General features: G+C 42.6%; 53 protein-coding genes and 3 tRNA genes (1 of these 56 running past the window's edge). 36 read left to right on the top strand and 20 right to left on the bottom strand.

The window, feature by feature from the left end:
• The 14 genes from C4S38_RS06015 to C4S38_RS15795 form a co-directional block, all read left to right on the top strand.
• A protein-coding gene (locus C4S38_RS06015) for a peptidylprolyl isomerase (RefSeq protein WP_103982963.1) crosses the window boundary here: on the top strand, positions 1–892 show its final stretch. 1,244 nt of this gene lie to the left of the window's left edge; only the last 892 of its 2,136 coding nucleotides appear in the window; the start codon falls outside the window, past its left edge; the stop codon is at positions 890–892.
• A 115-nt stretch (positions 893–1,007) separates the two neighbouring features.
• On the top strand, positions 1,008–2,036 hold the full coding sequence (rlmN, locus tag C4S38_RS06010; RefSeq protein WP_099463251.1) for a 23S rRNA (adenine(2503)-C(2))-methyltransferase RlmN: 1,029 nt from the start codon (positions 1,008–1,010) through the stop codon (positions 2,034–2,036).
• Positions 2,037–2,093: 57 nt separating this feature from the next.
• On the top strand, positions 2,094–3,128 hold the full coding sequence (locus C4S38_RS06005; protein ID WP_103982962.1) for a DUF4837 family protein: 1,035 nt from the start codon (positions 2,094–2,096) through the stop codon (positions 3,126–3,128).
• A gap of 11 nt (positions 3,129–3,139) precedes the next feature.
• The gene (gene pdxA, locus C4S38_RS06000) at positions 3,140–4,249 is read left to right on the top strand and encodes a 4-hydroxythreonine-4-phosphate dehydrogenase PdxA (protein WP_103982961.1); all 1,110 of its coding nucleotides are present in this window, start codon (positions 3,140–3,142) and stop codon (positions 4,247–4,249) included.
• A gap of 103 nt (positions 4,250–4,352) precedes the next feature.
• Entirely contained in the window at positions 4,353–4,823 is a 471-nt protein-coding gene (locus tag C4S38_RS05995) for an adenylyltransferase/cytidyltransferase family protein (RefSeq protein ID WP_099463248.1), read from the top strand.
• A gap of 10 nt (positions 4,824–4,833) precedes the next feature.
• Positions 4,834–5,562 (top strand): SDR family NAD(P)-dependent oxidoreductase, encoded by a 729-nt coding sequence (locus C4S38_RS05990; RefSeq protein ID WP_103982960.1) that lies wholly within the window; start codon positions 4,834–4,836, stop codon positions 5,560–5,562.
• Positions 5,563–5,569: 7 nt separating this feature from the next.
• A complete protein-coding gene (locus C4S38_RS05985; protein ID WP_103983059.1) occupies positions 5,570–6,454 on the top strand; it encodes a CDP-alcohol phosphatidyltransferase family protein in 885 nt (294 codons plus the stop codon).
• An 8-nt stretch (positions 6,455–6,462) separates the two neighbouring features.
• Positions 6,463–7,290 carry a lysophospholipid acyltransferase family protein gene (locus C4S38_RS05980; RefSeq protein WP_103982959.1) on the top strand — a complete coding sequence of 276 codons (828 nt, stop codon included), beginning with the start codon at positions 6,463–6,465 and terminating at the stop codon, positions 7,288–7,290.
• 100 nt (positions 7,291–7,390) lie between these two features.
• Positions 7,391–8,581, top strand: a complete 1,191-nt coding sequence (locus C4S38_RS05975; protein ID WP_103983058.1) for a sigma-54 interaction domain-containing protein — start codon at positions 7,391–7,393, stop codon at positions 8,579–8,581.
• Between the two features lies 1 nt (position 8,582).
• Positions 8,583–9,095 carry an LptE family protein gene (locus tag C4S38_RS05970; protein WP_099463245.1) on the top strand — a complete coding sequence of 171 codons (513 nt, stop codon included), beginning with the start codon at positions 8,583–8,585 and terminating at the stop codon, positions 9,093–9,095.
• A gap of 2 nt (positions 9,096–9,097) precedes the next feature.
• Positions 9,098–9,865 (top strand): hypothetical protein, encoded by a 768-nt coding sequence (locus tag C4S38_RS05965; protein WP_103982958.1) that lies wholly within the window; start codon positions 9,098–9,100, stop codon positions 9,863–9,865.
• A 7-nt stretch (positions 9,866–9,872) separates the two neighbouring features.
• Positions 9,873–10,238 carry a preprotein translocase subunit SecG gene (gene secG, locus C4S38_RS05960; protein WP_103982957.1) on the top strand — a complete coding sequence of 122 codons (366 nt, stop codon included), beginning with the start codon at positions 9,873–9,875 and terminating at the stop codon, positions 10,236–10,238.
• A 181-nt stretch (positions 10,239–10,419) separates the two neighbouring features.
• Positions 10,420–10,722, top strand: a complete 303-nt coding sequence (locus tag C4S38_RS05955; RefSeq protein WP_099464044.1) for a DUF4491 family protein — start codon at positions 10,420–10,422, stop codon at positions 10,720–10,722.
• 230 nt (positions 10,723–10,952) lie between these two features.
• Positions 10,953–11,126 (top strand): hypothetical protein, encoded by a 174-nt coding sequence (locus C4S38_RS15795; RefSeq protein WP_160034648.1) that lies wholly within the window; start codon positions 10,953–10,955, stop codon positions 11,124–11,126.
• A 1-nt stretch (position 11,127) separates the two neighbouring features.
• Here C4S38_RS15795 and C4S38_RS05945 read toward each other — a convergent pair whose 3' ends face one another.
• The 5 genes from C4S38_RS05945 to C4S38_RS05925 all read right to left on the bottom strand — a co-directional run bounded on the left by C4S38_RS05945 (position 11,128) and on the right by C4S38_RS05925 (position 13,022).
• On the bottom strand, positions 11,128–11,442 hold the full coding sequence (locus tag C4S38_RS05945; RefSeq protein WP_103982956.1) for a hypothetical protein: 315 nt from the start codon (positions 11,440–11,442) through the stop codon (positions 11,128–11,130).
• A 110-nt stretch (positions 11,443–11,552) separates the two neighbouring features.
• Positions 11,553–11,625, bottom strand: a tRNA-Gly gene (locus C4S38_RS05940).
• 19 nt (positions 11,626–11,644) lie between these two features.
• Positions 11,645–11,727: transfer RNA gene (locus C4S38_RS05935), tRNA-Tyr, on the bottom strand.
• 31 nt (positions 11,728–11,758) lie between these two features.
• Positions 11,759–12,253, bottom strand: coding sequence for a 6,7-dimethyl-8-ribityllumazine synthase (gene ribH, locus C4S38_RS05930; protein WP_103982955.1), 495 nt, complete (start codon positions 12,251–12,253; stop codon positions 11,759–11,761).
• Between the two features lie 79 nt (positions 12,254–12,332).
• Positions 12,333–13,022, bottom strand: coding sequence for a tetratricopeptide repeat protein (locus tag C4S38_RS05925; RefSeq protein ID WP_103982954.1), 690 nt, complete (start codon positions 13,020–13,022; stop codon positions 12,333–12,335).
• A 149-nt stretch (positions 13,023–13,171) separates the two neighbouring features.
• Between C4S38_RS05925 and recF the strand changes: the two genes are divergently transcribed.
• Entirely contained in the window at positions 13,172–14,269 is a 1,098-nt protein-coding gene (recF, locus tag C4S38_RS05920; protein ID WP_103982953.1) for a DNA replication/repair protein RecF, read from the top strand.
• Positions 14,270–14,272: 3 nt separating this feature from the next.
• Complete coding sequence (locus C4S38_RS05915; RefSeq protein ID WP_103982952.1) at positions 14,273–14,566, top strand: DUF721 domain-containing protein; 294 nt, start codon at positions 14,273–14,275, stop codon at positions 14,564–14,566.
• A gap of 3 nt (positions 14,567–14,569) precedes the next feature.
• On the opposite strand, the gene C4S38_RS05910 is transcribed toward C4S38_RS05915, so the two are convergent.
• From C4S38_RS05910 to C4S38_RS05895, 4 genes are all read right to left on the bottom strand, one after another.
• The gene (locus tag C4S38_RS05910) at positions 14,570–15,094 is read right to left on the bottom strand and encodes a 5-formyltetrahydrofolate cyclo-ligase (RefSeq protein ID WP_234999307.1); all 525 of its coding nucleotides are present in this window, start codon (positions 15,092–15,094) and stop codon (positions 14,570–14,572) included.
• Positions 15,051–16,766, bottom strand: a complete 1,716-nt coding sequence (locus C4S38_RS05905) for a S41 family peptidase (protein ID WP_103982950.1) — start codon at positions 16,764–16,766, stop codon at positions 15,051–15,053. The genes C4S38_RS05910 and C4S38_RS05905 overlap by 44 nt, the downstream gene beginning before the upstream one ends.
• Positions 16,767–16,777: 11 nt before the next feature.
• Positions 16,778–17,212: a dCMP deaminase family protein gene (locus C4S38_RS05900; protein ID WP_099463235.1), complete on the bottom strand. Its 435-nt coding sequence runs from the start codon at positions 17,210–17,212 to the stop codon at positions 16,778–16,780.
• A gap of 208 nt (positions 17,213–17,420) precedes the next feature.
• On the bottom strand, positions 17,421–19,475 hold the full coding sequence (locus C4S38_RS05895; RefSeq protein ID WP_103983057.1) for a M3 family metallopeptidase: 2,055 nt from the start codon (positions 19,473–19,475) through the stop codon (positions 17,421–17,423).
• A gap of 503 nt (positions 19,476–19,978) precedes the next feature.
• Here C4S38_RS05895 and C4S38_RS05890 point away from each other — a divergent pair.
• Genes C4S38_RS05890 through C4S38_RS05880 form a run of 3 tightly spaced genes read left to right on the top strand, consistent with a single transcriptional unit; the run spans position 19,979 to position 24,534 of the window.
• The gene (locus C4S38_RS05890; protein ID WP_103982949.1) at positions 19,979–21,913 is read left to right on the top strand and encodes a glycogen debranching enzyme N-terminal domain-containing protein; all 1,935 of its coding nucleotides are present in this window, start codon (positions 19,979–19,981) and stop codon (positions 21,911–21,913) included.
• Positions 21,914–21,926: 13 nt separating this feature from the next.
• Complete coding sequence (locus C4S38_RS05885) at positions 21,927–23,192, top strand: glycosyltransferase (RefSeq protein WP_103982948.1); 1,266 nt, start codon at positions 21,927–21,929, stop codon at positions 23,190–23,192.
• A 37-nt stretch (positions 23,193–23,229) separates the two neighbouring features.
• The gene (locus C4S38_RS05880) at positions 23,230–24,534 is read left to right on the top strand and encodes a glycoside hydrolase family 57 protein (RefSeq protein ID WP_103982947.1); all 1,305 of its coding nucleotides are present in this window, start codon (positions 23,230–23,232) and stop codon (positions 24,532–24,534) included.
• 67 nt (positions 24,535–24,601) lie between these two features.
• On the opposite strand, the gene C4S38_RS05875 is transcribed toward C4S38_RS05880, so the two are convergent.
• Positions 24,602–25,978 carry a DUF4270 domain-containing protein gene (locus C4S38_RS05875; RefSeq protein WP_099463231.1) on the bottom strand — a complete coding sequence of 459 codons (1,377 nt, stop codon included), beginning with the start codon at positions 25,976–25,978 and terminating at the stop codon, positions 24,602–24,604.
• An 11-nt stretch (positions 25,979–25,989) separates the two neighbouring features.
• Positions 25,990–26,814 carry a glycogen/starch synthase gene (locus C4S38_RS05870; RefSeq protein ID WP_103983056.1) on the bottom strand — a complete coding sequence of 275 codons (825 nt, stop codon included), beginning with the start codon at positions 26,812–26,814 and terminating at the stop codon, positions 25,990–25,992.
• A 99-nt stretch (positions 26,815–26,913) separates the two neighbouring features.
• Here C4S38_RS05870 and panC point away from each other — a divergent pair, with 99 nt between their 5' ends.
• From panC to C4S38_RS05840, 6 genes are all read left to right on the top strand, one after another.
• Positions 26,914–27,756, top strand: a complete 843-nt coding sequence (panC, locus tag C4S38_RS05865) for a pantoate--beta-alanine ligase (RefSeq protein WP_103982946.1) — start codon at positions 26,914–26,916, stop codon at positions 27,754–27,756.
• A gap of 50 nt (positions 27,757–27,806) precedes the next feature.
• Positions 27,807–28,157 (top strand): aspartate 1-decarboxylase, encoded by a 351-nt coding sequence (gene panD, locus C4S38_RS05860; protein WP_103982945.1) that lies wholly within the window; start codon positions 27,807–27,809, stop codon positions 28,155–28,157.
• A gap of 98 nt (positions 28,158–28,255) precedes the next feature.
• Positions 28,256–29,578, top strand: a complete 1,323-nt coding sequence (locus tag C4S38_RS05855) for an MATE family efflux transporter (RefSeq protein ID WP_103982944.1) — start codon at positions 28,256–28,258, stop codon at positions 29,576–29,578.
• A 69-nt stretch (positions 29,579–29,647) separates the two neighbouring features.
• Positions 29,648–30,973 (top strand): signal recognition particle protein, encoded by a 1,326-nt coding sequence (gene ffh, locus C4S38_RS05850; protein ID WP_103982943.1) that lies wholly within the window; start codon positions 29,648–29,650, stop codon positions 30,971–30,973.
• 18 nt (positions 30,974–30,991) lie between these two features.
• On the top strand, positions 30,992–31,888 hold the full coding sequence (gene folD / locus C4S38_RS05845) for a bifunctional methylenetetrahydrofolate dehydrogenase/methenyltetrahydrofolate cyclohydrolase FolD (protein WP_103983055.1): 897 nt from the start codon (positions 30,992–30,994) through the stop codon (positions 31,886–31,888).
• A 98-nt stretch (positions 31,889–31,986) separates the two neighbouring features.
• A tRNA-His gene (locus C4S38_RS05840) sits at positions 31,987–32,063 on the top strand.
• A 171-nt stretch (positions 32,064–32,234) separates the two neighbouring features.
• On the opposite strand, the gene C4S38_RS05835 is transcribed toward C4S38_RS05840, so the two are convergent.
• The gene (locus C4S38_RS05835; protein ID WP_103982942.1) at positions 32,235–33,782 is read right to left on the bottom strand and encodes a M28 family metallopeptidase; all 1,548 of its coding nucleotides are present in this window, start codon (positions 33,780–33,782) and stop codon (positions 32,235–32,237) included.
• Positions 33,783–34,012: 230 nt separating this feature from the next.
• Here C4S38_RS05835 and C4S38_RS05830 point away from each other — a divergent pair, with 230 nt between their 5' ends.
• The 3 genes from C4S38_RS05830 to C4S38_RS05820 all read left to right on the top strand — a co-directional run bounded on the left by C4S38_RS05830 (position 34,013) and on the right by C4S38_RS05820 (position 36,721).
• The gene (locus C4S38_RS05830) at positions 34,013–34,786 is read left to right on the top strand and encodes an EFR1 family ferrodoxin (RefSeq protein ID WP_103982941.1); all 774 of its coding nucleotides are present in this window, start codon (positions 34,013–34,015) and stop codon (positions 34,784–34,786) included.
• A 19-nt stretch (positions 34,787–34,805) separates the two neighbouring features.
• Entirely contained in the window at positions 34,806–35,789 is a 984-nt protein-coding gene (locus C4S38_RS05825) for a TlpA disulfide reductase family protein (RefSeq protein WP_103983054.1), read from the top strand.
• 74 nt (positions 35,790–35,863) lie between these two features.
• Positions 35,864–36,721, top strand: coding sequence for a TIGR01777 family oxidoreductase (locus C4S38_RS05820; RefSeq protein ID WP_103982940.1), 858 nt, complete (start codon positions 35,864–35,866; stop codon positions 36,719–36,721).
• Positions 36,722–36,921: 200 nt separating this feature from the next.
• Here the strand turns inward: C4S38_RS05820 and C4S38_RS05815 are convergent, their stop codons facing one another.
• Both C4S38_RS05815 and C4S38_RS05810 read right to left on the bottom strand, forming a co-directional pair.
• The gene (locus C4S38_RS05815) at positions 36,922–40,314 is read right to left on the bottom strand and encodes a glycoside hydrolase family 2 TIM barrel-domain containing protein (protein WP_103982939.1); all 3,393 of its coding nucleotides are present in this window, start codon (positions 40,312–40,314) and stop codon (positions 36,922–36,924) included.
• Positions 40,315–40,414: 100 nt separating this feature from the next.
• Positions 40,415–40,969 (bottom strand): DUF3332 domain-containing protein, encoded by a 555-nt coding sequence (locus C4S38_RS05810; RefSeq protein WP_099463220.1) that lies wholly within the window; start codon positions 40,967–40,969, stop codon positions 40,415–40,417.
• A 567-nt stretch (positions 40,970–41,536) separates the two neighbouring features.
• Here C4S38_RS05810 and C4S38_RS05805 point away from each other — a divergent pair.
• Positions 41,537–42,769, top strand: coding sequence for a site-specific integrase (locus tag C4S38_RS05805; RefSeq protein WP_103982938.1), 1,233 nt, complete (start codon positions 41,537–41,539; stop codon positions 42,767–42,769).
• Positions 42,770–42,779: 10 nt separating this feature from the next.
• Positions 42,780–43,139: a hypothetical protein gene (locus C4S38_RS05800; protein WP_103982937.1), complete on the top strand. Its 360-nt coding sequence runs from the start codon at positions 42,780–42,782 to the stop codon at positions 43,137–43,139.
• Between the two features lie 50 nt (positions 43,140–43,189).
• On the opposite strand, the gene C4S38_RS05795 is transcribed toward C4S38_RS05800, so the two are convergent.
• Both C4S38_RS05795 and C4S38_RS05790 read right to left on the bottom strand, forming a co-directional pair.
• Positions 43,190–43,486: a helix-turn-helix domain-containing protein gene (locus C4S38_RS05795; protein WP_103982936.1), complete on the bottom strand. Its 297-nt coding sequence runs from the start codon at positions 43,484–43,486 to the stop codon at positions 43,190–43,192.
• Between the two features lie 35 nt (positions 43,487–43,521).
• Positions 43,522–43,818 carry a helix-turn-helix domain-containing protein gene (locus C4S38_RS05790; protein ID WP_103982935.1) on the bottom strand — a complete coding sequence of 99 codons (297 nt, stop codon included), beginning with the start codon at positions 43,816–43,818 and terminating at the stop codon, positions 43,522–43,524.
• A gap of 202 nt (positions 43,819–44,020) precedes the next feature.
• Between C4S38_RS05790 and C4S38_RS05785 the strand changes: the two genes are divergently transcribed.
• From C4S38_RS05785 to C4S38_RS15915, 6 genes are all read left to right on the top strand, one after another.
• The gene (locus tag C4S38_RS05785; protein ID WP_103982934.1) at positions 44,021–44,389 is read left to right on the top strand and encodes a helix-turn-helix domain-containing protein; all 369 of its coding nucleotides are present in this window, start codon (positions 44,021–44,023) and stop codon (positions 44,387–44,389) included.
• 5 nt (positions 44,390–44,394) lie between these two features.
• Positions 44,395–44,760: a helix-turn-helix domain-containing protein gene (locus C4S38_RS05780; RefSeq protein WP_008617930.1), complete on the top strand. Its 366-nt coding sequence runs from the start codon at positions 44,395–44,397 to the stop codon at positions 44,758–44,760.
• A gap of 6 nt (positions 44,761–44,766) precedes the next feature.
• The gene (locus C4S38_RS05775; protein WP_103982933.1) at positions 44,767–46,341 is read left to right on the top strand and encodes a DUF4099 domain-containing protein; all 1,575 of its coding nucleotides are present in this window, start codon (positions 44,767–44,769) and stop codon (positions 46,339–46,341) included.
• Between the two features lie 38 nt (positions 46,342–46,379).
• A complete protein-coding gene (locus C4S38_RS05770; protein ID WP_103982932.1) occupies positions 46,380–48,473 on the top strand; it encodes a type IA DNA topoisomerase in 2,094 nt (697 codons plus the stop codon).
• Between the two features lie 174 nt (positions 48,474–48,647).
• Positions 48,648–49,088: a DUF1896 family protein gene (locus C4S38_RS05765; protein WP_103982931.1), complete on the top strand. Its 441-nt coding sequence runs from the start codon at positions 48,648–48,650 to the stop codon at positions 49,086–49,088.
• Positions 49,078–54,852, top strand: a complete 5,775-nt coding sequence (locus C4S38_RS15915; protein WP_200817942.1) for an N-6 DNA methylase — start codon at positions 49,078–49,080, stop codon at positions 54,850–54,852. Before C4S38_RS05765 ends, C4S38_RS15915 begins: the two co-directional genes overlap by 11 nt.
• 69 nt (positions 54,853–54,921) lie before the next feature.
• Here C4S38_RS15915 and C4S38_RS05750 read toward each other — a convergent pair whose 3' ends face one another.
• From C4S38_RS05750 to C4S38_RS05735, 4 genes are read right to left on the bottom strand one after another with little or no spacing between them, the layout of a single operon-like run.
• Positions 54,922–55,485, bottom strand: coding sequence for a flavin reductase family protein (locus tag C4S38_RS05750; protein ID WP_103982929.1), 564 nt, complete (start codon positions 55,483–55,485; stop codon positions 54,922–54,924).
• 3 nt (positions 55,486–55,488) lie between these two features.
• Positions 55,489–56,328 (bottom strand): aldo/keto reductase, encoded by an 840-nt coding sequence (locus C4S38_RS05745; RefSeq protein WP_103982928.1) that lies wholly within the window; start codon positions 56,326–56,328, stop codon positions 55,489–55,491.
• A complete protein-coding gene (locus C4S38_RS05740) occupies positions 56,325–56,858 on the bottom strand; it encodes a flavodoxin (RefSeq protein ID WP_234999299.1) in 534 nt (177 codons plus the stop codon). Before C4S38_RS05740 ends, C4S38_RS05745 begins: the two co-directional genes overlap by 4 nt.
• Positions 56,859–56,902: 44 nt before the next feature.
• The gene (locus tag C4S38_RS05735) at positions 56,903–57,583 is read right to left on the bottom strand and encodes a flavodoxin (RefSeq protein ID WP_103982926.1); all 681 of its coding nucleotides are present in this window, start codon (positions 57,581–57,583) and stop codon (positions 56,903–56,905) included.
• Between the last annotated feature and the right edge of the window lie 88 nt (positions 57,584–57,671).

Genomic DNA, 57,671 nt, shown 5'->3' with positions numbered 1-57,671 from the left:
AGAAGCTACTGCTTTGAGAGGTGTAAATGAGGAATTTAAGAATGCTGTTTTTTCAACTCCGGTAAATAATGTTGCGTTGGTTAAGTCTTTATATGGTACACATATTGTTAAAGTAACAGACAAAACTGCTAATGTGAATAAATATAAAGTTGCAGATATAGATATGTCTGTATCTGCAAGTTCAAAGACTTACAGCAATATCTATAATGAGTTGAATCAATTTATTTCAAAGAACAGTGATATTGCTAAATTGGATGATGCTGCTAAAGAAGCCGGTTATAGTATTATTTCAGATGTAACGGTAACAGCTGACAATCAGATGTTGGGAACAATCAAGAATTCTCGTCCGGTTATCCGTTGGGCATTCCAGAATGATAAAGGTAAGGTTTCTGAAATTTTTGAATGTGACAATAAATTTGTAATTGCTGCAGTTCAGGGTTCGCTGCCTGAAGGATATCGTCCTGTTGATATGGTTGCTCCTGTATTGAAAGCAGAGTTGATCAATCAGAAGAAAGGCGAAAAGATTGTTAGTGATTTGATTGCTAAAAATCTGACATCTTTGGATGCATATGCTCAGACTATGGGAACTTCTGTTGACTCTGTTAAATTTATTAGCTTTGGAACACGTCGTATTGCCGGTATGGGTGTAGAACCTAAGTTGAATGCAATGGTCTCTTTAACTCCGGAAGGTAAATTGAGTGCTCCGGTTGCAGGAAACAACGGTGTATATGTATTTGATGTTTTTGCGAAGAATAAGGAAAATAAAGAATATAATGAAGTAAGTGAAGTTCGTGCTTTAGATGCAGCAAACTCATACAGAATCGGATTCCAGGCTATACAGGCTTTGGTAAATAAAGCAAAAATAGAAGATAACCGTATCCGTTTTTATTAATACCGGATGAAGATATAAGGCTTAAGTATATGGCCTGTGATAAAGCTGCCGTGCTCATATAGAGTACGGCAGCTTTTTTATATCTTTGCAAAATAAAATAATAGATTAATACGGAATGAACGGAAAAAAACGTTTGCTGGGTATGACTCTGGATGAATTGAAAGAGGTTGCTTCGGAAGCAGGATTGCCTGGATATGCGGCAAAGCAAATGGCTGATTGGTTGTATAAGAAGAAAGTTGTTTCAATAGCTGAAATGACAAATATTGCTGCAGCTAAACGTTCTTGGCTTGAAAATCATTATGAAGTTGGAGCAATGGCTCCATCGGATTTTATGAAGTCGGTAGATGGTACTATAAAATATCTTTTTCAGGTAGGGGAGGGACGTTTTGTTGAATCTGTGTATATACCTACGGAAGATAGGGCAACATTGTGCGTGTCGTCTCAGGTTGGATGTAAAATGAATTGCCTTTTTTGTATGACAGGAAAGCAAGGTTTTACTGCTGATTTGACTTCGAATCAAATATTGAATCAGATACAGTCATTGCCGGAAAACGAACAATTGACAAATATCGTTTTTATGGGAATGGGAGAGCCGTTGGACAATGTAGGCGAGTTATTTAAAGTGCTGGAAATATTAACAGCCCCTTATGGATATGCCTGGAGTCCGAAACGTATTACCGTGTCTACAATCGGAGCAAAGGGACTGAAACGCTTTTTAGATGAAAGTGATTGCCACTTGGCGGTTAGTTTACATTCCCCTTATTCTGCAGAACGTTTGTCTTTAATGCCTGTAGAGAAAGCTTTTCCGGCTCATGATGTGCTGGAATTGATAAAGCAATATGATTTTACGCATCAAAGACGTGTCTCTTTTGAATATATTGTTTTTAAAGATTTGAACGATAGTTTGAAACATGCGGAAGCGTTGGCTTGTTTATTAAAAGAAATACCTTGCCGGGTGAACCTGATCCGTTTTCATGCAATACCGGATGTACCGTTGGAAAGTTCGGACATGGGTAAAATGGAATTGTTCAGGGATATGTTGAACTCCAAAGGCATTATCTGTACTATCCGTGCTTCCAGGGGAGAGGATATTTTTGCTGCTTGCGGGATGTTATCTACTGCAAAAAACAAGCAAAAAGATTAAACAGGCGGTATTTTGACAGAAAAGGATTACATTTGTATTATATAAAACATAACGGGTATGAAAACACATTTATTTATTGCCAGTTTGTTGCTCCTGGTATTATTAGGGGCTTGTAGTTCCGGTCCGGTGATGACACAGGCTACTGGGCTTGCTTATGAAGTTATTGTCGTAATGGATCAAAAGGATTGGAAAGGGGAAGCAGGTGAGATAATCAAGGCTGACCTGGAATCTCCGGTGCCTGGCCTTCCTCAGTCGGAGCCTTCTCTTAAAATTACATATGCTCAACCTAAAGATTTTAACGGATTGCTTAAGCTTGTACGTAATATATTGATTGTTAAAATTAATCCGTCTACTTATACGAAAGTTTCATTAAGCTATGAAAATAATCCTTGGGCAAAAGGACAAGTCGTGCTGACTTTAAAAGCTCCGGATGCACAAAGTATTGTTGAATATTTGACCGCTAATAAAAATAAACTGGCCAATTTCTTTGTTGAAGCAGAAATGAACCGCGCGATTGCTCAGTTGGAAAAGAATTATAGTTCTGTTGTAATGGAGCATTTGAAGAAAGATTTTGACGTAATGTTGAATGCACCAGAAAATATGACTTATTATAAGGATACGACAAACTTTTTCTGGGCATCTAATAATGCAAATACAGGACGCACAGATTTAGTCGTTTACACATTCCCCTATACGGATCCGGATACATTTACAGCCGATTATCTGGTAGCAAAGCGCGATTCTGTGTTGAAGGCTAATCTGCCGGGTGCATTCCCAGGTTCTTATATGGCAACAGAAACCCTGGGGGGCGTTCATTATGAACCAATTACTGTTAATGGTAAATATTGCGGAGTGTTACGCGGTTTATGGAAAATGCGAGGTGATATGATGGGAGGGCCGTTTGTAAGCCATATCCGTTTGGATGAAAAGAATAATAGGGTTGTGGTTGCTGAAGGTTTTGTTTTTGCACCTGAGACAAGTAAGCGTAATTTTATACGTCGTATAGAAGCGGCATTATATACTTTACGTTTGCCAGGGGAATTTGACAAGCCGGTAAGTGATCCGCTTGATGTTCCTGAACAAAAGAAATAAACATATTATATATGGAAGAACGATTGATTAAAGTGGGGATTACTCACGGAGATATAAACGGTATCGGATATGAAGTGATACTGAAAACATTCTCGGACGCCCGTGTTGCTGAACTTTGTACACCTGTTATTTATGGTTCTTCAAAGATCGCGGCATACCATAGGAAAGCTTTAGAGCTTCCTCCTGTCAATATGAATATTATTACCAAGGCGGAAGAAGCTGGTGTAAATCGCGTAAATATCATCAATTGTGTGGATGACGAGACAAAGGTTGAGCTTGCTCAGTCAACTGCTGTGGCAGGAGAAGCTGCATTTAAGTCATTGGAGGCTGCTGTAATGGATCTGAAGCGAGGTGTTGTTGATGTATTACTGACGGCTCCGATTAACAAGCATAATATCCAAAATGATGATTTCCATTTCCCCGGACATACGGAATATTTGGAAGAGTGTTTTGGCGGTTTAGGAAAGAAAGCTCTGATGATATTGATGAATGATACTCTTCGTGTTGCTTTGGTTACCGGACATATACCTTTGTCAAAGGTTTCTTCATCCATAACTCAGGAAGATATTGTAAGTAAACTCCGTATATTTAATCAGTCATTAAAGCAAGACTTTGGAATAGTAAAACCCAGAATTGCTGTATTGTCATTGAATCCGCATGCCGGAGATGCTGGTTTGCTTGGAAATGAAGAAGAAACGATTATTATACCGGCTATGCAAGAGGCCGAAAAAAGAGGTGTGATGTCTTTTGGACCCTATGCCGCCGATGGCTTCTTTGGTTCTTGTATGTATGATAAATTTGATGGTGTTTTAGCTATGTATCATGACCAGGGACTGGCTCCGTTTAAGACTTTGGCAATGGAGGACGGTGTAAATTATACTGCCGGTTTACCAATTATCCGTACTTCTCCTGCACATGGCACGGCTTATGATATAGCCGGACAGAACCTGGCTTCTGAAGAATCGTTTCGTCAGGCTTTGTATGTGGCTTTGGATATATATCGTAATCGGATACGATATTTTGAAGCGACAGCAAACCCTCTCCGTAAGCAATACTTTGACAAGGGAGGCGATAATGAAAAACTAGATTTGACGAAGGACGAAGAATCCGGTGATATTTAAAAGAAAAGAAGCATGGATAGAATGAAATCCATGCTTTTTCCTATTATACTTTTTAGATAGGAAAAGTTTGTGTAAGTTTGCGGTTCAAAATTAAAATAGCGACATGTTTAAGGATAAAACAATAGTATATACTTCCGGGACATTTGATATGTTTCATTACAATCATCTTCGGATGATTAATTATGCCCGTAGCCTGGCGGATATTTTGATTGTAGGTGTAAGTACGGATGAATTAGTATCTTCTTACAAGGCATGTCCGATAATCCCGTTTAATGAACGTCTTCAGATTATAGAAGCCTTGAAAACACCGGATATCGTAATTCCCCAACATTCGTTGGATCATTCGGAAATTGTCAAAAAATTAAATATCGATGCATTTGTTGTTGGTGATGATTGGTATGGTAAATATGACTATTTGAAAGATTTGGGAGTTCAAGTTTTTTATTTTCCTTATGGAACAGGCGTTTCCTCTTCAAATCTGAAAAAGACCATTCATGATTCATACGAAGCTAATCTTAAATCTCAACGTAATGCGAAGCCTCAATCCGTAAAAGGCTTTAGCGAAAAAGAATAGAATACACTTCATGGAGAAATATGCTTTAATTACCGGAGGCACAAAGGGTATTGGTAAGGCGGTTGCTTCTTGTTTAGCCAAATCGGGTTATAATCTTTTGTTGACTTATGCCTCGGATTGTATAAAAGCTGCGCAGGTTTGTGAGGAACTTTCGGCGATTTATGATGTAAAAGTCAGCAGTTTGAAAGCTGATATTTCCGATTGTAATTCCATAGAAAGCATATATCTGTATTTGACAGACCAATCCATTCGGTTAGATGCCATTGTATTTAATGCAGGCATGACTTGCCGTGATCCGTTTGAAGAATTGTCGGTGCCGGAATGGGAGCGGGTATTTTTTGCGAATATTCATTTTCCTGTATTTCTTCTACAGCGTATTGTTGGTTTAATGAATAAAAGAGGATCGATAGTTTTTACCGGTTCTTTAATGGGTATTGAACCTCATTCCGTATCTCTGGCATATGGTGTGACTAAAAGTGCGATTCACGCTTTAGTGAAAAATTTGGTTAAGTTTTTAGCTCCATATGACTTACGGATAAATGCTGTGGCTCCCGGCTTTGTTGATACGGAATGGCAGAAAACGAAACCAGTGAAGATACGGCGGAATATAGAAAATAAGATCGCTTTAGGGCGTTTTTGTGATCCCGACGAGTTGGCTGAAGTCTATAAAATGTTGATAGAAAATAGTTACTTTAATGGCGAAATAGTCGTTGTTGATGGTGGCTACTCATATAAATAATGAACAAATGAGTAATTTGGATAAAGAATACGAGGCTTCGTTAAAATCAATAGAGACTGAAAATGTAATTGACAAGATATTTTATCGTCCTATTGGTTTTCGTATTGCCAAGATGCTTCGTGGTACAAGGATTACACCGAATATGGTAACAGTTGTTTCTATTTTTGTAGGGGCTGGTACCGGATTTATGTTTTACCACGATAATTTGACGTATAATATTATAGGAATTTTATTGCTTGTATTTGCTAATATATTGGACTGTGTAGATGGGCAGCTGGCACGTCTTACTGGCATTAAATCGGCAATTGGACGTATTTTGGATGGTTTTGCCGGAGATATCTGGTTTACTTGTATATATGTGGGTTTCGCTTTGCGGTTGGCGCACGATTATGGAACTTACTGGTTTTTTGCTTTGGCCGTATTATCCGGACTCTCTCATCTGATACAAGCAAATATTACTGACTATTACAAAACACTTCATCTTTATTTTATAAGTAAGGATAAAGGAGCCGAATTTCAATCTTTAGAACAGGTGAAGGCCAAGCACAAAGAAATGAAATATGGTATTAATAAGGCTTTTTATTTCTTATATCGCTGGTATACCCTGCTGCAAGTAAAAGCAACTCCGACTTTGCAACAAATGCTATGTCGTTTACATGCTGAATATGGAGATAATATTCCTGAAGATATCAGGATTAATTTTCGTAAGCAGAGCCGTGAACTTATGCGTCTTATAGATTTGCTAACATTTAACGGACGTACTATAGTCATGTTTATTATAGTGCTGACTGGACAAGTTTGGGCTTATTATTTGTATGAACTAATCGTGCTGAATATTGTTTTGGCTATTGCAATGAAGAAGCATGAAAAGATGTGCGCATCTTTCTTGTAATAGGAATTATGAAAAAAAGTGTAGTTGATATATATGACCTACAGGAAATGGTCCCGTTTTTTAAAGGACCCGTTGGAACTTTCTTAGGGAAATTGGTCATCAAGTTGCTTTGTGTGGACAAAGTTAATAAAGTACATGCTAATAATTGTGCATTACGTGGGGCTGAGTTTACAACATCTTTGTTGGGCGATCCGCTGATTGATATTAAATATAATGTTCATAATGCAGGGCTTTTAGACCATTTGCCGGAAGGTGCTTTTTGTACAGTTTCCAATCATCCGATCGGATCGTTGGACGGTATTATGTTGATTGATATATTCGCTGCTCGCCGCCCGGATTTTAAAGTGATGGTAAACGGTATTCTTTCCAAGATCGGAGCGATGGATGATAATTTCGTATCGGTAGTACCGGATTCCAATAACCAAGGAGCAAATCCAGCTAATGTTAATGGAGTCCGTGTTTCTTTACAACGTTTGAAAGAAGGGCATCCGATGGGTTTCTTTCCGGCCGGAGCAATTTCCTTTTATAATAAAGATACAAAAAGAATACAAGATTTGCCTTGGACTCATAGTGTCATACGTTTGATTCGTAAATCAAATGTTCCGGTTTATCCTGTATATTTTGATTTTCTGAATTCGAAATTCTTTTATTGGCTGGGAAATATCAGTTGGAAAATAAGGACATTGCGTATACCTGCAGAAGCGTTTAATAAACGTGGTAAGACGGCTGATGTTTATATAGGTGAACCAATTTCTCCAGAGGAGATAAAAAATATTTCAGACGATAAGGAGCTAGCCGAATTTTTGTATAACCGTACTTACGGTGCTAAAAAATAAGAAACGACTATTAGATTCTGCTTTCTATTGTGGAAGTTTGGATTAAGATTTGTAATTTTGGCAGATAAACTGAAATAATTACAGATATCTAATAAATATGATGTTAAAAATAGACGTGCAACAGATAAAGCAGCGTTTTGGAATTATTGGTAATAGCCCGGCCTTGAATCGTGCGATTGATGTGGCTCTGCAGGTTGCTCCGACCGATTTATCTGTTTTGATTACAGGTGAAAGTGGTGTGGGAAAAGAAACTTTCCCTCAAATCATACACCAGAATAGTCCCCGTAAGCACGGACAATATATTGCAGTAAATTGTGGTGCAATTCCTGAAGGTACTATTGACTCAGAATTGTTTGGTCATGAAAAAGGTTCTTTTACAGGGGCGTTGGCCGACCGTAAGGGATATTTTGAGGTAGCTGATGGTGGAACCATATTTTTAGATGAAGTGGGCGAGCTTCCCATGCCTACACAGGCTCGTTTGTTACGCGTATTGGAAACAGGGGAGTTTATTAAAGTAGGTTCTTCAAAAGTTCAGAAAACAAATGTACGTATAGTTGCGGCGACCAATGTAAATTTGATACAGGCCGTATCCGAAGGAAAATTCCGTGAAGATTTATTTTATCGTTTGAGTACGGTACCTATCCAGGTTCCTCCATTACGTGAACGCACAGAAGATATTTCTTTGTTATTCCGTAAGTTTGCCGGAGATTGTGCAGAGAAATATAGAATGCCTCCTGTCCGTTTGGAAGATGAAGCACGTCAGTTACTGATAACTTATCGTTGGCCTGGGAATGTGCGCGAATTAAAGAATGTGACCGAACGTATCTCAGTAATTGAGGAAAACAGAGATATTACGGCTGATATATTACGCCAATATCTGCCTAATTTGAATTTGGAGAAATATCCGGTACTGGTAAAACAAGACAATGATCAAAAGATATTCAACAGTGAACGGGAGATTCTTTATCAGGTACTTTTTGATATGAAAAAGGATGTCAACGAACTAAAGAAATTAGTGCATGACATAATGGGAGGAAATATACAAATGCCTGTTCCGGAAGAATCATCATATGCTCATCCTATACATCCGGTTCATCAGGTACACCATGCGCCGATACAAGAAGCAGAAGATGTAGAAGAAGAGGAGTCATTATCCTTGGAAGATGTTGAAAAGGAAATGATTCGTAAAGCTTTAGAGAAACATAACGGTCGTCGTAAGAATGCTGCTGCCGACTTGAAAATTTCAGAACGTACATTGTATCGTAAAATTAAAGAATATAATCTGGAGTAATATGTTGAATAAAAAAATAATAGTATTCTTTTGTCTTTTGACCGCATTGGTTACGGCATGTTCTATTTCGTATAAATTTAATGGCGCTTCTATTGATTATACAAAGATTAAAACAATAACCATCAAAGATTTTCCCAACCAGGCAGCTTTGGTATATCCTCCTTTATCACAGGTCTTCACAGAGACATTGAAGGATATTTACATACGTCAGACCCGTTTACAATTAGTACGGAGCAACGGCGATTTGGATTTGGAAGGTGAGATAACTGGTTATGAACTGACGCCTATGGCAGTGAAAGAAGATGCTTATGCGTCTCAAACACGTTTGACAATTACGGTTCGTGTTCGTTATTCAAACCGGGTTACTCCGGATGATGACTTTGAACAAACTTTTTCTGCATATCGTGAATTTGACAGTAATGTGATGTTGCAAAATATACAGGATTCTTTGTGTAAAGAGATTGTAGATGAACTGGTAGATCAAATCTATAATGCAACGGTAGCTAACTGGTAAGGATGAATACGGCGGAACTATATCGTTTAATGGAGAATCCTTCTTCGTTGTCGGAAGAAACGCTTCCTGTTTTAAAACAGATTGTGGATGATTTTCCTTATTTCCATACGGCAAGAATGTTATATTTGAAGAATCTTGCTGTGTTGAATGATATATGTTTCGGTTCGGAGTTAAAAAAGATGGCAGTTCATATTCCTGACCGAAAAAAAATGTTTGCTTTGGTTAAGGGTGAACTTTATGGATTAAAAACAAATAATTCTTCTATAAAAGACGATTTTGAAAAAGATGATTCTTTTTCTTTAATAGAAGCATTCTTGTCTTCAAGCGCAGATGATAACGGACAACAGACGGAGAATACATTACTGTTCCAACCGTCTGTTTCTTCGGATTATATTTATTGGTCTCTTTCCGAAACAGATGAAAAACATGAGAACAATGAACCGGTTGCAAAATTGCAGCATCATGACCTGATTGATTCTTTTATCAAAAATGAAGAACAACGTGTTCCTGGCAGTGGATTAAATATAGAGTCTGCAGATGAGAGTTTAGATATTTCTGATTCATCGGATGAATTGGAAGAAGCACATCTTAAACCGTTGGATGACTCCTATTTTACGGAAACTTTAGCTCATATTTATGTTAAACAAAAGCGATATGAGAAAGCGTTACAAATAATTAAAAACTTAAACTTGAAATATCCGGAAAAAAATATTTACTTTGCAGATCAAATTAGATTTTTGGAAAAATTGATTATTAACACTAAAAAATAAAACTAAGATGTACGTATTTATTTCTATCTTAATCCTAATCGCTTCAATACTGTTAATCTTAATTGTATTGGTTCAAAATTCAAAAGGAGGCGGTTTGGCTTCAGGATTCTCTTCTTCTAACCAAATTATGGGGGTACGTAAGACTACCGATTTTCTGGAAAAAGCTACATGGACTTTGGCTGGAACTGTAATAGTTTTGAGTATTGTTATTACTTCATTTATTCCTAGAGTAGAACATTCCAGTCAGTCAGAGATCAAACAACAAATTGAAAATGCTGTAACAATAGATCCGAATACAGTTGCTCCTAATTTTGGAACGGCTCAACAGCCAGCTGCAACTGAAGAAGCTCCTGCAGAAAAGCCGGCAGAATAAAAATACGTTTCAATAACGATATGAGAGACATCCGACATGAATTGCCGGGTGTCTTTTTTTTTGTTTTTGGCCGGACATTATGATCTGTCAATCATAAGATAAAAAGAATCTATTGTTTATATATGCTTTATCTTCGTATCTTTGATTTACAAATAAAGTTTATATTAGAAAAATAATGAATATGGAATCAATTAATTTTGATGGTTTGCTGATAGGTATTGTAACCTTCTTGATTATCGGATTATTCCATCCGGTAGTAGTAAAAGCCGAATATTACTGGGGAACCAAATGTTGGTGGATATTCCTTGTTTTGGGGATAGCTGGAACTGTTTCCTCTTTATTTATAGAGAGCGTATTTCTTTCTGCTATATTCGGGGTATTTGCCTTTTCTTCTTTCTGGACAATAAAAGAGATATTTGAACAAGAAGAGCGCGTGTTAAAAGGTTGGTTCCCGAAGAATCCTAAAAGGAATTATCCCCGGTAATTTAATTCCTCTTTTATTTCGAGGATATATGCTTTGCCCCGATCAAATCTTTATAAGGACTTTCTATAGCTAACGGACTTCCCAAAGATCGGATAATTTGGAATAGGTCTGCAAATTGTCTTGAGATAGCCATTGTTCGGAGTTTTGCATGATTGTATAGGGTAAAGCTTTGTTCAGATCGGAGACAATCGCCTTTTTAGTTCCCGAGTAATTGTGGAATCCGAAGCTGAATGATAATAGCGGTCCTTTGCTTTTCGTCTGTTCTGGCTAATAAAGATTGGAACCATACTTTTGGAATCTCGGTTTCTTATCGTTTCGGTGATTTAAAAACGAGCGTTAAGAAAGTGATGCGGAGCATTCATAATGACGACCTGCTAAAGAAAGAGAATAGTAACTGGATATAATTCAATGTTCGTGATAATGGTTCCGGTTTAGCTTTTTTTCTTTGAACCATTCAACAAGCACATTGTCTTTGAAACTTAAAATGTAATAACCTTCTTCGTTTAGTATGTTAGCAAAGGGATAGCTGATTCTTTCAAAAGAGCCGTCCGGTGTTACACTGGCTCCAACTGTATCGTAGTTTTTACCAAGCACAGATACTACTTTCTTTTTGGACATACCTAATTCAATCTTGTGCATTTGATTTTCTATTCTATAGGAAGCACAACTGGCCAGCATTAAAACGGTCAGCAGCACAGATATCCATTTTGTGGGTCTCATATCGTATTTGTTTTTTATTTGTTAATGGGGCTAAGATATATATTATTTTAGCGACATTCGTGGAAAAGGAATAAAAAAAAGAGGAAAACTGAAAAGTTTTCCTCTTTAAGAGCGGAAGACGGGGCTCAAACCCGCGACCCTCAGCTTGGAAGGCTAATGCTCTATCAACTGAGCTACTTCCGCAAGTTGCATAAAATAAGGGTGGGCAGTGATGGATTCGAACCACCGAAGGCGAAAGCCAGCTGAGTTACAGTCAGCCCCATTTGGCCACTCTGGTAACTGCCCCCTTGCTTTTAATTGCAGTGCAAAGGTACTATTAATTTTGTAATTTGCAAGAAAAATCTATCATTTTTATTGCTGTAATAGCAGCTTCATCTCCTTTATTTCCGTATTTTCCACCGGCACGATCTTCTGATTGTTGCATGGTGTCAGTAGTTAACAGTCCGAAGATGAAAGGAATATCGTACATAAGATTCAGTTCTGTAATGCCTTGGGTAACTCCAGAACATACGTAGTCAAAATGTGGAGTATCTCCTCTTACAACGCATCCTAAAACAATTATAGCGTCTAATTCTTTAGATTCGGCCAATCTTTTGGCACCAAAAGTCAGTTCAAAACTACCCGGAACGCGTTTGACAACGATATTTTCCGGTTTTACTCCGTGCTTTTCCAATGTGTTGCAAGCACCTTCCAGCAATTTTTCAGTTATGTTTTTGTTCCATTCTGCAACTACGATACCAATATTCATTTCTGATGCATCAGGAACGCTGTTGAAGTCGTAATCCGATAAATTCTGATAAGCTGTAGCCATAATTGTATTCTTAAAAGAAAAGGATGCCTTATAAGTTGAGACATCCTCTTGTTTGTTATATTAACTATGTATTCCGTTTTTAATTTTCAGATAATGCAGTAGCACGAATAATGTACTTTTCAATATCGGCAGCTTCCATTGAAGTAGCATATTTTTCTTTGATAGATGTGTATGCTTTTGCTGCATCTTTGTATTGTTTTAAACTTTCGTAAGCAGTACCTGCCTTTTTCAGATATACCGGGCTTATTACTTCGTTGTCTGCCTGTTTTGCAGCTTTTTCAAAGTAGCTGATGCCTTCTTTAACATTACCCATGTTTACATAACAATCTCCGATAAGACCTGTGATGGCCGGTGAAATCATGTTGTCGCCTGAGCTGAATGATTTCAATAAATCCAATGCTTTCTGCGTATCTCCAAGCTTAAAATAGCAGATACCGGCGTATGCTTTTGCCAAATTAGCAGCATCGGTGCTTCCGTATTGGTCGATGATAGCTTCGAAGCCTTCATAATCAGAACCGTTACCGTTCAATGCCAATGCAAAAGAGTCTCTTGCAAAGTATTGTTCACCTTTAAATATAGCAGCTGCGGCTTTCTTTTCCTGAGGAATTAAATAACCATGCCTGATTCCCAAAACAGCTCCAACAACGAGTGCAATAGCTATTATACTGTAAATAATTTTCTTTGAGTTGTTTTCAATAAACTGTTCCGATTTGGAAACAATTTCTTCCACTTCTAACTCTTTGTTGGTGTCCTTTTCTTTAGTAGCCATAATGTGTTATAGTTATTTATTAATTTTATCACTGATTTAATGCCGTAATTATGAACTTGGCAATTCAAAGCGCAAAAGTAGTTTTTTTTACTGATATAATCTATACTTAGAAGTATATTTTTTAATTTTGTACGATTAATGCGGTACAGATGATATTAAAAAAGCTTTCTATTCTTAATTACAAAAATATTCTTCAGTCGGAAGTTTCTTTCTCTCCCAAAATGAATTGCTTTTTTGGCAATAACGGGATGGGTAAGACGAACTTACTGGATGCTATCCATTATTTGTCTTTCTGTAAAAGTCATATCAATACACCGGACAATCAAATTATTCGTAATGATGAAGAACTGTGCGTGATTCAAGGTTTTTATGACTATGAAGGGCGGGAAGAAGATATATTCTGTGCTATGCGCCGTCGCCAGCGGAAGCAGTTTAAGCGGAATAAAAAAGAGTATGACAAGCTTTCGGAGCATATAGGCCTTTTGCCTCTCGTGATGGTGTCTCCGGCCGATTCGGAATTGATCCAAGGCGGGAGTGATGAAAGACGACGCTTGTTGGATGTTATTATTTCCCAGCAAGATAAGCAGTATCTTCATGCTTTGATACAGTATAATAAAGCCATGCAACAGCGTAATGTATTATTAAAAAACCAATCTAAGGATGCTTCTTTGTACGAAGTGCTCGAGATGCAAATGGGTATGTATGGCGGGATGATTAGGGAAAAACGCCAATCTTTGGTAGACGAATTTACCCCTATCTTTAATGAATACTATCAAACGATCTGCCAGTCTGCAGAGCAGGTTGGATTACGTTACGCATCCCAACTGGAGGAGGGAGACCTGGCGGATATGTTATTGAATAACCGTGAGCGGGATCGTATTCTTGGTTATTCCTCGACGGGCATTCATAAAGATGAACTCGAAATGACACTGGGAGGATACCTGATTCGTCGTATCGGTTCGCAAGGCCAGAACAAAACGTATCTTATTGCTTTGAAGCTGGCGCAGTTTGTATTTCTTGCCAGAAAAGGCAATACAACGCCTATACTGTTGCTCGACGATATTTTTGATAAACTGGATGCCGCCCGTGTTGAGCAGATTGTCAAGTTGGTGAGTAATGACACATTCGGACAGATTTTTATTACGGATACGAACCGTAAATATCTGGATGAAATATTATCGGCTATGCATCATGATTATGCATTGTTTAAGGTGGAACAGGGTGAAATTCAACCAATGGAGGAATAATGTATGTTGCGTAAAAATACACAATCGATAGGAGAGGTTCTCCGTGACTTTTTTGAAGATAATACCGAACTGTATGAGAAAATGATCGAAATCCGCGTGCAACGTGCTTGGGGAGAGGTGCTGGGCCCAATGGTTTTGCATTATACACGTAATATATATGTACGCGATAAGGTACTTTATGTTTCGCTTACTTCTTCAGTCTTGCGTAGCGAACTTATCCTTTGCCGGGAAAGGCTTATTAAAAGCCTGAATGAATATGCCAAAGCAACAGCTATTACTGATTTGGTTATCCGTTAGGAGTTAGATGACTTCGTTTTCCGTGATGATGTAATCCATTTTTTTATCAAAAGGTTCCACCGGGATTTCGTTTTGTAGTTGGAAGTCGAAACATATTCCTATTTTAAGTGCCGAAAGTGTAGATAATAGTCGGTCGTAGTAGCCTTTGCCCCGCCCCATGCGGTTATGTAGCCTATCGAAAGCTACTCCCGGAACGATGATTAAATCTATTTCCTTTTCATCCATGACTTTTTCATCTTTATCTGGAGTAGCCGGTTCCAGGATGCCAAATATGCCTGATCTTAGGGAGCTTTTCCCCGTATAAGGCAGCAATCTCAGATCGCTGCCTTCTATTACGGGGAGGAGTATTTTTTTCTTTTCATACCATTTTTCAATGAAATCTGCCGTTTGTACTTCTCCGGCAATGGCATGATACAGAGCAATGCAGTTGGCTTTTTTGAAAGCATCGGTTTGCTCCAGTTTATCCATTATCTGCTGGGATAATTCAGATAATGTAGTTCTCGAATATTCTTTCTTTCGCAAGGCCATAGCCTCGCGTAGCATTTGCTTGGCTTTGTAATTCTCCATTGTTGGATGTTTTTTCAGCAGTCGGTACGGATTTTCCTTCTTTTAATATTTCAATTGCGCGTTTCAATGTAACGTCGTCGTTATAAAAGATCGGATAGAAACCTTCGTCGTCAAAGAAATTGCGTACGATATAAGCTTGCAGCTGGTTCTCGATCAGTTTACCTGATATGTTAATCAGTGTAGGACGTTTCTTGATACCTTTTGTTGCTGCAAAGTTTGTAAAGTCTGTCAGCAATGGTTGATGTTGCAGATATTTGTACATGTCCTGCCAGGTCTTGAAAGAAGCCAGCTTCTTATGATTACGGTCGGAATATTCTAACGCATACAGGTAAAGTACGCCACTGTTTATAATGTTTGAATAATAAGAAGTGATGCCGCTTGTGTCGCGTGGGATGAAAATGTCAGGCATAATACCTCCTCCGCCGTAAACGGTGCGGCCCTTCACTGTTTGGTATTTTAATTTATCATTCATTTTGATACTATCGGCCGAATCAAACTCTCCGTGTATGTAACGGTTATAAATATCCTGATCGTAATCATCCGTTTTACCCATTTCATAGTTTTTCTGAATGCAACGTCCTGAAGGTGTATAATAACGGGCTATGGTAAGGCGCAGCGCGGAGCCATCGGTAAGTGCTATCTGAGTCTGTACCAATCCTTTTCCATATGTGCGTCGTCCTATAATCAGCCCCCGGTCGTTATCCTGGATGGCTCCTGAGAAAATCTCACTGGCTGAAGCCGATATTTCATCTGTCAATACTACGATAGGATTATCCTTACATGTTCCGGTACCATTGGCATATACATCCGAGCGGGGGAAAGATTTTCCTTCGGTATAAACTATCAGTCGTCCTTCCGGTAAAAATTCATTCAACATATTGATGGCAGCATCCATGTATCCTCCTGTATTTCCTCTGAGGTCTACGATAAAAGAGGTGCATCCTGCCTCTTTTAGTTTGGCTATGGCGGTTATGAATTCGTTGTATGTAGTCCGTCCGAATTTGCTTACTTTGATATATCCGACACCTTTATGCACTTCATAAGCTACGTCTACAGATTTAACAGGTACGTCGCCTCTTGTAACATCAAAGTAGATAAGTTCGGGCGAGTTGCCGCGTTTTACTCCCAGTTTTACTGTGCTGTTTTTTGCACCACGCAGGGTTTTCATGATCTTTGCCTGTGATGTTTTGTTGCCGGAGAATATCGAGTCGTTAATTGTAATAATACGGTCAAACGGTAGTAGGCCTGCTTTTTCGGATGGCCCGCCGGGTATGACACTTATGATCATTATCGTATCGGTCTGCATGTTAAAAGAAACGCCAATACCACTGAATGAACCTTCCAGGTCTTCGTTTACCATTGCAGCGTCTTCGGCCGGAATGTAAACCGAATGCGGGTCGAGTTCGCTGAATATCTTAGGAATAGCTCCTTCTACCAGTTGCCCCATGTTGACAGTATCTACATATTGTTCATCTATTATGTCCAATACTGCGTTTATCTTATTCCCGCTCGAATACTTATGCCGTTTGCCTTGTCCTATGGTATAGTAATGGTTTCCGATGAAAATACCTAATGAAATGCTGGCAGCTATTATAACGGGTAGCCAGATGGCCAATCTTTTATTTTTACTCATAAAACGTCTAATTATTCTTTCGTCTCTATATAATCTATTATAACACCTGCACGCTTCAGTAAGTTGCAGCCGTCTTCTATACGGTATTTTTCGGAATAAACCACGCGTTTAATACCTGATTGTATGATAAGTTTCGCACATTCTATGCATGGGGCGGAAGTGACGTATATAGTTGCTCCTTTACTACTGTTGGACGATGCCGCCACTTTGGTAATGGCATTTGCTTCGGCATGTAGTACATAGGGCTTGGTTACGTTGTTTTCGTCTTCGCAAACATTCTCGAAACCGGAAGGCGTACCATTGTAACCGTCGGAAATAATCATTTGATCTTTTACTATGAGAGCTCCTACCTGACGGCGTTTGCAATACGAATTTTCAGCCCATACGGCAGCCATTCGGAGATAACGTTTATCCAATTCGAGTTGCTTTTCTGTTTTTTCGCACATCGTTTACCTGTTTTATCCTTGTAATCAACCGCCAAAGGTAAACATATTTGTTGAAAAAAAGGTCGGCATCTTTTTGTTTTTTGATGCCGACCTTTTTCTATTAGGCTGCCGATGTTTTTTTCTTTTCATCCCGATGTTTTTTTTATTTCATCGGGATCATTTCCAAAAATCATCGGGATCATTTATTTGTAACCTTTGCAGGTGTTTTTTATTTCCTGATGCCGTTGCGGATTAACAGTGCATCAATGGTTGGTTCTTGTCCACGGAAACGCTTGTATAGTACTGCCGGATCTTCCGTTCCGCCTTTTGAAAGAATATTATCACGAAACGATTTAGCAACCTCTTTATTGAATATTCCGGCGGCTTTGAATGCGGCAAATGCGTCGGCATCCAATACTTCCGCCCATTTGTAGCCATAATATCCGGCAGAATAACCTCCGGAGAAGATATGGCCGAAACTGGTGCTCATCAGTGTACCGGGTATGTCCGGAAGAATTTGAGCCGGTTTCCAGGCCTGTTTCTCGAAAGCTACCACATCTCCTTCGAATGGAGTTGTAATTGTATGCCATGCCATATCCAGCAAACCGAAACTAAGTTGGCGGCAACAAAAGTAACCTGCGTTGAAGTTGGATGCATCGATCAGTTTCTGAATCATATCCTGGGGAATTTTTTCGCCGGTTTGGTAATGTACGGCAATCTGGTCGAGAAATTCCTTTTCGGTCAGCCAGTTTTCCATGATTTGCGAAGGCAATTCTACAAAATCCCGATATACACTTGTGCCCGAAAGGCTAGCGTATGTTCCGTTGGCAAACATGCCATGTAGTGCGTGCCCAAATTCATGTAACAGGGTGTTTACTTCATCAAATGTAAGCAAAGACGGTTTTGTGTCTGTAGGGCGGGTGAAGTTCATCACGATTATGATTTGTGGGCGGCTGTCCTTGCCGTTGGCATTTTCTTTGTACTGGGGTTTGATGTTGTTCATCCATGCACCGCTTTGTTTTCCATCGCGTGGAAAAAAATCTGTATATAATACGGAAAGGAATTTTCCGTCGGCGTCATATACTTCGTAAGCTTGTACTTCGGGGTGGTAAACCGGAATCTTTTTGTTTTCTTTAAACGTAATGCCATATAGTTGGGTTGCTAGTCCAAAAACACCTTTTTTTACGTTATTGAGTTCAAAGTACGGACGCGTCATTTCATCGTTTATATTGAAACGGATATCTTTTAGCTTCTCGGAATAGTAACTCCAGTCCCAAGGCATAATCGTGATGTTTTCCTTTTCCTGTCCTATGGCAAAACCTTGTACGGCATTGTATTCGTTAATGGCGACAGGTTTGTATGCTTCCAACAGTTGGTTTAGTAGTTTGTACACATTTGATTGGTTTTTAGCCATAGTGTGCTTCAGGTTGTAATCGGCAAAGTCTTTAAAACCCATTAGATTGGCTATGTTAAGACGAATGTTTGCTATTTGTTTTACGATCTCTTTATTGTCGTATTCGTCTCCTTTATTACCTATACTCATGAATTCGCGGTACATTTTTTCGCGGAGATCACGACGGTCTGAATAACGCATGAAGGGTGTATAACTAGGTGCCGACAGGGTAAACAGCCAACCTTCTTTCCCTTTTGCTTTGGCAGTTATGGCTGCAGCTTCTTTTGCACTTTCGGGTAATCCTGCTAATTCGTCTTCATTAGTAATCAGCAATTCGAAACGGTTTTTGTCTTTCAATGCATTTTGATCGAACTTTAAGGTAAGAATGCTTAAATCCGTACTTAGTTTGCGATACTTTTCCTTATCTTCAGGATTGAGAGTGGCTCCTTGTATTTTGAAAGCTTCGTATGTTTCATCAAGTAATTTAGCGTCTTCGGTAGAAAGATTTAATTTATCTTTTTGATCATATACGGACTTTACCCGGCTGAACAGCTTCTCGTTCAGATAAATATTATTTGAGCTTTCCGACAGTTTGGGAGATATGCGTTGGGATATATCCATCATTTCATCGTTGGCTTCCGCACTTAATACGTTAAAAAATGCGTTGCTTACATTATCTAATAGCTTGCCGGCATGCTCGATTGCTACGATGGTGTTCTCAAAAGTAGCAGGTTGGTTGCTATTGGCAATGTTTTCTATTTCTGCATTTAACTGTTTGATTCCTTCCTCAAAGGCCGGTTCGTAATGTCCGGTCTTGATCTTGTCGAAAGGAGGTGTTTCAAACGGTGTTTTGTATTTCTCGAAAAAGGGATTGTTTGCTGCTTCTGCCATATTTAAAATACTTAATAAAATTACTACGTTAATAATAAGCCTTTTCATTTGATATATGTTGATAATTGTATTTGCAAAATTACATAAAATTCCCGATTTGCAGATGATTCGGATAAACAAGTACATACCTGGTATTTCGTTTGCAGGTAATACATAAATTTAATAATGAAATATGTAAACAGTAAAGAGAAAGACAAAACAGCGAGTTTTGCGACAAAATGCCATTTCCGGAGTGATAGAATAGTACGGTTGAAAACATGAAAAATGTAAAGAAAAGGATGTGTCTATTAACAAAAGTTTGTATGTTTGACAACACACCTTTTGAGCATATTTGCCCATAATGATTTGATAGTCAAAAATGTTCAAGAAACCAAATAACCGTCTTTCTGAATAAATATGAAAAGCAGTTTGCTTTTTCAGTTTATAAGTAATACATTTGATTCACAATAGAAATGATTACATTTTGATAATTAAAAGCAATAACTTAAAACCCAAATATACGTATGAGTTATCTTAAATTTGACAAAACAGTAATGATAAACTTGGAAGAGTCATTGACTCGTGAAGTGCTCCGGACGAATCGTTTGGGGGCATACCATAGCACTACTGTTGTTGATTGTAATACCAGGAAATACCACGGATTACTCGTAATGCCTGTTCCTGCTGTTGATGATGATAATCATGTGATTTTATCATCTTTTGATGAAACAGTTATCCAGCATGGTGCCGAATTTAATCTTGGTTTACATAAATATCAAGGGAACAACTTTAGTCCGAAGGGACATAAGTATATCCGAGAGTATAGTTCGGAAACAGTACCCAGAACACTTTACAGAGTAGGTGGCGTTATATTTTCCAAAGAGAAGGTGTTTTCGATGTTTGAAAACCGGATTATGATCAAATATACTTTGGAAGATGCACATTCGGCGACGACACTTCGTTTCCGTCCGTTTTTGGCATTTCGTAGTGTAAAGAATTTAGCTCAGGCAAACGGGAATGTAAATCAATCGTATACGGAAATAACAAACGGTATTAAAACCTGTATGTATCCGGGCTATCCCGAATTGTTCATGCAGTTTAATAAAAAGGTTAAGTTCGTTTATGAACCTTACTGGTATAATGGCGTAGAATATTCGAAAGAGCAAGAGAGAGGCTATCCGTATAAAGAAGATCTTTATGTTCCGGGATATTTTGAAGTGCCGATTAAAAAAGGTGAATCTATCATTTTTAGTGCAGGCGACAGTGCGGTCTCTACAACCCGTTTGAAGGCTTTATATGAAAATGAAGTCTTAGCGCGTACTCCGCGTACCAGTTTTTACAATTGTCTGAAAAACTCGGCACAGCAATTCTACTTCCGGCCTAAAGAAAATGATGCTTATTTGTTGGCAGGTTATCCTTGGTTCAAGGTACGCGCGCGAGATTTATTTATTGCACTTCCCGGATGTACTCTTTCTATTGATGATCCGGTACGTTTTGAGAAAATTATGCATACGGCAATGCCGGCCATACGTAATTTTATGGTGAGCGGACAGCTTGATTCCGTAATTAAGGAAATAGACGCTCCAGATGTTCCTATGTGGGCTATCTGGGCTATACAACAATATGCGAAAGAACAAGGGATAGAGAAAGCCAGAGAGTTATATTCCGGTTTTGTTGGCGAAATTATTGATTATATTTCATCGCAAAAACACCCGGATATGAAGCTGATGGATAATGGATTACTTTTCGCAAACGGGCGTGATAAAGCAATTACATGGATGAATTCTACGGTAAACGGCAAACCTGTAGTTCCCCGTTCCGGTTATATTATTGAGTTTAATTCTTTATGGTATAATGCTCTTTGCTTCTATAAAGAATTGACGGAGGAAATGTCTATTGAGAAAATAGATACTATTATTAATGCAATGGATAAGTCCTTTGCAGAAACATTTGTAAATGGTTATAATTATCTGTTTGACTCGGTTAGCGGTTTTTCAATGGACTGGAGTGTTCGCCCGAATATGATTTTTGCTGTAGCTTTTACATATTCTCCTTTGACACGTGTACAGAAACGTGCTGTGGTGGATATCGTGACAAAAGAATTGTTAACGCCTAAAGGATTGCGTTCTCTGAGTCCTAAGAGTGAGGGATATAAACCTTATTACGTAGGTGCACAATATGAACGTGATTTGGCATATCATCAAGGTACGGCGTGGCCGTGGCTGTTGGGAGCATACCTGGAAGCTTATTTACGCGTATTCGGCAAGAGCGGCGTAGCTTTCGCAGAACGTATGTTGATAAGCTTGGAGGAAGAAATGTCATTACATTGTATCGGTACGATTCCGGAATTGTTTGATGGCAATCCTCCGTTTACCGGAAGAGGCGCCATTTCATTTGCTATGAATGTCGCCGCAATTCTCCGGGTGGTTGATTTATTGAAGAAGTATAACGCCGATTAAAACTAAGTACCATATGAAAGCATTGATGTTTGGATGGGAATTTCCTCCGCATATCTTAGGGGGGCTAGGCACTGCCAGTTACGGACTTACGCGAGGTATGGCTATGCAACCGGATATGGATATAACTTTTTGTATTCCGAAGCCCTGGGGTGATGAAGATCAGAGTTTTTTGAAAATTGTAGGTGTCAATAATGTACCTATCGTTTGGAAAGATGTTGATTATAATTATGTACAACAACGAGTTTCGAAAGCAGGTATGAGCGCAGACCAGTATTTTGCGTACAGGGATCATATTTATGCCGACTTTAGTTACCGTTACGTTAACGAATTAGGATGCATGGAGTTTTCAGGCCGTTATCCGGGTAACCTGTTGGAAGAAATAAACAATTATTCCATTGTGGCAGGAGTGATTGCCCGCACGGAACTGTTTGATATAATCCATGCACATGACTGGCTTACTTATCCGGCCGGTATTCATGCGAAGCAGGTGAGTGGTAAACCGTTGGTGATTCATGTGCATGCAACCGATTACGACCGTAGCCGCGGGAATGTGAACCCGGATGTATACGCCATAGAGAAAAATGGTATGGATAATGCCGATCATATTATTACGGTAAGTAATCTGACCCGCCAGACAGTTATCGAGAAATATCATCAGGATCCGTCGAAAGTAACGACTGTGCACAATGCAGTTGAGCCAATGAGTCCGGAAATTCTGTCAATTCAGGATAAAAAAGGCGTGAAGGATAAGATAATTACTTTCCTGGGACGTATCACGATGCAAAAAGGTCCTGAATATTTTGTTGAAGCTGCAGCCAAAGTGTTGGCAAGAGCTCCGTATGCACGTTTTGTAATGGCGGGAAGCGGTGATATGATGGATCAGATGATCCGTTTGGCTGCTGCCCGTAATATATCAGACCGTTTCCACTTTACCGGATTTATGAAGGGTAAACAGGTATATGAAGTGCTGAAAGCAAGTGATGTGTATGTAATGCCTTCAGTTTCAGAACCGTTTGGTATTTCTCCTTTGGAAGCTATGCAGTGCGGCGTTCCTACTATTATCTCAAAACAATCTGGCTGTGCCGAGATATTGGATTATGCTATCAAGGTAGACTATTGGGATATAGAAGCATTAGCGGATGCGATGTACTCGATTATCACTTATCCGGCAATGCATGAATTCCTGAAAGTGGAAGGCAAGAAGGAAGTGGATAATATTAAGTGGGAGTATGCCGGGCAGAAAGTCCGCCGTATCTATGACATGGTAACAGGTAATTAATAATTAACGACAAAACAAGAATAAAACGAATAATATTATGAAAACGATCTGCTTTTATTTTCAGATACATCAGCCGTTCCGTTTGAAAAGATACCGCTTCTTTGATATAGGTAACGATCATTATTATTATGATGATTTTCAGAATGAAGAAATTATTCGCCGTATAGCGGAACAGTGCTATTTGCCTGCAAACCGGACTATACTGGAGATGATTAAAACAAGTGGAGGTAAGTTTAAAGTGGCTTTCTCTATTTCCGGTGTTGCTTTGGAACAGATGGAAATTTACACTCCTGAGGTTATAGACAGTTTTAAGGAACTGGCCGCTACAGGAAATGTGGAATTTTTGTCGGAAACATATGCGCATTCTTTGTCTTCTCTCGGAGATCCGGATGAATTTAAACATCAGGTAAAGAAACAGGAAGATAAAATTAAAACACTGTTTGGCGTAAAACCGAAAGTATTCCGTAACACCGAACTGATCTATTCCGATGATATTTCTACAATGGTTGCCGAAATGGGGTATAAAGGAATGTTGACGGAGGGGGCTAAACATATTTTGGGATGGAAGAGCCCTAATTATATGTACTCATCCTGCGTGGCTCCTAAACTGAGTTTACTATTGAAGAATGATCGCTTCAGTGAAGACTTATCCAATCGCTTTAGCGACTATAGTTGGAATGAATATCCACTGACTGCCGATAAATATATGTCATGGATTGCAGCAACACCGGAATCAGAACAGATTATTAATTTGTTTATGAATTATGAGGTGCTTGGTTCTTTGCATCCGGCAGCGACAGGTATTTTTGAATTTTTCAAGGCGTTGCCTCGCTTTGCCGAAGAAAAAGGTATTCGTTTCTCTACTCCTTCTGAAATATTTACATTGATTAAACCGGTAGATTCTATTTCGGTTCCCTATCCGATGTCATGGGTAGATGAAGAAAAAGACTGTAACTCTTGGTTAGGAAATGTCTTGCAACAGGAGGCTTTCCGCAAAATCAATGAAATTGGCGAACGTGTACGTATGTGTGAACCTCGCCGTATTCGTCAGGATTGGTATTATTTGCAGAGCAGCGACCATTTCTACTATATGAGTACGAAACACATGGGACAAGGAAGTTTTAGCCCGTATGACAATCCTTATGACGCTTTTAATAACTACATGAATGTATTGTCGGACTTTATTGTTCGTGTAAATGCAGAATTCCCGGAAAATATAGAGAATGAAGAATTAAATTCGCTTCTTACTACGATTAAGAATCAGGGAGAAGAGATTGAAACTTTGCAGAAAGAGCTTGATAAATACAAAAAGAAAGCAACAAAGAAAGCTGTTGGAAAATAGAAACAGTTGGAAAATAAGAAAGGCGGATCCGAAAAGATCCGCCTTTCTTATTTATTTTTGTTTTATGTCAGTTCTTAAATATACACGATGTTACCACAACTTGAGTAACTTCATCGTCTTTCCTTAATTCGACACCTGCCGGAGCCAGATAATTGCTCAGAGATATCGTATAAGCATCCTGATAATACGTAGCCTGTGATACTTCTCTGTTAACCGGGATAGCAACCATTACGAGGTCTTTTTCGGGAGCATTGTCTATCTGGTATTGAAGAATATTAGAAATGTTGCCAAATGTATAAGAGCGCGTACTTGCATCATACGTTCCTGATAAGAACGATGTTTTGTTGTTCTCAATCTGATTCTTTTCAAAGAAACCTTTCACCGAATCCTGAGGCAACAATAGTAAATAGGGGGGAGGCGTTAATGCGTATTGCCAGTTTGGCTGAGGCATAGCTTTCATGGTAAGAGGTAAATTTGTAAGGATACGGCCTTGTACGACGGATATAATGTCTTTAGCCGGTAAAACTATTTGAGTGCATACACCTGCCGGACTCTTTATATATGTATATTTATCATTCGGTTTCAGGAGTTCGGTCATGTCTGTATTCTTGAAACGATTGAGCTGGATAACTTCCTTGGTTACATTGAAACGTTCATATCCCTTAACTATGGAATCTTGTCCGGCACTACCAGTTACGGTGTATTTATAATATATAGTAAAGGAAGAACGGTCTACAAACAAGATGTTACCTGTACCATATGTATTGGTAACATATAATCCTGGGAAGAATTTATTGAAAGAATCCTGATTTTTGAAAGTGCCCGGGTTATTGATTGTTTCGTCATAAAACTTTTGTCCAAGTTCTTTCGGCATACGGATTGTCACATTTGGATATGCGTATGTGCCATCTACATCCAGTCCGTTCTTACGTAGAGAATCGGTAATGCTTGGGTCGAAAGCTGTATACGTTTGCGCTCCTAAAGATATTTGCATATTACAATAATCTTTCGGATCGATATTGGTATAATAATTATTTGTCAAAGGAGAGGTAACCTGAAATATTTCGGCACGCATGGGAGCTAATGAATCACCAATCCATGAACTGGCACTGTATTTGATCTTGAAATCTACCGAATCGATTTTACCATCAAGTGGTTTGTGTTTGAATTGATAGTCTTCGGGGCAGTAAAACTGACAGATGTAATCGCTTTTCAGATTACCGTAAAGAGGATCATAAATATCTCCAAGCAGACCGTATTCGGTTTTTGCATAAATAGAATCCATTTGTATAGTCGATGCTTTTATATGAAAAGTATCGTTGTATACTATAGGTCTGTCTCCTTCTGGTTGGATAGTAGATCCTACCAGGCTCAAATCATCATTACACCCACTCAGACAACTTGCTCCTAAACAAAGTCCAAGTATCAAAAGGTTGAATTTCATCTTATTAATCTTTATTTCTTGTTGGAGTTCAATACCATATCGTAAAACTCATTAAACTTGTCAATATAGGTTTCCGGTGATTGGTAAGGAAGAAAAGGAGTATTCTTTTTCGTTGAAATATAATCCAATACATCCTGATTAATTGTTTCACTACCTTGTATAACACCGTCGGAAAAATCTATAGCCAGCTTAGTTAACGCAGTAAAACTAGTATCAGTTTTTAATGCTTTGACATCACCATCTTTAGCTCCATCCATTTTTAGTTTATTGGCAAACTCTTTTCTAAACGGATTTTTGAAGTCATCATTGTATATGGAGTACACAATTTTTGCATTACGCAGACAAGGATCGTCAGCATACATTCTGCGGATATATAAGCCTGTCAGGGCAGACATCCATCCGTGGCAATGGATTATATCCGGAATCCAGCGAAGTTTTTTGACTGTTTCCAATACCCCTCGTATGTAGAAAATAGAACGGTCGTCATTGTCTTCAAACTCATTTCCGTTTTCATCTGCTATAGTGGCTTTTCGCTGGAAAAAGTCTTCGTTGTCGATAAAGTATACTTGCATTCTTGCTGATTGAATGGAAGCAACCTTGATAATCAGAGGATGGTCCGTGTCGTCAATGATAAGATTCATCCCGGAAAGACGGATTACTTCGTGCAACTGGTTGCGTCGCTCGTTGATATTTCCGAATTTAGGCATGAATGTTCTGATTTCGCGGCCATGTTCCTGAATGCCTTGCGGCAGATTTCTGCAAATTGTTGCAATTTCTGATTCGGGAAGATAGGGAGTGATTTCTTGAGCTATAAACAAGATTTTTTTTGCATCCATTCTGTAAACTAGTTTTATAAAGACGCCACAAAGATAATAAATTTCTTTCATTTACCGTAATTATTTAGTTGCTTTGCACCGTCATTAAGCATCTATAAGATGAAAATAGTAAACAGCATTAAAGAATTGAAGCAGTTTCTTGCCGGGGAAAGGCAGGAAAATAGGCAGATAGGCCTTGTTCCTACAATGGGAGCATTGCATGAAGGACATTTGAGTTTGGTTAAACATTGCGTTGAAGAAAATGAAATTTGTGTAGTAAGTATTTTTGTAAACCCTACACAATTCAACGATAAACGCGATTTGGAAACTTATCCTCGGACATTGGAAAAGGATTGTGCCTTATTGGAACCAACCGGATGTAAATATGTCTTCGCTCCGACTGTTGAAGAAATGTATCCGGAGCCTGATAATCGTACATTTGACTTTGGTACTGTGTCGCAGGTAATGGAAGGTGCAAAGCGTCCCGGACACTTTAATGGAGTGGCACAGATTGTCAGTAAATTGTTCTATGCGGTAGAACCGGATAATGCTTATTTCGGAGAAAAAGATTTCCAGCAGATTGCTGTGATCCGTGCAATGGTAAAACAGTTGAACATACCTGTTAAAATCAAAGATTGTCCTATTATACGTGAGGCGGATGGCCTGGCATTGAGTAGTCGTAATACGCGTTTAACACCTGAATTGCGTCAAAAAGCACCGCTTATTGCACGCACATTGAAAGAAAGTACTACATTTGCATCCGCAAAGAGTGTACAGGAAGTTATCGGCTATGTAGTTAAAACGATTAATAGCGATCCGGACATGGAAGTGGAGTACTATGAGATAGTGGATGGCAATACATTGGAATCCATTAAAAATTGGTCGGATACAAACTTCCCGGTAGGCTGTATTACCGTATATTGCGGAGAAGTTCGTTTGATTGATAATATCAAATACAAGTGAGAATTGTGGTTTGTAGATTGTAAATCACGAATTGTAAATCTAGAATATATATGTTTATAGAAGTAGTTAAATCAAAGATTCACAGGGTGACGGTTACTGAAGCCAATCTGAACTATATCGGAAGCATAACGGTAGATGAAGATCTGCTGGATGCGGCCAACCTGATTGCTAATGAAAAGGTTTCTATCGTGAATAACAATAACGGTGAACGTTTTGAAACGTACATTATTAAAGGGCAACGCGGTTCAGGTGTTGTCTGTCTGAACGGAGCTGCCGCACGAAAAGCACAACCCGGAGACATTGTTATCATTATGTCGTATGCTTTGATGGATTTTGAGGAAGCTAAAACATTTAAACCGGCCGTTGTGTTTCCCGATACGGCGACGAATAAACTGGTATAGCATCGGTAAGCGATATTGATTGTAAATTGAATAATATAAGCTCGCCGTGAATGGCGGGCTTTTTTTGTCACCTTTTCTGTTTTATAGAAAACATTATTATGTATACGAATAAACAAATATGGAATGTCAGTTATCCTATCTTCCTGAGCCTTTTGGCGCAGAATGTAATAAATGTGACTGATACGGCTTTCCTGGGCAGGGTGGGAGAAGTGGAGTTGGGCGCTTCTGCTATGGGAGGGCTCTACTATATATGTATCTTTACGATTGCTTTTGGTTTTAGCACAGGTTCGCAAATTGTGATTGCCCGCAGAAACGGAGAACAGCAATATAAAGATGTTGGCCCCGTAATGATTCAGGGGGTGTTTTTCCTTTCTTTCCTGGCGGCCGTTTTATTTGCTTTTTCCCGTTTCTTTGCAGGAGGTGTAATGCGCTTGCTCATTTCGTCGGATACGATTCTGCATGCTACCGAAGAGTTTTTGGACTGGCGTGTATTCGGGTTCTTCTTTTCATTTGTCAACGTTATGTTTCGTGCTCTGTTTATCGGTATTACGAGAACGAAAGTCCTTACTTTAAATGCTGTTCTCATGGCAATGACGAATGTATTGCTTGATTATCTGCTTATATTCGGTCATGCAGGATTTCCGCAGCTGGGAATCAAAGGGGCGGCTATAGCTTCAGTCATGGCAGAAGCAGTGTCTATTGTTTTCTTTGTGGTATATACCCGTTTTACGGTAGATATAAAAAAATACGGACTGGACCATCTCCGTTCATTTGATTTCGGTTTACTGAAGCGCGTGTTGAGTATATCTGTTTTTACAATGCTGCAGTACTTTGTTTCCATGAGTACATGGTTCTTTTTCTTTGTGGCTGTTGAGCGGTTGGGGCAACGGGAGCTGGCAATTGCAAATATAGTCAGGAGTGTATACATCGTTTTGCTGATACCGGTTAGTTCATTGTCTACTACCACGAACTCATTTGTAAGCAACACTATTGGAGCCGGACATGTAGACCAGGTAATACCGATTATTAAAAAGATAGCCCGTTTGTCGTTTTATATTATGGCTGTATGTGTCGTAATTGTCTGTTTGATGCCTAAGACAATATTGTCTATTTATACAAATGAACAGGCTTTGATTGCAGAATCTGTACCTTCACTGTATGTAATTGCAGGGGCGATGTTGGTAGGTGCTGTGGCAAATATAGTTTTCAATGGCATATCCGGAACCGGCAATACACGTCCGGCTCTTATTATGGAGACGGCAACATTGGTTTTGTACTGTGTTTATGTTTATGTAGCCGGTATCTGTCTGCGTATGCCTGTAAGTGTATGTTTCACTACCGAAGCCATCTATTATACAGGCCTGCTTATAGCAAGTGCGATTTATTTGAAAAAAGCATCTTGGCAGAATAAAAAGATTTAGATAATTGCTTCCTTTTTCGTACTTTTGCGCACGTTAATAGAAAGAAGAAAATAAAAATACATACAAATTATGTTTGAAAATTTAAGCGAAAGGTTAGACAGATCGTTTAAACTGTTGAAAGGTGAAGGCAAAATTACCGAGATAAATGTGGCAGAAACATTGAAAGATGTCCGTAAAGCCCTCTTGGATGCCGACGTTAATTATAAGGTTGCGAAGCAATTTACCGATACCGTAAAAGAGAAAGCTCTCGGTCAGAATGTGCTTACTTCTATTAAGCCAAGCCAGTTGATGGTGAAGATCGTACATGACGAATTGGCCAGCCTGATGGGTGGTACGGCTGCGGAAATTGACCTTAAAGGTTCTCCTTCTATTATCTTGATGTCTGGTTTGCAAGGTTCGGGTAAGACTACATTTACCGGTAAGCTGGCAAACATGTTGAAGACAAAAAAAGGCAAATCACCATTATTGGTTGCCTGCGATGTATATCGCCCTGCGGCTATCGAGCAGCTGAAGGTATTAGGTGAGCAAATAGGTGTACCTGTATATGCAGAGCTGGAAAGCAAAAGTCCGGTAGAGATTGCACTGAATGCTATTAAAGAAGCTAAAAACAAAGGCAATGACTTGGTGATTGTCGATACAGCCGGACGTTTGGCTATAGACGAACAAATGATGCAGGAAATTACTGCAATCAAAAATGCCATTCAACCAAATGAAACTTTGTTTGTGGTAGATGCCATGACTGGGCAAGATGCGGTTAACACGGCAAAAGAATTTAACGAACGTCTTGATTTTAATGGTGTTGTTCTTACCAAACTGGATGGTGATACCCGTGGTGGTGCTGCTCTTTCTATCCGTTCCGTAGTAGACAAACCTATCAAGTTTGTAGGAACCGGCGAAAAGATGGATGCCTTGGATGTATTCCACCCCGACCGTATGGCCGACCGTATATTAGGCATGGGAGACATTGTTTCGTTGGTAGAACGTGCGCAAGAACAATACAACGAAGAAGAGGCTAAACGTTTGCAGAAACGAATTGCCAAGAATCAATTCGACTTTAATGACTTCCTTACCCAGATACAACAGATCAAGAAAATGGGTAATCTGAAAGAACTCGCATCAATGATTCCGGGAGTAGGTAAGGCATTGAAGAATATAGATATAGACGATAATGCATTCAAGAGTATAGAAGCAATTATTTTTTCAATGACTCCGGAAGAACGTGTTAATCCGGGAGTGTTGAATGGTTCTCGTCGGCAGCGTATAGCTACCGGAAGTGGTACGTCTATCCAGGAAGTAAATAAACTGGTTAAACAGTTTGAAGAAACACGAAAGATGATGAAAATGCTTACAGCCGCTAAACCCGGTGCACGGAAATTACCTTCATTCAGACGATAAACTACAGGAGATATGAATATGGAAGAAAAACAGTATCAGTTACTTGATGGTAAAGCTGTTTCTGCACAAATGAAGCAGGAGATGGCTGAAGAAGTGGTACAGATTAAGGCGGCGGGAGGTAAAATACCTCATTTGGCTGCTATCTTGGTAGGTCATGACGGTGGAAGCGAAACATACGTTGCCAGTAAAGTAAAGACTTGCGAAGAAATAGGTTTCAAATCTACCCTGATTCGTTATGAAAGTGATGTGACCGAGGAAGAATTGCTTCGTAAAGTAGACGAACTGAATAATGATCCGGATGTAGACGGATTTATAGTTCAACTACCTTTACCTAAACACATTTCCGAACAGAAAGTGATTGAAGCAATAGATTATCGTAAAGATGTGGACGGTTTTCATCCTATTAATGTAGGGCGTATGTCTATAGGGCTGCCTTGTTTTGTTTCTGCTACCCCTGCCGGTATCCTGGAATTATTGAAACGATATAATATTCCTACACAAGGAAAACACTGCGTAGTGTTAGGACGTAGTAATATCGTGGGCAAGCCGATGGCAACCCTTATGATGCAGAAAGCCTATCCGGGGGACTGTACTGTCACTGTATGCCATAGCCGTTCTACTAACCTGAAAGAAATGTGTCTTTCTGCCGATATTATTATTGCAGCATTAGGTGTTCCCGAATTTTTGAAAGCCGATATGGTAAAGCCTGGAGCTGTTATTGTAGACGTGGGTACAACCCGTGTTCCTAATGCAACAACTAAAAGCGGGTTCAAGCTTACCGGCGATGTTAAGTTCAATGAAGTAGCACCTAAGTGTTCCTATATCACTCCGGTACCGGGTGGAGTAGGTCCTATGACTATTATTTCGTTAATGCGCAATACTCTGCTTGCTGGGAAAAAGGCAATCTATAAATGAAATTTTTAGATTGATTTTTGACTGAAATATTTGTGGAATTAAAAATAATATCTATCTTTGCACCGTCTTAAAGAAAGAGAGACTTATAAATAGACATGGTGAATGTAGCTCAGTTGGTTAGAGCATTGGATTGTGGTTCCAAGGGTCGTGGGTTCGAACCCCATCTTTCACCCCAGCAAAGTAAAAAGAGAGACTGTTTAACATTAAAAGTTAGACAGTCTTTTTTTGTTGTCTATCTGTCACGGTTTCATTGCCTACCTTATTCAATTTAGTTGCCTACCAAAATACTGTTATATATGGGGCTCAACAGAAGGTGACAAAGTGGAATATGAAAACAACTTACCTTTTATTCTTTCGTGTACAGTCCTTCGCGGGATAATTGTTTGTCCAGATTAGCTACTCCCAAGACAACAATTGCTGTTACTGTAGCTGTGTGTTCTTGGTATTCCGGAATGTTTTTGGTATAAAGGTCACGTTCCGTGTGCCATATTTCGCCATAGCTGAAGTTGTAGCCTTTAATGTCTTCGGTAATGAATCCCAGTGTTGGCACTCCTTGTACGGCAAATACAGAAGCATCTGTACCTCCTGCTTTAGTAGGACGTTTACGAGGTTCGCGTACTTTTACTTCAAACGGATAATCGGGACGTATTTTTTTAATTGGTTCGCATATCTTGACAAACTCATCATATACGTTTTGTGGTACAGAGATACCTACCGGTGGTTCCGGTCCTCCGTCACGGTTAAACATGTTGGCTATCTTGGGTAATTTGGAAGCATTTGTCTTAGCCCATGCTTGCGCTCCGAGTAATCCGAACTCTTCTCCTGCAAAACCGATGAACAGGATTGTACGTTTGGGTTTAGCACCCGATTGTGCAATCATGCGGGCTACTTCCATCATCGGACCTATACCTGTTCCACAATCGATGCCTCCGGTTGCTACATCGTAAGAATCGAGATGCCCGCTTACGATTACATATTCATCCGGATACTTGCTACCTTTGATAGAACCTACCACATTATAGTATTTTACGGGGCCTAGTTTGAAATGGTTGCGAATGTCAAATTCCAACAAGAATTCACGACGTTCCTTTGCCATTTGCTTGATGATTGCATATTGATGTTCATCTAATTTGATGTCTGCTACTTCGGGCAAATTATCAAAATTGGTAGCAGTATCCTGAAGCATGTTGCGGTCATATAATGCACGCAAAGGGACTGTTGCCGATTGAATGAATCCTAATGCTCCGGCTTCACACATTTCTTTGTAAAACAAACCCGGATATTCTTCGTAAGGTAGCATTTCATGCTTTGTACCTTTTGTCCAGTTTTCTTCCATCAGTTCATCATTCTTTTTAGCAATCTCTTCATTTTTCTTTTTGGTTTCCACACGGATGGAATCTCCATGTGCAGAACGGTCGACAGGCCATCCTTCGTTTGTGCCGGATATGAGTACCCATGCACCTTTCAAACGGCCTTTCATGCGATTAAATTCTTCTTGCGTGCGAGGTTCTAATAAAACATGACCACGTTGTAGTCCTTTTGTGCCTGATGTATAAGAAGGAGTGACAAAATGAAGATCCATGGCATTGTCTCCCAATAAACGTCCGAACCAGGGGCCACGGTTGAAGCCTACCGGAAGGGTTCCGGCTTCTTGCAGCTCTACGTCTACTCCCCAGCTTTTAAATTCACGAACGATCCATTCGGCGGCATTTTCGTATGCATCGGAACCAATAGGGCGTCCGCCGAAACGATTTGTCAGTATATCCAGATGGTGCATGACCTGATTGTCTGTTTGTCCGGTTTCGATAATCTTTTTTATTGCCGGTTCTTGTGCAAATACAGTAGTGAAAGACAGGCAGACCATTGCCATAAAAATGAGTATATTCCTTTTCATACAAGTATTATTTAAGTCCTTACAAAGAACGGGATTATTTCAAATTATATCAAGTGATAAGAGTGAAAATGATTTTTTAATCGGAAAATGCTGATATATAAAATAAATACCTTTACATCGAAACGTTATTTAACCATAGCACTGCCCTTGTAGGGTTGGAAAAGAGCGCCGGAATATGGGATGTGGAATTATAATTCTTATTTTTGTGTCTGAACTAATTAAAGTTACATATGATATTCTATTTCACAGGTACAGGCAATTCCCGTTGGGTAGCAAAGAATTTAGGTGGAGTATTTGATGAACCTTTATTATCTATAGCTGAAGAATTAAAGCAGAATAAAAGCGAGCTTCGTTATTCGCTTAAAGAAGGAGAAAAGGTTATCTTTGTTTATCCTGTCCATTCGTGGGGACCGGCGGTAATGGTTCTCGAATTTATTTCTTTATTGAAGCTGGAAGGATATAAGCAACATCCCGTTTATTCGGTTTGTACCTGTGGAGACGATTGCGGGCATACATCGGATATTGTAAACAAAAAACTCCGGAGCCGCGGTTTGAAACTTACGGCTGCCTTTTCTGTACAAATGCCCAATAACTATATACTCTTGCCTGGTTTTGACGTCGATCCGGAGAAGGTGGAACAGGAGAAACTGGTAAACGCCCCGGCTCGCCTTTCTGCAATAGTGGATGCTATCAATCATCAACACGAAGGCAGTTTATACCATGCCGGAAGTGCCGCTTTTTGCAAAAGCTATCTTATTTATCCCCTTTTTACTAAATTTGCATTGGGAAGTAATGCCTTTTACGCAACAGATGCATGTGTTTCTTGCGGGTTATGCGAACGTATTTGTCCGACAAATACGATCTCCATGCAAAAAGGATGCAAGCCGCAATGGTCGGATAGTTGTGTGCAATGCCTTGCCTGTATTCACCGTTGCCCTGTGAAGGCTATAGAATATGGCAAAGCTACGCTGAAAAAAGGACGTTATCATCATCCCGAAATATAAATAATAAATAATCATGAATATGAAACAATTCGTAATGCTGGTTTTATCCGGTTTGCTTATGGTTAGCTGCCAGGAAGTGCCCAAAGGATATGTCATTAATGGTATAGTAGAGAATATGCCTGAAGGTAAAGTCTACCTGAAGTCGTTTCGCAATAAAATGTTCTTCGATGTAGATACGGCAGATGTAAAAGACGGCAAATTCACTTTCAAAGGAGAAGTAGACCAGCCTTTATTGTTTGGTTTGGCTACTGACCAAATGGATTACCCGGTACAGTTCTTTATTGAAAATGTCAATATGAATGTAGCGGTCGACCCCGAAGGAGAAACAATCACTGTTGAAAATTCTCCTATCAACGATCTTTTCCGGGAGAATGCCACCAAAGTGTTCGAAAAGGGATATAATATAGACAGCTTGGTTAACAAGTATCCCAGTTCGCCGGTGGCGGCTTTTTATTTATACCGTTACTTCACTTATCAATTGCCATTGCAACAGTTGACTGAAACGAGAAATCAGTTGTCGCAAAACTTGGCTGATTGTCCTTATGTAAAAGATTTGGATGCTATTATCGAACAATTGAACCATGTACAGATCGGACAGAAGGCTCCGGAGTTTTCGTTGCCCGATACGGCAGGTGTGATTGTTTCTTTATCCGATTTCAAAGGTAAGTATGTCTTGTTGGATTTCTGGGCATCCTGGTGTCCTCCTTGCCGTAAAGAAAATCCGAATGTCGTAAAAGCATATCAGAAATATAAGGATAAGAACTTTACGGTGCTAGGAATCTCTTTGGATAAAGACAAAGGCAAATGGCTGAAAGCAATAGAAGATGACCAGCTTACGTGGACACATCTTTCTGATCTGAAATACTGGGATTCCGAAATACCTGCCCTTTATGGAATACGTGGTATTCCTGCCAACCTGTTGCTCGATCCGGATGGGGTAATTATAGCTAAGAATATTAAAGAGGAAGAGCTGCATAAAAAATTGGAAGAAGTTATTAAGTAGACCTTTTCCAATCAAAAACAAATCTATTCTTCAACTTGTTATTTTAACATAATAAAGAGTTGAGGAATAGAACAATGAAAATAGCAATCAGTGGAAGCAGCGGTTTTATAGGAAAGCACTTGGGTGCATTTTTTTCGAGACAAGGCGATACGGTTGTCCCGTTAAAACATGCTTATTTCAAGATGTCTTCGGACGATGTTCTGAAAGATGCTCTTTCCGGTTGCGATGTTGTTATAAACCTGGCCGGGGCTACTATTAACCAGCGGTGGACAAAGGTTGCCAAACGCAAAATTATGAATAGCCGGGTACAGACTACACGCCGACTTGTTTCTATCGTTAATGACATGCCTTTAAAGCCAAGCCTGTTTATCTCCATCTCAGCTGTAGGTATTTATCCTTCTGATGGTATATATAATGAAAGCAGTAGCCAGGAAGGAAGTGGCTTTTTAGCGGATGTTTGTAAGAAATGGGAAGAGGAAGCCCAGAAGCTTTCTACTGACATTCGTTTGGTTATTGCGCGCCTGGGTGTTGTTCTGGCATCCGATGGCGGTGCACTTCCATTTATGTTGCTTCCGTTCCGTTTTTTTGCAGGAGGAAAAATTGCTTCCGGCAAACAAGGCTTTTCCTGGATTCATATTGAAGATTTGATGTCTGCCATGCAATTTGTTATTACACACAAAGAACTGAGTGGAATAATCAACTTTGTATCTCCTCAGCCGGTGACGAACCGTGTGTTTACAGAAGCTGCTGCGGCTGCTTTGCACAGACCTGCCTGGTTTGTGGTTCCTAAGTTTGTGTTCCGTCTTTTATATGGAGAAGGAGAAGTATTGGCAACGGAAGGCCAGAAGGCTTTTCCTGCCAGGTTACAATCGGCGGGTTATGCTTTTTTATATCCTGATATACGGATCGCGCTGCAAAGCTTGGTGGTTTAATGCAACGTCCGGTTGTTGTTAATGATTGCTTTCTTTGATCGTTGTGGGCAAACCATTATCACATGTCTTTATTAAATTGTTTCTCCATCTCCGTTATAAATAATGCGAATCTAGAGTCTTGTGTTTTGGAATAAAAGAGCAGGGTAACCGGAAATCAGTTTCCGGTTACCCTGCTTTCGTTTTTTAGTCAGGATGATTTGCTAGTAACTATGTCCGGTTTTGCTCTGTATGCTCGCTATGCTGTTAACAGGGATTAATGTGAATCCCCAGTTATATTCACGATTGGCAGGCAAAGTATGCTGTGGCAGCGGGCGATCGCCCCAACTGTCGTAGCCGGCAAGGCCTTGTTGTTTCATGTCTACACATACTTCCACAAAGTTGCGTGGTGTAATATGGTTAACGTGATGTTGGCGGCGAAGTACGTTTTTAGCTGCTTCTTCGTCGTGGTTAGCTATTGCTTCCGGCGTAAAATTATTCCATTGACGGGGCAGGTTTGTTTGCTCTTCGTCGTCAAAGTCCTCAATAGAATTGCGTAAGGCATTAAACTCTATCAGCCCGTTGCTGTCGGCCTCAATCAGTAATCCATTGCCTTTGCCTTCCGTGAGAGCCAGCCAGCGTGTATCGGTGTGATGTCCGTTTTCCTGAGGACGTACGTATGGATAGTACTCATCCGTAGCCGTACTGCTGTATAGGCCGACAGGATAACCAGCTTTGCGATCCCAATAGTTTTCTTTAGGACCACGGCCGAAAAATGTTAGTTGTTCCATATTCGCCGGTAAACGGAAGCGTATACCGATACGGGGTACATTCAACTTGGATGACTCCCTGCGTGCTGCATCTTGTCCGGGTGTAAAGGTTGCCATCTTTGTAGCTTCGGAAACTTCGGTTTTTGTAGCATCCATATCTGTGGAAGTGAACCGTGCAGTTACGTTGATTACTCCGCTGGGATATATTTTATAAGAAACAATATAGAGGTTTCCTGCAGGTAAAAGGTAATTCACGCTAACGATAGCATTGCCGTCGATAATATCGGCTGTGGCATCGGTAACATTGAAGTTTTTACTACTCTGTTTCCAGATTTGTTCGCGCTTAGGTTGACCATTGCCGTAATCATTGTCGGTAGGGGCACGCCAGAAATTGGGCTGTATACCAAAACCTTTGTCGAAATATTCCGTTCCGTTTACTTTGTAGGAAGTAACGATTCCACTTTTCTTATCGAATATAAAGTTTACTTTGGATGAAGATACTTTCAGTAGCTCTCCATTTGTAGACGTACTTAGTTTAGGACCTGTAGTCTTATATACTTTCTTTTCTGCAAAGATAGGCAATTGGAATTGGTCGGATGCAATTTCGAATCCGGCAGGAATCAACTTGTCCGGTTTTGTAGTGGTAACTTTAAAGTTTACAAAGTATTCTACTCCCGGTTGTGCTTTCAACCCGTTTACAGGAACCGTATAATCGCGGGTTGTCTGAGGAGGGAATATTTCGGGGTAGAATTTACCGGATTTAATTATTTTTCCGTTCTCAGTCAATGTATAACTTATCTGATAGTCTTTCAGGTCTGTGAAATAAAAACGGTTGGTTGCACGGAATTTGCCGTTTGAAGCGTCCAGCATTTCAAAGCCTATGTTCTGGTGCGCATACTTTACCTCCTGCATGGCAGGATGCGGGTTGCGGTCAGGATTTACCAATCCGTTGCATAAGAAGTTTCCGTCGCTTGGGGCATTTACGCCAAAGTCTCCTCCGTAAGCCCAGAACTCGCGTCCGTTCTTATCTTTTTGCAGAATACCTTGATCCACCCAGTCCCAGATAAATCCGCCTTGCAGGTTGGGGTATTTGTAGATGGCTTCCCACTGGGCATTCAGGTTGCCGGTAGAGTTACCCATAGCATGCGCGTATTCGGAAGGTACAACCGGGCGGTCGCTTCCCTTTTTCCCGATTTCTTCCAGCCATTCGGCACTCGGATATTGCGGAACGTACATATCGGTATTCCATTCCCACAAAGCACGTTCGTAGTTTACAGGACGATTCATGCCGTTCTTTTCTTTGTTTTTTATATAGAGATAGGTCTGGTAAAAGTTGTAACCGTTGCCGGCTTCATTACCAAGCGACCAGAAGGTGACGGATGGGTAATTTTTGTTGCGTTCATACATGTTTTGTGTACGATCCATGTGAGGAACCAGCCATTCCGGATTATTTCCCAGAGAACCTCCTTTACTCAAGCTGTAATACATACCGTGTGACTCGATATTGGCTTCGTCGTAAACATATAAGCCATATTCGTCGCATAGTTCGTAAAAGCGGCGGTCTTGCGGATAATGGCAAAGTCTGACGGCATTCAGGTTGTTTTGTTTCATCAGTTCAAAATCTTTGCGCATTAGCTCTTCAGTCATATAGTGTCCGGTCTCCGGGTTATGTTCATGGATGTTTACACCTTTGAACTTAACAGGTTGTCCATTAAATAAAAGCACGTTGTACGGTTTCCCATTGCCGGCCAGTTGTTCGGTTTGTTTCATTTCGAAACGACGGAATCCGACATGGAAGGGTACAACTTCCAATACTTTATTACCATCCTTTACGGTCATTAATAGTTTATATAGGTTTGGGTGTTCGGCGCTCCATTTGTTTACCTGTTTCAGGTTGGCCTCAAAAGAGACAGTCTGCATATTTGGATTGCTAACCCAGATTGTTTTGGTTGCTGATGCGATTACTTTTTGGTCAGCATCCAGAAGTTCGTAATCTATATTCAGATTTTTTGCTTCCTTTGTGTTGTTTTTCAGATCGATGGCAAGCTTGAAGATTCCGTTTGTATAACTATCGTCTAACGTAGATATAACGCGGAAATCATGAATGCCGGCTTTTGGCTGGGACCATAAAAATACATCTCTTTCTATACCGCTCATGCGCCAAAAGTCCTGACATTCCAGATAAGAACCGGTGCTCCACCGGTAAATTTTCAGGGTAAGAACATTCTTCCCCGGTTGCAAATAGGGATTGATGAGAAACTCCGCAGGATTCTTTGAGTCTTCACTGTAGCCCACTTCCTTTCCGTTTATATAAACATATACGCCGGATTTTGCTCCTGCCAGTTGCAAATAAATGTCACGTTTTTCCCATCCTGCCGGAATATTTATATCCCGGCGGTAAATACCTACCGGATTCTCTTCCGGCAATAATGGCGGTTGAGGATTACGGGGTTTGAATTCGTATCCGTGGTTGGTATAGATTGCAACGCCGTGTCCCTGTAGTTCCCAATTACCTGGAACTTGTATATTTTCCCAGGTTGCTGTGTTTATGGAAGGATCTGTTATGTCTGCGGGTAAATCTTTGTAAGAGTCTGCAAAATAGAATTTCCATGTACCGTTTAACAAAGAGTAATATGGACTTTTTTCGTATTGTCCGGTTAAAGCAGTTGTCCGGTCGGGATAAGTCATAAAAGATGTACGTGGCAGTTCTTTGTTTATAGCAACTGCTTGAATATCTTGCCAATAAGGTTTGATTTGTTGGGCTTTTGCCGTATTGGTCAGCAAAACTACTGACAATAAACAGCCGAATAGACTGGAAAGTAATTTCTTCTTGTGCTTGCGTTTCATGTTGTTATATTTAGATTAGCAGACTGAAAATTGAGAAGGTGTGTCAAAAGTCGGAATTGCGTCCGGTAATATCGTTTTGACACAACCTCCCGATTGTTAATTATCTTGCGGCATAGTAAGAATACCCGTTAGCAACTTGCTGGAAAGCAAGTACGCCGGCTTGGTTTAGTTCTACATTCATTTCTTTTCCGTCCGGCAGATACATAACCACTTCGTCATTGTTTTCAAACTTAAGTAACTTGGTTGTTTCTCCGTTTGCTTCAACACTCCATGTTTTGTCTGCTTTGTCGAAAACAAGGTCTACGGCTTTTTCTTCTCCTTCTTTCTGGATATGATAACCGTCATTCTTTGTTTCAACGGTATATACTCCGTCTTTGGTGTCAACCGTTTTTACGGAACCGACGTCTGCAACAGGATTATCACCGCTCCAGAACTCAATAGAGTTAATTACCAATACATCCGCCAATGCAGAGATTTCATATACCGGAACAATCCAGAATGCAATAAATACAAGTTCGTTAACGAACTTGCTGTCTATGTTTCTGTTCCATGTTAAAAGTTTGTTGGTCAAACCGAAGGAACCGATACAGGATGAGAATAATACACTACTTGCTAATGTAGTTGCTAATAATAGTGTTAAACTTCTTTTTTTCATGAATTTTTAATTATTAGTTATTAATTCACTGCGAAGATATAAACTTTTCTATAATAATTCCTACTTTGTTATTATGCGAATTACCATTTCGACAAATCATCCCGATCATTTTCTGAAAACATCCCGATGATTTTTTTAAATGATCGGGATGATCTCATTTTGCCAATGAACTTGTGCGGCACTTTCGTTGTTGGGAAAGTTTATTGTATCTTTGCTGTCCAAAGTAAAGATAGTAAAAATAACTGAGACGGAGAGAAAAACGCAGAGAAATAATTGCAAGTGAGTGATTTACGGAAAGTTGGAGGTGAAGTAGTGAAGCCATTGAAAACTTGAAAAAAGCCAAGTAAAACCGGAGTTCAGTTACTATCCCGTTACTTTCGTTTTAGATGGATTTTGGTGGTGAATACGGCAGAAAAGCACTGCGAATATACTTCAAATTCAGGTATATGGCAAATAAATTCTGAAAAAAGAATACTGCCGGATTTGATTGCGGCGATTGGCTATGTTTTGCGTATCGACAGACAGCTCTACAAGGAATAATTTTGTAACCAAAAAAAATTGTAGAGTATGAGATCGACATTCAAAATTCTGTTTTACCTCAAACGCAACGCCCCGAAGAAAAGCGGGCTTGTACCGGTAATGTGCCGTATCACCGTGAATGGCAAAATATCCCAATTCAGTTGCAAGCTGGATGTGGAGGAAAAATTATGGAACGTGCAGTCCGGAAAAATGTCCGGCAAGAGCCTCGCGGCACAAGAGGCTAACCGCGTGTTAGACAAGATTCGTGTAGGTGTAACGAAAGCCTATCAGGAAATTTGCGATAAGGACAATTATGTCACCGCAGAGAAAGTACGCAATGCCTTCTTGGGCATGGGACAAAACCACAAGACGCTCCTTGCCGTGTTCCGTCAGCATAACGAAGATTACGAAAAGCAGGTCGGCAAGATGAAAAGCGTGCGTAGTTATTGGAAATACTGCACAGTGTACAACCATCTGGAGGAATACATCAAGTCCCGGTACAAGATGAGCGACATTGCATTGAAAGAGCTGACTCCGGCTTTCATCACGGACTTCGAGCTGTTTCTCCGTATAGAGAAACACCACTGCACCAACACCATTTGGTCGTATATGATGCCTTTGAAACGTATGGTCTATCTGTCCATCAACAACGGCTGGTTACAGCGTGACCCGTTCTACGCATACAGTATCAGTCCGGAACCGACCAAAAGAGGCTTTCTAAGCAAAGAGGAAATAGCCATGCTGATAAACGGCAAGTTCAAGAAGAAGAGCTATGAACTCATCCGTGACCTGTTCATCTTCTGCACCTTCACGGGGTTGACATTCGTGGATATGTATAACCTTACCAAAGCGAATTTGCAGACCTCTTTCGACGGGCATCTGTGGATAAAGACCAACCGCCAGAAAACGGGAGTCGAAAGTGATATTCGGCTGTTGGATGTCCCTCTCCGTATCATTGCAAAATACGAAGGTATGGCGGAAGGAGACAAATTGCTGCCCGTGCCCTGCTATCCGAACTGCAAGAACGGCATTAAAGTGATAGCAAAAAAATGCGGAATAGAGAAGAACGTAACTTGGCACATGAGCCGTCACAGCTATGCCACGACCATCTGCCTCTCCAACGACGTGCCTATTGAAACATTGTCCAAAATGCTTGGTCACAGAAGCATAAGGACTACCCAGATATACGCCAAAATCACGGGAGAGAAAATCAGCAGGGATATGGAACTTCTGTCCCACAAGATTGAGTTGATAGAAAAATTCATCTGTCAAACGATTTAGAATTGCAGCCATGAAAAGAGACAAGATTATCATAAGCGAAAACCGGGTTTCCATAACCGGCAATAATATCTGGATGAGTGCGACAGAAATCGCCGATCTTTTCAATGTTACGGCGGCATCGGTAAACAATGCCATACGGGGTATTTTGAAAACGGACATTCTGAACGACTACGAGGTATGCCGTACCGTCCGTATCGACGGGCGTGTAAACCTCGATGTGTTCAATATGGAACTTATCGTTCCTCTTGCCTATCGTTTCAACACTTACTATACAGCCTTGTTCCGCAAATGGCTGGTACGGAAAGCGACGGCGGAGGCAAAGGAACAACCGCCCATTTTCCTGCATTTGAGAAGCGGTTTCACATGTTAAGCCGGAGCATAACAAAGGCGGACAACCCTACAAAGTTGCCCGCCTTTGTCTTACCGTATCGCCTTGCGGTAGTTTTCTTCCAGCAGCCTTTCGATGTCGTACTCTTTATAGAGGACTTTGCCACCGAATACAATGAAAGGCAGCAATCTTGCATTGCGGTATTCCTGCAATGTCCGGCGGCTTACTTTCAGCCGTTCTGCCACCTCCTTGTCCGTCAGGTAGCGTTCCCCGTTCAGTGGCGGACGGTATTCAGCGGTCAGTCTGACCGCCTTCTTTACAGTTTTTCTGATGCCTTGCAGAAGCGTTGCCAATGGCTCGCTTTCCGCTGTCAATACATTCTCATTCATATTACTTCGGATTTAGTGGGTTTATATTGTTCTGTCTATGTCTCGTTCTTGGGTCGGTAACAGCCCACCAACGGTAAAATCCTCTCTACCTCTTCCGGCTTGTAAAAGAACTTCCTGTTGATTTGTGAACAGGCTATCAGCCTGTTGTCCCGCAGGGTCTGCAAGGTACGGGGACTGATGCGCAGCATACGGCACACGTCTTCCCCGTCCAGCCAGTTTGACAACCGCCTGTCATTGCATTTGCGCGACAGCACGTTCACTTTCTCCATAAGCGTTGCCACATCCGCGAGCAACGCCTCGAAAGCCTTCTTTTCGATAATCACTACTTCCATATTTTCAGATTTTGAGTTTTGCGCAAAAGTACGATGTGAGCCGGGCTGCCGTGTCCGTTTCCCGCCTCGCGGCTGTCTTTGGCACAGTCACGGCAAGCCAACGGAGACAGCGGAAAAGAAAACCTCACGTACCGTATGCGTACCTACCGAGCCCGCTTGCCGACTTCTTCGGAATTTTGCACCGTAATCAAAAATAAAGCGTATGGAAATCGTAACATTGGAAAGTTCCGCCTACAAGGAACTGATCGGACGGATTGAAAAAATATCCTCCTACATCGAGAAACAGGAAAAGCAGAAAGAAGAACAGACGAAAGAGACAAATGTGTGGCTCACGACCCGTCAGGTGATGGCAATGCTCAATGTCAGCCAACGCACCCTGCAACGTATGCGTGATGCCGGACGTATCGCCTACTCCGTTGTCGGGCACAACTGCCGCTACCATCTCAAAGAGGTGGAACGCTTTGTCCGTGACGGTCTCATCATCGGCAACCCCGAAAGGCTGGAAGAATTCAAGCACAACTACAAGGCGCGTATGAACGGCAAGCCCCGTAACCATGAAACCGACAAGTAAAGCCTATGGATACACTGGACAAGGAAACATTCCGGGAGTTCATGCGGCAGGTCTTCGACCGCCTTGACAGGCACGAGCGGCTCATCGCCTCACTGACAGGCAGCAACGCTCCCACGGATTTGAAGGAGGTCAAGCTCTTGGACGGCGAGCGGCTGTTTGACAATCAGGATTTGTGCCTGCTGCTTCAGGTAAGCAAGCGTTCCCTGCAACGCTACCGCAGCAACGGTGCGCTTGCCTACCACCTGCTCTGGCACAAGACCTACTACAAGGAATCCGATGTGCTGGACTTCATAGCCAAGTACATGAAGGACTTTCAAAAAGAAAACATCGGGCAGTTCAAAGCCCGTATCAATGTATCACTTAAAAAATAGACCAGTATGGCAAAAAAGACAAATGAAAGGGATGTGCTGATTGTCCGTGACGAGAAGACGGGCGAAATCAGCGTTGTCGCCGGGCTGAACGCGGACGGCACTCCCAAACGGGTCCCCGCCAAAGCGGAGAACACCAAAGACTTCATGACATTTGACCGGCACGGCGATGTCATAGACAACTTCTTCAAGAACTTCTACCGACAGTGCAAAGAGCCTTACCGCTTCGGCTTCTACCGGATTGCGGCGGAACAGGCGGACAAGCTCATCGACGCGATGAAGGAACTTCTGAAAGACCCCGTCGTCAATGCGGAACTGCTCGCCCCGCACAAGGTGGACACTTCGGAATATGTACGGGCAGTATCGGAAGAAGAGAAGCAAGACAATCATAATCAACAAACCCCAAACGAAGAGAATATGCAGGAACAGAAAGTACAGCCGGAAAACGGTCAGGAGACCCCGGCGGAAAAAAGAGGCTATCAGCCCATTGACGAGAGTAAAATTGATTGGAACAAGTTCGAGGCGCAGTACGGACTGACCCGTGACGACCTTGTGGCGTCCAAAAGTCTGGACAAGATGCTCAACTACCGGAAATCCGAACCTCTGACGGTGCGTGTGGAGGTCTTGGGCGAAAGGCAGGAACTCGGCGCACGTCTGGAACTCAAAAGGCTGCCGGACGGCAGCGTGGATTTTGTTCCCGACTTCGTGCGAAAGGAAGCCCGGCTGGATGAACCGCACAAGGGACACACCTTCACGGACGAAGAAAAGAAAGCACTCCAACAGACAGGCAACCTCGGTCGTGTCGTGGACTTGGTGGACAAGGAAACGGGAGAAATTATCCCCTCCTTTATCAGCATCGACCGCTTTACGAACAAGATTGAGGACGTGCCGGCAAACAAGGTACGCATCACGGACAAGATCGGCAAGACCGAAATCAGCGAAACGGAACAGGCACTGCTCAGGAGCGGAGGTTATGTCCGCAAGGAAATCGAGCTTGCAAACGGACGCAAGTTCCCCGCCATACTGCAAGTCAGTGCCATAGACAAAGGCGTGGAGTTCGTGCCGCGAAACGCACGTATCTGGCAGGGAGAGCGGCAAGGGCAAAGAAACGGGCAACGGAACGGACAACAGGAAAACAAGCCGCAGGAAAACAAGCCGCAGGAAAACCGGCAAGGACAGGAGCAGGGAGAAAGAAAAGGTCGTGCTTGGGTGGATGAGAACGGCAACATCAAGCCCATCGGCAAATGGAAAGGAGTCGAGTTCAGCGAACAGCAGAAGGCCGACTATGTTTCCGGCAAGACCGTAAGGCTGGAAAACGTGCCTGACGACAAGGGCAATCCCGCCACCATATACATCAAGTTCAACCACGAAAAAGGTCGTCCGTTACGTTACGACAACAATCCCGACACGGCACAAAAGGTAGCCCCGTCCAACGAGAGCCGTACCCAGATAGCCGTGAACAACGAGGGCAAGACCAACGAAGCCACGAAGCACGTCAAGGAGCCGTTGCAGCAGGGACAGACCGCCCCTGCCAATGAAAGGCAGCAGCGGCAGCAGAACAAGCCCAAAGGTCAGAGATTATAAAAATAACACCACTAAATCCATCGTAAATATAAAAGAATATGAAGACAATCATTGCAGAAAAACCGAGCGTGGCTCGTGAAATCGCCCGTATCGTGGGCGCGACAAAACCGGAAGAAGGCTATATGCACGGAAACGGCTATTATGTGACATGGGCTTTCGGGCATCTGGTGCAGCCGGCTTTGCCTGACGGTTACGGCATCAAAGGATTTTGCAGGGACAACCTGCCGGTCATCCCCGAAGTGTTCACTCTCGTGCCCCGGCAGGTACGCACGGAGAAAGGCTATAAAGCCGACAGCGGGGTGATGAAGCAGATAAAGGTCATTACCAGACTGTTCAACGACAGCGAGCGTATCATCGTGGCTACGGATGCGGGTCGCGAAGGAGAACTGATATTCCGTTACCTGTACCACTACATCGGCTGTACCGTACCGTTTGACCGTCTTTGGATCAGCTCGCTTACCGATAAAGCCATCCGCAAAGGATTGGCGGCATTGGAAGACGGGAGCAAGTATGACAACCTCTATTTTGCCGCCAAATCCCGCAGTGAAGCCGATTGGCTCGTGGGTATCAACGGTACGCAGGCATTGACCGTTGCTGCCGGGCGGGGTACTTATTCCGTGGGGCGTGTGCAGACACCCACGCTCGCTATGGTATGTGCCCGTTTCTGGGAAAACAAACGCTTTGTCCCCGAAGATGTGTTCCAGACCCACTTCACGGCACAAGGCAGCGACGCGGACAGCATCGCCAAGTTCTCGTCCGTAAAGAAATGGAAAGTGAAAACCGAAGCAGCCGAGGTATATAATCGGTTGAAGGACTGCAAGACGGCTACCGTCCTTTCCGTGGAACGCAAAGAGACCATACAGGAGACACCGCTTCTGTATGACCTTACTTCGCTTCAGAAAGACGCGAACACGAAGCATGGCTTCACGGCAGAGCAGACACTCGCCATTGCCCAGAAACTCTATGAGTCGAAACTCATCACCTATCCGAGAACGGGCAGCAGGTATATTCCCGAAGATGTGTTTGCCGGTATTCCTGCCCTGTTGAAAGGATTGAAGGAAAACACTAAATGGAGTGCCATTGCCGGACAGATGCGGGAACTCACCCGTCGAAGCGTGGACGACACGAAAGTGACCGACCATCACGCATTGCTGCCTACCGGAGTGAAGCCGCTCCTGTTCGCCAAAGAGGAAACCGTCCTCTATGAAATGATTGTCGCCCGTATGCTGGAGGCTTTCTCGCAAAAATGTATCAAGGACATGACTACCATCAAAGCCGAGTCCTGCGGGGAAGAGTTCGTTGCAAAGGGTTGTGTCATCAGACAACCCGGATGGCGCGGTGTCCTTCGTGAGAAAGAGGAAGAGACGGTGCTGCCCGAATGGAATGAAGGGGACGAGATTCCTGTTATCGGATGCTCGCTGACGGAAGGGAAAACCAAACCCAAACCGCTCCACACGGAAGCGACCCTGCTGGCGGCTATGGAAACCGCCGGCAAGGAGATAGAGGATGAGGAAGTCCGTCAGGCGATAAAGGATTGCGGCATCGGCACTCCTGCCACCCGTGCCGCCATCATCGAAACACTGCTCCGACGTGAATACATCGTGCGTTCCAAGAAGATTCTCGTGCCTACCGAAAAGGGGCTTGCCCTTTATTCCATTGTCAGGGGGATGGACATCGCCAACGTGGAGATGACGGGAGAATGGGAAGCCACCCTTGCCAAAATCGAGCGTGGCGAACTTCCTGCCGAAGCGTTTATGAGGGATATTGAAGCCTATACCCGCAAGATTACAACCGAACTGCTCTCCTGCGACAAAATTTTCGGGCACAAGGACTCCGGTTGCAGTTGCCCGAAATGCGGTACGGGACGTATGCAGTTCTACGGAAAGGTGGTGCGGTGCGACAACCCGGCATGTTCCCTGCCCCTGTTCCGACAGATTGCCGGAAAGACCCTGTCCGACAAGGATATGACGGAACTGATAACCAACGGGCACACGGGACTGTTAAACGGCTTCAAGAGCAAGCAGGGCAAACCGTTCAGTGCCGTCGTCTCCTTTGACGGGGATTTCAACACCGTCTTCGAGTTTCCCGAAAAGAAGGAAAAATCAGGAAGACCGGGAAGAAAAAGAAAATAATTGAGTAATTTTGCCACTGATTCATAGGAATAAACTGTTTTCCTTTCAAAAGGTCGATACGCTTATTTTACTATGGATTTAGTGGTGGCACTCGACGGGGACGTTGAGTGCCTTTTTCTTCCTCGTCCTCCGCTTTCAGCAACAATTCAATAATTCCACTAAATCCAAAGTAAGATGAAACAAAAGAACCGGCAGGTCGAACTGTCCTATTACGGATTATACCTGCAACAATATCTCATAGAGAACCATCCCGACAAATCCTCCGACAACGACTTCATGGCAGTAAGGGAAGACCTTGCCACCGACACTTTCGAGCAGGCGCGGCTCGTCGGCTACTCCGTGGAAGGAGCGCAGGAGCTGGCGATGAAAGCCCTGCTGCAAGGACTTCATTTCTCGGAGTTCCGTACCGTCGTTGATATTCTCGAAAACGAGTTCGGGACGAATGTACCGGCAGAAAAGGCACGCAGGCTGGCTCTCGCCTTATTGCCCAGACTCAAAGAAACTTTTTCCGGTTATCCGCTTTCCGATGATTTTGCCCTGTCATCGGAATACGACAGCCTCTATTCAGAACTGACCGGCACGATAGCCGTTTACCTCGACGAACATGGCATTTAACCGCAAGGAAAAACTAAGAGGAAACATCGAGGCGATACGGACGGCGTTCACGTTGGAGAAAGAGCATCGCAAGGCGACAGCCGAAGAGCGTGCTGTATTGGAAAAATACTGCGGTTTCGGCGGATTGAAATGTATCCTCAATCCCGCCACCGCACTGACGGATGCCGTCCATTGGGCAAAATCAGACCTCGAACTGTTTTCCATGACCGTGGAACTTCATAAGCTCATCCGTGACAACAGCGGCAGCGACATGGAGTACAAACGGTATATGGATTCTCTGAAAGCCTCCGTGCTGACAGCTTTCTATACCCCGAAAGAGATAACGGACACGCTTGTTTCCGTATTGAAAGATTACGGAGTAACCCCGTCGAAGGTACTTGAACCGTCGGCGGGGATGGGTGCGTTCATATCGTCCGTCAAGGAACACTCGCCGCAGGCGGAGGTGATGGCATTTGAGAAAGACCTGCTGACAGGCAGACTTCTCTCACACCTCTACCCGGAAGACAAGATACGGGTGTCGGGATTTGAAAAGATAGAAAAGCCGTTCAACGGTACTTTCGACCTTGCCATATCCAACGTGCCGTTTGGAGAGGTGGCGGTCTTCGACTCTGCATTTGCCATGAGCGACAGCCCCGCACGCAAGACGGCACAGAGAGCCGTACACAACTATTTCTTCCTGAAAGGTATCGACACGATAAGGGACGGCGGCATCGTGGCGTTCCTTACATCGCAGGGAGTAATGAACTCCCCTCGCAACGAACCGGTACGGCTTGAAATGCTGAAAGAGGCACGACTTGTTTCCGCCATCCGTCTGCCGAACAACCTCTTTACAGAAAACGCCAACACGGAAGTGGGCAGCGACCTGATTATTCTGCAAAAGGATACCCGTAAAGAGGGAATGACGGAAGACGAGAAACTGTTTGCACAGACGGGAACACTGCACGGGGTCAATATCGGGCGTTACTTCATCGAGCATCAGGAACAGATTGTCTGTACGAAATCGAAATTGGACACCGACCCATACGGCAAGCCTGCAATGGTCTATGAACACGAAGGAGGAGTACAGGGTATAGCGGAGCACTTGCGCAAACTGCTTGACGAAAACCTGCATAAGCAGTTGGTTATGCGGCTGTATGCCGGCGACATCCGCAACGCTCGGTTGAAAGAGGTGAAAGAAACGGTGCGGCAGGAACCACAGACCGTAGAGGTGAAAAGCAATCCGGCTCCCGAAAAAGCGGAAGAACCAAAACCGTCTGTCCATGCGGATGAGAAACCGGAAATCGAAGCTCCCGTGATGACCCTGTACGACCTGTTCGGGTTTACGGCGGAAGAACGGCGGCAGATGGAATCAAAGCCATTCAAAAAGAAAAGCAACAAAAACAATGGCAAAAGTACCGTCAGCCCCAAAAAGAAGACGGAGGTATCCGGCCTATTCAGCCGCCAACCTGTCGAAACAGTACCGACAAGACAAGAACCGCCCGACAAAGACATGATGACGGAAGAAGAGGCACATCAGGAAGCCATCTATGCCTCGCTGGATTGGGACGAAAACCCGCCCATCAACGGCTTTTATGAGGCGATGATGGGGCTTGGCGTGGAAGGCAGGGCACGGCTTCGGCAGCGGACAAGGGAGGCAAAGGCAGTGCAGCAGGCTCTTGTCTTCGACGAAGAACCGGCAGCAAGGCAGAAGATTCCAACAGAAACGGTACAGGTAGTTTACCCAATAGAAAACGGCTTTGAGGCGGAACATCAACGCCGCATAGCCGAAGTGGAAAAGCAGATACGGGATGAAGAGGCGGCTTTGTCGCCGGAAGAGAGACAACGCAAACACGAGGAGGAAATACTGCCCCGTCCGTTCACCGGCATCATGGAACCGCATCTGAAAGAAGGCTCGCTTGTCAGGGTAAACACGGTAGGCATACGCTACCAGATTGGTTATCTGAAAGACATCACGTCATACGGTGCGACATTCCATCCGCTCGACCTGCAAGGGTTGCAGAAAGAGAAAGCGGACTTGTATATCTCGTTACGGAACTCCTATGAACGGCTGTATGTCTATGAAGCGGAAAACCAGACGGAACACACCCGGCATCGCGAAAACCTGAACACCTATTACGACGAGTTCGTGATGCGTTACGGCAACCTCAACGCCAAACAGAACGCCACGCTGATTATGATGGATGCCTCCGGGCGGAACATCCTTTCGCTGGAGCGTGGGGAAAACGGTTTGTTTGTCAAGGCGGATATTTTCAGCCGTCCCGTATCATTCTCGACGGAAGAGAATGTAAGCGTGGACACTCCCGAAGAGGCACTTGTATCCTCGCTCAACCGCTACGGGAATGTGAATTTAGAGTATATGTGCGGGCTGTGCGGCAATACGGAAGACGAACTGACCGAAGCACTCAAGGGGCGTATCTACTACAACCCGACGGAGGGATGTTACGAGATTAAAGACCGTTTCATAGCCGGGAATGTGGTGCAGAAGGCAGAAGCGGTGTCCCGTTGGATGCAGGAGAACAAGGATAACGAAGAAGGACATCCGATGTTGCCTGCCGCCGAAGAGTCGCTCAAAGCCCTGCAGGACGCTACACCGGAACCCATCCTTTTTGAAGAGTTGGATTTCAACTTCGGGGAGCGTTGGATACCCACCGGCATCTATTCTTCCTATATGTCATACCTGTACGGGGTGGACATCAAAATCGCATACGTGGACAGCATAGACGAGTTTACCGTGTCGTGCGACCACAGGAATATGAAGATTTACGAGCAGTTCGCCGTGAAGGGATATTACAAGCGGTATGACGGCATCAACCTCTTGAAACACGCCCTGCACAACACCGTGCCGGATATTTACAAGAGTATCGGCAAGGACGACCACGGGAATGACATCAAGGTGCGGGACAGCGAAGCCATACAGCTTGCCAATGCCAAAATCGACGAAATCCGCAGCGGGTTTGTCGATTGGCTGGAAGCGCAGTCGCCGGAGTTCAAGAAAAGGCTGTCGGATATGTATAACCGGAAGTTCAACTGCTATGTGCGTCCGCAGTATGACGGCTCGCACCAGACTTTTCCGGACTTGGACATCAAAGCCCTTTCCGGACGGTATAACATAAACGAGATTTATGCCAGCCAGAAGGATTGTGTCTGGATGCTCAAACAGAATGGCGGCGGCATCTGTGACCACGAGGTGGGCACGGGAAAGACTTTGATTATGTGCATGGCGGCGTATGAGATGAAGCGGTTGGGGCTGGTGCATAAGCCGATGATTATCGGTCTGAAAGCGAATGTGGCTGAGATTGCGGAGTGCTACCGCACCGCTTATCCCCATGCGAGGATACTCTATGCCTCGGAGAAGGATTTCTCTACCGCCAACCGTATCAAATTCTTCAACAATATCAGGAACAATGACTACGACTGTGTAATCATGTCGCATGACCAGTTCGGCAAGATACCGCAGTCGCCCGAATTGCAGCAGCGTATCTTGCAGGCGGAGTTGGACACGGTGGAAGAAAACCTCGAAGTGCTGAAAAAGCAGGGAAAGGATATTTCAAGATCCATGCTGAAAGGCTTGGAAGTGCGTAAGTTCAACCTTGCCGCCAAGCTGGAAAAGGTCGCATACGCCATAGAACACCGCACGGACGATGTGGCGGACTTCAAGCAGATGGGTATCGACCATATCTTCGTGGACGAAAGCCATCAGTTCAAGAACCTGATGTTCAACACGAGGCACAGCCGTGTCGCCGGGTTGGGCAATCAGGAAGGAAGCCAGAAGGCTCTCAATATGCTCTATGCCATCCGCACCATTCAGGAACAGTCTGGGAAGGATTTGGGTGCGACATTCCTGTCGGGCACGACCATCAGCAACTCGCTGACGGAACTGTACCTGCTGTTCAAGTACCTTCGTCCTAAAGAGTTGGAGAGGCAGGATATTCGTTGCTTTGATGCGTGGGCGGCAATTTTCGCCAAGAAGACAACCGATTTTGAATTTAATGTGACTAACAACATCGTGCAGAAAGAACGTTTCCGCTATTTTATCAAAGTGCCGGAGTTGGCTATGTTCTACAATGAGATAACGGACTACCGCACGGCGGAGGATGTGGGCGTGGATCGTCCAGAAAAGAACGAGATACTGCATGACATTCCGCCTACACCGCAGCAGGAAGAGTTCATTCAGAAGCTGATGGAGTTTGCCAAGTCGGGCGATGCCACGATACTCGGCAGGGAGAAACTGTCGGAAACCGAAGAGAAAGCCAAGATGCTTATCGCCACGGACTATGCCCGTAAGATGGCATTGGATATGCGAATGATAAACCCCGACTACGAAGACCATCCGGACAACAAGGCGAGCCATTGTGCCAAACTGATTTCCGAATACTATCACAGATATGACGAACAGAAAGGGACACAGTTCGTATTCTCGGATTTGGGGACTTACCAGCCGGGACAATGGAGCGTGTATAGCGAGATTAAACGGAAACTGATAGAGGATTACGGTATTCCCGCTCATGAGATACGCTTCATACAGGAAACCAAGACGGAGAAAGCGAAAAAGGCGGTCATCAGTGCCATGAACGACGGTAGTGTCAGGGTGCTGTTCGGCTCTACGAGTATGCTCGGAACGGGTGTGAACGCACAGCAGAGGGCAGTCACGGTACATCATCTTGATACACCGTGGCGTCCGTCCGACCTTGCCCAGAGGGATGGACGTGCCGTGCGGAAAGGCAACGAGGTTGCCAAGCTGTTCGCGGGCAACAAAGTGGATGTTATCATCTATGCCGTATCGAAGTCGCTTGACAGCTACAAGTTCAACCTGCTGCATTGCAAGCAGACTTTCATCAGTCAGCTTAAAAGCGGTGCTATGGGCGCACGTACCATTGACGAGGGGGCTATGGATGAGAAGTCCGGCATGAACTTCTCGGAATATATGGCCATCCTGTCAGGGAATACCGACTTGCTCGACAAGGCGAAATTGGAGAAGAAGATTGCGGCTTTGGAGAGTGAAAGGAAGTCTTTTGCCAAAGCACGGGCGGAAGCGGAAGGAAAGTTGAATGGTCTTCAGACGGAGATAGCCAACAACAAGGTAATCATTGAGAAAATGACGGAGGACTATGATACCTTACTCTCCCGTGCCGAAACTGACAAGGACGGCAACAAGATAAACCGTATCACATTGGACGGCTTGACGGCAACGGACGAGAAGAGTATCGGTACAAGGTTGCAGGAGATTGCCAAGAACGCCACGACGGGCGGGTTATATACCCGTATCGGTGAACTGTACGGTTTCCCGATATATGTAATCAGCGAACCGACACTGAAAGACGGTGTTTCGGCTACCCAAAACCGTTTTGTCGTGGAGGGGCATTACAAATACCGGTATAACAACGGTCAGGTGGCTATGGCTGATACGAAAGCGGCGGCAATGAATTTCCTCAACGCATTGGAACGCATACCGCAGATTGTGGAACAGTACAAGGCAAAGAACGAAACCCACGAAACGAACCTGCCCGTATTGCAGGAGGTTGCCGGAAAGACATGGCGCAAGGAAGACGAACTGAAAGGGTTAAAGTCGGAACTTGCCGCCCTTGACCGAAAGATACAGTTAGAGTTGGCTCCGCCGACACTGGAAAACGGACAGGAACAGATAAATCAAACTGAGTCAGAAAAGGAAGGCATGAATAACGAAAACTGTTTAGTTAATAACATCCATAATTATTCCAGTATTACAGAGCCAATAAAAGGAACAAATAAAGGGATAAGATTTTGAAAAGAAAAGGGTTGCCAAATCAGCAACCCTTTTTACTATAACGTTAATACACCAATTAAAACCTTTACATTACAACAGAGTTGATCCGTCTTTGAAGGCTTTACCTACCACTTCTCCGAGTACACGGTAAGCACGCAATACGGAGTCAAACGAAATGGGTTGTAATTTTCCTAAATCTACTTTACCTTGTGTATTCAACATGGATTCATCTGCTTGCACATTTACAACCTCTCCCACGACGTGCATTTCTCCCAACGCCTCTTGCATTTCTACAACTTTACATTCGAGAGTCAGAGGATATTCGTCGATAACGGGTGCATCGACAAATTCGCTATGGGTAATGTGTACCCCAGCCTTTTCAATCTTATTTTCCTTACGTCCGGAAACAAGGCCGAAATAATCGGAAAGCACTAATGTTTCTACATTGGCAATACTTAACGTGAACGCCTTTTTGTGTTTCAGATTCTCTGTTGTTTTATGCCCAAGTGCGAGATTCAACGCGACATGATGATAACCGCATTGCCCTCCCCATGCCACGTTCATGGCGTTGGGTGTATCTTGTTCATCGTAGGTTGCCACTATCAATACGGGCAACGGAGCAACTATGGGAGTATTACCTAAATTCTTTTTCATATATTACCTCCAGTCCATAAACATTCGTGTGGTTTCCGCATCGTGATGATCGAAGAAAAGGCTTTTTCCCGTGTCGAGCGTGGAGATAGAAGCCATATCTTCAGCTGTCAGCTCGAAATCGAAGATGTCTATATTCTGCCGCATACGTTCGATGTGCGTGGATTTTGGGATGATGATGACGCCTCGCTGAATCAACCAGCGCAGAGCGACCTGTGCTACGCTTTTGCCGTATTTCATACCGATTTCTGCAAGTAAGGGATTTGTGAAAAAGTTGTTGCGACCTTCGGCAAACGGTCCCCACGACATGATGCGCGTACCGAACTCCTCCATGATTCTTTGCGGTTCTATCTGTTGGTTAAACACGTGGGTTTCCACCTGATTGACGGCAGGAACAACATCCATGTTGCTGGCGATGTCGATGAAATGGTCGGAATAGAAATTACTTACACCGATCGCCCGCAGTTTGCCTTCCTTATATGCCTCTTCCAACGCCCGGTATGCACCGTAACGGTCGCAGAAGGGCTGGTGCAGAAGCATCAAGTCGATGTAGTCCGTCTGCAACTTGCGCAGGCTCTCGTCTATGGAAGCCTTCGCCTTTTCGTAGCCATAGTTGGAAATCCATACTTTCGAGACCAAAAAAATCTCTTTGCGGTCGATACCGCTTTTCTTCACGGCATTGCCGACACCCTCTTCATTGTGATAGGCTTGTGCCGTGTCAATCATCCGATAACCGACTTTCAAGGCATCACTTACACAGCACTCGCACTCGGCAGGCGAAACCTGATAGACGCCGTAGCCCATCTGGGGCATTTCGACGCCGTTGTTTAATGTTACTTTATTCATTGAAATATCCATTTTTTAATTTCTTCTGATTTAGCAGGTAAACGAAGCCCTTTTCTGATTTTCAAAGCAGGATAACCTTTCTTTAGCGTGGCATCGGCTTCCGACATAGGGCTTTCGTAAGATGTGCAGAAAGGAAATATCACCTTGCCTTTCAGTTGTTCACCGTAATTGTCGAGAAAAGTACGGATTACAGCCGGTTCTTCGTGCCACCAAATGGGAAAACCGACAAACACCGTATCAACCTTTGAGAAGTCAATGTCAATCGGTTTAATGGCCGGTCGAAGCGACTGATTGAGGTGTTCCTGTGTGCAACGGGACTGCTCGTTTACCCAATTGACATCTTCAGACGAATAGGGCTGTTCCGGTAAAAGCCTTATCATTCTGGCTTCCGTCACTTCAGCAATCTGCTTGGCTGCAAGTTCGGTGTTGCCGGAATGTGTGAAATATACGATTGCCGATTTCTTGTTATTATCAGTTTTTGTTTGAGCTTGTACTGTACTGCTGCATGACATAGCTATAATTGCTGCCATTACAATGATATATTTAAGTATGTGCATAATTTTACGATTATATATTACTCAATTACTCCAATCTCTTTAAGCCATGAGGAAATGTTCTGTTCATTGATTCTTCCGCTTGTCAATCCTTCGCCCGTCAAGTGATCGGCATCAGGAGTGAGTTCCACAATACGTGCCAACGTTTCGTCACGGTAGGTCGAAGCATAGGTACAGAATGGAACGACGGTCTTTCCGTCGAAATCATAGCTTTCAGCAAAGGTACAAATAATCATCGGAGTCGTCCACCACCATACGGGACAACCGATAAAAACGGTATCGTATTGCTCCCAGTTTTCTATTTCATTGGCAATGGCAGGACGGGCATTGTCATTCTTTTCTTCCTGCGCCACCTCCGTGCATTCGGTGTAGTCGGTAGGATAAGGTATTACCGGCTCAATACGGAAGATGTCTGCTCCTGTCTGACGGACGATTTCCTGTGCCATACGTTGGGTTGTGCCGCCCCAACTGAAATAGGCAACCAGAATCTTGCTGTCACCGCTCGGAGTATCGGGATCATCGCCCGGTTCTTCAGGATTTTCCGGCTCATCGGGATTTTCGGGAGTGTCGTCCTCTCCATCATCGGGCATTTCAGGAGTTTCGATTCCCGGCGTTTCGGGTTCATAGTCTTCATTGGGTGAACAAGCACCGAACGTCACGATAGCCGCAGCCATCATCAGATAAATCAAATACTTTTTCATACGTAAATATTAAGCGTCCTACACAGCTTGTAAGACTGGTTTTACAATTAATTTAACATCTGCGAGTTTTTTGAGCAAAAGAAAGAAT

Source organism: Parabacteroides chinchillae (assembly GCF_900108035.1).
Classification (GTDB): Bacteria; Bacteroidota; Bacteroidia; order Bacteroidales; family Tannerellaceae; genus Parabacteroides; species Parabacteroides chinchillae.
The sequence above is the reverse complement of the archived record's forward strand: the minus strand, read 5'-3'. Positions and strand labels throughout refer to the sequence as shown.

Excerpts from the sequence above, each read along its gene's own strand:
- rlmN (WP_099463251.1), top strand. The coding sequence starts at position 1,008 with ATGAACGGAAAAAAACGTTTGCTGGGTATGACTCTGGATGAATTGAAA.
- C4S38_RS06005 (WP_103982962.1), top strand. The coding sequence starts at position 2,094 with ATGAAAACACATTTATTTATTGCCAGTTTGTTGCTCCTGGTATTATTA.
- pdxA (WP_103982961.1), top strand. The coding sequence starts at position 3,140 with ATGGAAGAACGATTGATTAAAGTGGGGATTACTCACGGAGATATAAAC.
- C4S38_RS05995 (WP_099463248.1), top strand. The coding sequence starts at position 4,353 with ATGTTTAAGGATAAAACAATAGTATATACTTCCGGGACATTTGATATG.
- C4S38_RS05990 (WP_103982960.1), top strand. The coding sequence starts at position 4,834 with ATGGAGAAATATGCTTTAATTACCGGAGGCACAAAGGGTATTGGTAAG.
- C4S38_RS05985 (WP_103983059.1), top strand. The coding sequence starts at position 5,570 with ATGAGTAATTTGGATAAAGAATACGAGGCTTCGTTAAAATCAATAGAG.
- C4S38_RS05980 (WP_103982959.1), top strand. The coding sequence starts at position 6,463 with ATGAAAAAAAGTGTAGTTGATATATATGACCTACAGGAAATGGTCCCG.
- C4S38_RS05975 (WP_103983058.1), top strand. The coding sequence starts at position 7,391 with ATGTTAAAAATAGACGTGCAACAGATAAAGCAGCGTTTTGGAATTATT.
- C4S38_RS05970 (WP_099463245.1), top strand. The coding sequence starts at position 8,583 with ATGTTGAATAAAAAAATAATAGTATTCTTTTGTCTTTTGACCGCATTG.
- C4S38_RS05965 (WP_103982958.1), top strand. The coding sequence starts at position 9,098 with ATGAATACGGCGGAACTATATCGTTTAATGGAGAATCCTTCTTCGTTG.
- secG (WP_103982957.1), top strand. The coding sequence starts at position 9,873 with ATGTACGTATTTATTTCTATCTTAATCCTAATCGCTTCAATACTGTTA.
- C4S38_RS05955 (WP_099464044.1), top strand. The coding sequence starts at position 10,420 with ATGGAATCAATTAATTTTGATGGTTTGCTGATAGGTATTGTAACCTTC.
- C4S38_RS15795 (WP_160034648.1), top strand. The coding sequence starts at position 10,953 with ATGATAATAGCGGTCCTTTGCTTTTCGTCTGTTCTGGCTAATAAAGAT.
- C4S38_RS05945 (WP_103982956.1), bottom strand. The coding sequence starts at position 11,442 with ATGAGACCCACAAAATGGATATCTGTGCTGCTGACCGTTTTAATGCTG.
- ribH (WP_103982955.1), bottom strand. The coding sequence starts at position 12,253 with ATGGCTACAGCTTATCAGAATTTATCGGATTACGACTTCAACAGCGTT.
- C4S38_RS05925 (WP_103982954.1), bottom strand. The coding sequence starts at position 13,022 with ATGGCTACTAAAGAAAAGGACACCAACAAAGAGTTAGAAGTGGAAGAA.
- recF (WP_103982953.1), top strand. The coding sequence starts at position 13,172 with ATGATATTAAAAAAGCTTTCTATTCTTAATTACAAAAATATTCTTCAG.
- C4S38_RS05915 (WP_103982952.1), top strand. The coding sequence starts at position 14,273 with ATGTTGCGTAAAAATACACAATCGATAGGAGAGGTTCTCCGTGACTTT.
- C4S38_RS05910 (WP_234999307.1), bottom strand. The coding sequence starts at position 15,094 with ATGGCCTTGCGAAAGAAAGAATATTCGAGAACTACATTATCTGAATTA.
- C4S38_RS05905 (WP_103982950.1), bottom strand. The coding sequence starts at position 16,766 with ATGAGTAAAAATAAAAGATTGGCCATCTGGCTACCCGTTATAATAGCT.
- C4S38_RS05900 (WP_099463235.1), bottom strand. The coding sequence starts at position 17,212 with ATGTGCGAAAAAACAGAAAAGCAACTCGAATTGGATAAACGTTATCTC.
- C4S38_RS05895 (WP_103983057.1), bottom strand. The coding sequence starts at position 19,475 with ATGGCAGAAGCAGCAAACAATCCCTTTTTCGAGAAATACAAAACACCG.
- C4S38_RS05890 (WP_103982949.1), top strand. The coding sequence starts at position 19,979 with ATGAGTTATCTTAAATTTGACAAAACAGTAATGATAAACTTGGAAGAG.
- C4S38_RS05885 (WP_103982948.1), top strand. The coding sequence starts at position 21,927 with ATGAAAGCATTGATGTTTGGATGGGAATTTCCTCCGCATATCTTAGGG.
- C4S38_RS05880 (WP_103982947.1), top strand. The coding sequence starts at position 23,230 with ATGAAAACGATCTGCTTTTATTTTCAGATACATCAGCCGTTCCGTTTG.
- C4S38_RS05875 (WP_099463231.1), bottom strand. The coding sequence starts at position 25,978 with ATGAAATTCAACCTTTTGATACTTGGACTTTGTTTAGGAGCAAGTTGT.
- C4S38_RS05870 (WP_103983056.1), bottom strand. The coding sequence starts at position 26,814 with ATGGATGCAAAAAAAATCTTGTTTATAGCTCAAGAAATCACTCCCTAT.
- panC (WP_103982946.1), top strand. The coding sequence starts at position 26,914 with ATGAAAATAGTAAACAGCATTAAAGAATTGAAGCAGTTTCTTGCCGGG.
- panD (WP_103982945.1), top strand. The coding sequence starts at position 27,807 with ATGTTTATAGAAGTAGTTAAATCAAAGATTCACAGGGTGACGGTTACT.
- C4S38_RS05855 (WP_103982944.1), top strand. The coding sequence starts at position 28,256 with ATGTATACGAATAAACAAATATGGAATGTCAGTTATCCTATCTTCCTG.
- ffh (WP_103982943.1), top strand. The coding sequence starts at position 29,648 with ATGTTTGAAAATTTAAGCGAAAGGTTAGACAGATCGTTTAAACTGTTG.
- folD (WP_103983055.1), top strand. The coding sequence starts at position 30,992 with ATGGAAGAAAAACAGTATCAGTTACTTGATGGTAAAGCTGTTTCTGCA.
- C4S38_RS05835 (WP_103982942.1), bottom strand. The coding sequence starts at position 33,782 with ATGAAAAGGAATATACTCATTTTTATGGCAATGGTCTGCCTGTCTTTC.
- C4S38_RS05830 (WP_103982941.1), top strand. The coding sequence starts at position 34,013 with ATGATATTCTATTTCACAGGTACAGGCAATTCCCGTTGGGTAGCAAAG.
- C4S38_RS05825 (WP_103983054.1), top strand. The coding sequence starts at position 34,806 with ATGAAACAATTCGTAATGCTGGTTTTATCCGGTTTGCTTATGGTTAGC.
- C4S38_RS05820 (WP_103982940.1), top strand. The coding sequence starts at position 35,864 with ATGAAAATAGCAATCAGTGGAAGCAGCGGTTTTATAGGAAAGCACTTG.
- C4S38_RS05815 (WP_103982939.1), bottom strand. The coding sequence starts at position 40,314 with ATGAAACGCAAGCACAAGAAGAAATTACTTTCCAGTCTATTCGGCTGT.
- C4S38_RS05810 (WP_099463220.1), bottom strand. The coding sequence starts at position 40,969 with ATGAAAAAAAGAAGTTTAACACTATTATTAGCAACTACATTAGCAAGT.
- C4S38_RS05805 (WP_103982938.1), top strand. The coding sequence starts at position 41,537 with ATGAGATCGACATTCAAAATTCTGTTTTACCTCAAACGCAACGCCCCG.
- C4S38_RS05800 (WP_103982937.1), top strand. The coding sequence starts at position 42,780 with ATGAAAAGAGACAAGATTATCATAAGCGAAAACCGGGTTTCCATAACC.
- C4S38_RS05795 (WP_103982936.1), bottom strand. The coding sequence starts at position 43,486 with ATGAATGAGAATGTATTGACAGCGGAAAGCGAGCCATTGGCAACGCTT.
- C4S38_RS05790 (WP_103982935.1), bottom strand. The coding sequence starts at position 43,818 with ATGGAAGTAGTGATTATCGAAAAGAAGGCTTTCGAGGCGTTGCTCGCG.
- C4S38_RS05785 (WP_103982934.1), top strand. The coding sequence starts at position 44,021 with ATGGAAATCGTAACATTGGAAAGTTCCGCCTACAAGGAACTGATCGGA.
- C4S38_RS05780 (WP_008617930.1), top strand. The coding sequence starts at position 44,395 with ATGGATACACTGGACAAGGAAACATTCCGGGAGTTCATGCGGCAGGTC.
- C4S38_RS05775 (WP_103982933.1), top strand. The coding sequence starts at position 44,767 with ATGGCAAAAAAGACAAATGAAAGGGATGTGCTGATTGTCCGTGACGAG.
- C4S38_RS05770 (WP_103982932.1), top strand. The coding sequence starts at position 46,380 with ATGAAGACAATCATTGCAGAAAAACCGAGCGTGGCTCGTGAAATCGCC.
- C4S38_RS05765 (WP_103982931.1), top strand. The coding sequence starts at position 48,648 with ATGAAACAAAAGAACCGGCAGGTCGAACTGTCCTATTACGGATTATAC.
- C4S38_RS15915 (WP_200817942.1), top strand. The coding sequence starts at position 49,078 with ATGGCATTTAACCGCAAGGAAAAACTAAGAGGAAACATCGAGGCGATA.
- C4S38_RS05750 (WP_103982929.1), bottom strand. The coding sequence starts at position 55,485 with ATGAAAAAGAATTTAGGTAATACTCCCATAGTTGCTCCGTTGCCCGTA.
- C4S38_RS05745 (WP_103982928.1), bottom strand. The coding sequence starts at position 56,328 with ATGAATAAAGTAACATTAAACAACGGCGTCGAAATGCCCCAGATGGGC.
- C4S38_RS05740 (WP_234999299.1), bottom strand. The coding sequence starts at position 56,858 with ATGGCAGCAATTATAGCTATGTCATGCAGCAGTACAGTACAAGCTCAA.
- C4S38_RS05735 (WP_103982926.1), bottom strand. The coding sequence starts at position 57,583 with ATGAAAAAGTATTTGATTTATCTGATGATGGCTGCGGCTATCGTGACG.